Here is a 57,132-nt window from a genome sequence, read left to right on the forward strand (position 1 = left end):
GATGCTCAACAGGAAGAGGATGACGGCGGCACCGGTGATCCGGCGGACGAGGAAGCGCAGCATGACAGGGGCAGCTCTCTGACGTCGGCGGTCCGGGCGGTACCCGGCGCCGCGTGCGGGGCGGGCGCCGGGTACCGGACGCAGGCGGTTACTTGATGTAGAGGCGACGCGGGTCGATGCCGCCGATCACGTCGTCGTAGACCAGGCCGCCGACCTTGGATCCGGCGATCTGGGTCTGCTTGTAGTACGCGGTCGGGATGACGTTGATGACGTCCTTCACGAGGTACTGGTCGAGCTTCTCCCACTCGGCCGCGGACTTGACCGGGTCGGTGATCCTGTTGATCCGGTCGATCTCGCTGTTGACCTTCGAGTCGTTGACCTGCGAGTAGTTCTGCGCGCCGTCGGCGATCACGCGGCCGTCGTACAGCGGCGGGAGCACGGTCGAGGCGGACGGCCAGTCGGCGCCCCACGCGGTGTGGAAGATGTCGTAGTTGTTGTCGAGCTTGGAGACCTGGTCGTAGTAGGTCTCGGCCGGGATCTCCTGGCGCTGGACGTCGAAGCCGGCCTTCTTCAGGCCCGCCGCCATGGCGGTGGAGTACTGCTGGCCCTCGGGGGTGTTGATGTAGCCGAAGGTCAGCTTCATGCCGACCTTGCCCGCCTTCTTCAGCAGCTCCCTGGCCCTGTCCGGGTCGCCGGAGGGCTTCTTCTTCTTGCCCCAGGGGTCGAACGCGGCGTCGTAGCCCGAGACGGTCGGGGAGATCAGGCCGCCGGCGACCTCCATGGCGTCCGTGCCGCCGAAGGCGCGCACGAAGGGGGTGACCGGCAGGGCGTAGGCGATGGCCTCGCGGACCGTCCTGTCCTTCATGGCCGGGTGGCTCATGTTGACGTTCATCTGACCCACGTACGGCTGGTAGCCGGAGACCGTGCGGGACTTCATCTTCGGGTCGCGCAGCACCTTGGACAGGTTGCCCGCGTCGACCTGGTTGTTGAAGCTGATGCCGGTCCGGTCGGCGCCGCCGTCCGCCAGCAGGGCCTTGGTGGAGGTCTCGTACTGCTGGTTGAAGGTGAAGTTGAACCGGTCCACGTACTGGTGGCGGATCGGGTCCGTCCTCGGGTCCCAGTTGGTGTTCCTCACCAGCACCATCGACTTGCCGGACTTGAACGACTGGATCTTGTACGGGCCGGTCACCACCGGTGCCTTGTCGTACTTCTCCTTGGTGTCGCCCTTCTCCGAGACGATCGCGTAGCCCGCCATGGCCAGTGCGTACGGCAGGTCGGGGTGCGCGGTCTCGAAGTGGAAGACGACCGTCTTCGCGTCCGGGGTCTCCAGGACCGAGCCGGGCAGGTGCCTGCCGTCGTACGGGCCGTCCTTGAGCAGCTTGCGGTAGGCGGTGCCCGGGGAGTCGGCCAGCCACTGCTGCAGGTAGGTGGGGCCCTGGTTGATGAAGGGCGCGAAGAGCCGCTCGACGGTGTGCCGGACGTCCTTGGACGTGATGGGGGTGCCGTCCTGGAACTTGATGCCGTCCTTGAGCGTGTACTTCCAGGTCTTGCCGCCGTCGGTGGTGGTGCCGGAGTCGGTGGCGAGGTCGCCGACCACCTCGTGCCGGGTGCCGTCGTCGCTGATCGCCTTGTACCCGGTGAGTCCCCTGTGCAGCAGGTTCGCGAGTGATCCCTCGTCGGAGATGTAGATCTGCGCCGGGTCGAGGTGGGCGTAGCTGTCGCGCTGGAGCACCTCCATGGTGCCGCCGGGCCTGGCGCCGGGCACGTCGGCCGCCGGACCGGTGGAGTCCGCCGCGTCGCCGAATCTGACGGACGCCTGCTGGCGTTTGGCGTTCTGTTCGTCCTTCTTGCCGTTGGTGCCGCTGTCGCTGCCGCCCTTGCTGCAACCGGTGAGCACGAGAGCTCCGGCCGCGAGCACGGAGAGCGCGCCGTATGCGTGGCGTCCGCCCCTACTCGTCACGATGATTCCCACCCATCTGTGTGTCACCGGTGCGTTCCTGCCTGTCACCGGTGCGGAAGAACTGCCGGAAGATTGCGGTGAGGTGCTGTGGAACTGTGGTGGAGCGCCGGGTCAGCGCGCCGTCTTGGGGTCGAACGCGTCCCTGACCGAGTCGCCGAGCAGGTTGAACGCGACGATGAAGACGATCATCGAGACGCCCGGGAAGAACATGTAGGTGATGTCGTTCTGCATCACCAGTTCGGTGGACGCCTTGGAGAACATCTGCCCCCAGTCCGGCGTCGGTTCGACGATGCCCACGCCCAGGTAGGACAGGCCGGCCTCGGCGGTCACGAAGCTGGGCAGCAGGTAGGTCGACTGCACCAGCAGCGGTGTGACGACGTTCGGCAGGATCTCCTTGCGGATGATCCGCCACGAGGAGGCGCCACTCACCCGGGCCGCTTCGATGAACTCCCGTTCGCGCAGGGCGAGTGAGGTGCCGCGCAGGATGCGGGCCAGGCTCATCCAGCCCAGGAACCACTGCACGAGGATCAGGGCGACGACGCGGACGTACGTCGGCGTCTCGTCGCGCGGGCTGACGAACAGGGAGACCACGACCGGCATGCTCGCGATGAAGAACAGCTGGGCCGGGAAGGCGAGCAGGAAGTCGATGACCCGGCCGATGAGGAAGTCGGTCCGGCCGCCGAGGTACCCGGCCGCGACGCCGAGCAGGATGCCGGTCAGGACGACCGCGGCGGTGACGGCGAACGAGATCATCAGCGAGGTGCGGATACCGTAGACCAACTTGGTCAGGACGTCGTAGCCGTTGCCGGGTTCGAGGCCGAACCAGAACTCGCCGCCGATGCCGCCGTTGGGCCGGATCGGCACGCCCGCGCTGTCGAACAGCTCCGGGCGCTCGTCCGCGTACACCGTGTACGGGTCCTTGCCGTACACCTTGGCGATCAGCGGCGCGAGCAGTCCGACCAGGAAGAAGAAGCCCACGACGAAGGCCGAGACCACGCCCGTGCGGTCACGCCTGAAGCGCATCCACATCAGCCGGCCGGGCGACCGGCCCTCGAGTCCGGCGGTCCCGCTCTTCGCTGGGGGCCCTGGTTCGCCGTCGACGGCGGCCGAAGCCCCGCCGCCCTCGGTGTCGATAGGACTTGTCACGGTTCGTCCGTTTCACAGGTATGGGTGTGGAAGTTGTCCGGGATCGACGAGGACGCGCGAAACCGCAGCCGGACGCGCGTAGCTCTACGACCGGATCACACCCCTGGAACCGACGGACCGACCCACCTGGCACGCGTGACACCGCACATGGGGGTTCCTCCTCATGACTTCACGTGTTCACCGACAGGAGGGGGTTCCCGTCCACCGCTCGACACCCCTGACGAACGGTCAGACACCCCCGTGTGCTCGTGAGTCGGCGCTGTCCCCACAGCGCGAGACCCATTGACCCGAGCGCTACGCGGCTAACTATCTGCCATGAGCCAAGTGGCGACCACCGTCTTTAAATCTCAATTCAATCACGGATGGCGTCCAGGTCTTCCAAAAACTGGACAAACTGTTCGTGACGAGAAGGCCGCGAAACGGACTTGTCACGTGGGTATCGGTCGGAAACCTTCGCGATCCGGACACCGGTCGCCGGAAAACCGGTTGCAAAAAGCCCGGGTGCCCCCGTGAGGGGGCACCCGGGCTCGGGCGTCTCGCGACCGGGCCGGCCCGGTCCCCGCGTCAGCTGTGCTTGGCGCGGCTCGCCGAGCGGGCGCGCTCCCGCTGGTCGAGCACGACCTTGCGGATGCGAACGGCCTCCGGGGTCACCTCGACACACTCGTCGTCGCGGCAGAACTCCAGCGACTGCTCCAGGGACAGCTTGCGCGGCGGCACGATCGACTCGGTCACGTCGGCCGTCGAGGACCGCATGTTGGTGAGCTTCTTCTCCTTGGTGATGTTGACGTCCATGTCGTCGGAGCGCGAGTTCTCGCCGACGATCATGCCCTCGTACACCTCGGTGCCCGGCTCCACGAACAGCACACCGCGCTCCTGCAGGTTCGTCATCGCGAACGCGGTGACGGAACCGGAGCGGTCGGCGACCAGCGAACCGTTGTTGCGGGTCTGCAGCGTGCCGAACCAGGGCTCGTGGCCCTCGTGGATGGAGTGGGCGATGCCCGTGCCGCGGGTCTGGGTCAGGAACTCGGTGCGGAAGCCGATCAGGCCGCGCGAGGGGACCACGAACTCCATGCGGACCCAGCCCGAGCCGTGGTTGGACATGTTGTCCATCCGGCCCTTGCGGACGCCCATGAGCTGGGTGACGGCGCCCATGTGCTCCTCGGGCACGTCGATCGTCATGCGCTCGACCGGCTCGTAGACCTTGCCGTCGACCTCCTTGGTGACGACCTGCGGCTTGCCGACCGTCAGTTCGTAGCCCTCGCGGCGCATGGTCTCGACCAGGATGGCGAGCGCCAGCTCGCCGCGGCCCTGCACCTCCCAGGCGTCCGGGCGCTCGGTGTCGAGGACGCGCAGCGAGACGTTGCCGATCAGCTCGCGGTCCAGGCGGTCCTTGACCTGGCGGGCGGTGACCTTGCGGTCCTTGACGGCCGCCTTGTTGTCGGCGCCCTTGCCGGTGGCGCCGCGACCGACCAGCGGCGAGGTGTTGGTGCCGATGACCATGGAGATCGCCGGCTCGTCGACCGTGATCAGCGGCAGCGGGACCGGGTTCTCCGGGTCGGCCAGCGTCTCACCGATCATGATGTCCGGGATACCGGCGACCGCGCAGATGTCACCGGGACCGGCCTTCTCCGCCGGCTTGCGGGTGAGCGCCTCGGTCATCATCAGCTCGGAGATCCGCACGTTCTGCACGGAGCCGTCGCGCTTGATCCAGGCGACCGTCTGGCCCTTGCGCAGCTCGCCGTGCTCGACGCGCAGCAGCGCGATGCGGCCGAGGAAGTTGTCGGCGTCGAGGTTGGTGACGTGTGCCTGGAGCGGCGCCTCCTCCTCGTACGTGGGGGCCGGGATGTGCTCCAGGATCGTGGAGAAGAACGGCTCCAGGCTGTCGCTGTCGGCCGGGACCGTGCCGTTGTCCGGCTTGGTCAGCGAGGCGATGCCGTCACGGCCGCAGGCGTAGACGATCGGGAACTCGATCTGCTCCTCGTCCGCGTCCAGGTCGAGGAAGAGGTCGTAGGTCTCGTTGACGACCTCGTCGATCCGGGCGTCGGGGCGGTCCGTCTTGTTGATGCACAGGATGACGGGCAGGCGGGCCTGGAGCGCCTTGCGGAGCACGAAGCGGGTCTGCGGCAGCGGGCCCTCGGAGGCGTCCACGAGCAGGACGACGCCGTCGACCATCGACAGGCCGCGCTCGACCTCGCCGCCGAAGTCGGCGTGGCCGGGGGTGTCGATGATGTTGATGGTGACGGGGTCCCCGCCGTGCTTGGGGTGGTACTTCACCGCCGTGTTCTTGGCGAGGATCGTGATGCCCTTCTCACGCTCCAGGTCGTTCGAGTCCATGACCCGGTCGTCGACCTGCTCGAGCTGGTGGGCGGCGAACGCGCCGGCCTGCTTCAGCATGCCGTCGACGATGGTGGTCTTGCCGTGGTCGACGTGGGCGACGATGGCGACGTTGCGGATGTCGTGGCGCGTGGCCATGGTGCGGCGTACTCCCGGAGTGTGAGGGTTGCCCTGCGCGGACGTCTGTGTTGCGCGGGCCCTGCCGGGCTGGACACGCCACGGCCTCACCCCATGGTACGTGGCCCCGCGGGGAACGCTCCCCGCAGGGCCGCCGCCGTCAGCCGGCGGAGGGGCCCGGCGAGGCCGTCGCGCCCTTCTTGAGGAAGCCCATGTCCTCGAAGACCGGCGTCTGGAAACCGAACGCACCCGCGTTGACCACGTCCTTCCGGACGCCGACGAGCTGGGGGCGCTGGTAGAGCGGCAGGGAGCCGGCCGCCGCCCAGATGCGGGAGTCGGCCTTGCGGATCAGGTCGCGGGACTCGTCCTCGTCCAGGGTCGCGGCGGCCTGCTCGAAGAGCTGGTCGACCTGGTCGGTGCCGATCCGGGTGTAGTTCTGCTCGACGTTCACCGAGCCGTCGGCGGCCGGGACCGGCTTGGCGTAGACGGGCCGGGCGTCGGTGGCGGGGAAGGCGGAGGACGGCCAGGAGTACAGCGCCAGGTCGTAGTCGCCGGCGGCCACGTGGTCCTTGAAGTAGCTCTCGTCCGGGACCTTGGTGACGGTGGTGCGGATGCCGACCTTCTCCAGCATCCCCGAGATCCGCCGGGCGACCGCGTCCAGGGTCCGGGAGCCGGGGCCCGAGGGCAGCACGAAGCGCAGGTCCAGGGCCTTGCCGTCCTTGGCGAGCGGCCCGGTGACGGCGCCGGCCGGGGCCGCGGTGCCCTTGGGGGCGTAGGCGCCGGGGGCACCGCCCCGCTCGATCTCCTGGGCGAGGTGCCTGCCGCCCTCCTGGTCCTCGTCGCGCGCCTCGCCGGCCGACGCGCGGCGTCCGGCCTTGTCGTCCTCGTCCCCGCCGCCCTCGCCCCCGTCGTCCCGGCCCCCCTCGTCCCCGCTCTTGTCGTCCTCGCCGACGATGTACTCGCCGTCCTTGCCGCCGCCGGACTCCTCCTGCTCGTCGCTCTCGGCACCGGCCGCCTTCTCGCCCTTCTTCCGCGCCTCCACCGGTCCGCCGGGCACCCAGCCGGCGTCCGCGAGCAGCGCCTGCGCCTCCTTGGTGTCCTGGCCGCCCAGGGCGCCGCTGCCGTCGGCGTAGGCGGGCTGGCCGGCCAGCGCGAGGTGGCTGCCGACCGGCACGGCGGGCAGGCCCAGCGGGGCCAGCACCGCCTTGGCCAGTTCCGCGCGGTCCAGGGCGCGGGCCACGGCCCGGCGGACCCGCTCGTCGGCGAGGGGGCCGCTCGCGCCGTTGAGGGCGAGCTGGGTGTAGGCGGGCTCCAGCGACTTGCGCACCTCGAAGGCGCGCAGCCGCCGCTGCTGCTCCAGGTACCGGGTGATGGCCTTGCTCACCTTCTTCCGGCCGCCCTTCACCTCCCCGGAGTCGAGGCCGTGCGCGAGCGCCCAGGAGCGGAGCTCCTTCGCGGAGGTCTTCCCGGCGCCCCGCAGCGGGCTGCCGGCGCCCTCGCCGCCGGCGGCGGTGCCGATCCGCGTGGCCTCGGCCGGGTCGACCTCGGCGAGGTCCACGTCGGCGGCGGCGAGCGCGGCGGCCCGCCCGCCGCGGTCCACGGCGTGCAGCACGATCCCGTCCAGCTTGGCGGGGTTGCCCCACCAGCGCGGGTTGCGGACGAGGACGACGTCCTTCGCGGCGGTGTCGACCTTGTCCAGCGCGAAGGGTCCGGCGGTGACCTTGAGCCTGCGGCGGGCGCCGTCGTTGAAGGCGTCCGGGCTGCCCATGACCTCCTTCGGGTACAGCGGGGAGAACAGCGACTTCCAGTCGGCGTAGGGACGGGAGAAGGTGACCCGGACCTGGAGGTCGCTGGAGCCGCGTTCGATCTTCGCGATGCGGTCGTAGCCGGCGTTGCGGGCGGTCCAGTAGGCGCTGTCCCTGCCGGACAGGGCACGCCACTGGGCGGCGAAGTCGGCGGCGCCGATCTCCCGGCCGTCGCTCCAAACGGCCTGCTGGTTCAGCTCGTACAGGACCACCTGGCGCGGTTCGGTCTCGACGACCCTGGCGGATTCCAGGTAATCGGGGCTGGGCACCGGGCGGCCGTTGGCGTCGAGCCGGAACATCGACGGCAGGACGGCCTGTGCGACGCGGCCGGTGCCCGCGTCGGCGTCGGCCTGGTAGGCGTTCAGGGTCTCCGGTACGGCGTCCACGGCCCACTTCAGCGTGCCGCCCTCGGCGACCGAGGTGCGGGCGGCGGGGGCGATGTCCTGCCGGACGGGCGGGGTGCCGGCGTCGTCGGAGCCGCAGCCGGCGAGGAGCGGCACCGCGAGGGCGCCCGCGGTGAGGAGGGCGACCGAGCGCGTCACCGTGCGCGGGCCGACGCCGTCGTGGGACATCTCAGCTACCTCCGGGAGGACACGGGTGTTGCGTTCACATATGGCGCTATATGGAGCTGATCAGATCTTCCGTCCACTGAAGAGGAAAGGGTCCGGCCGCTGCGGGCGACACGGCGGCAGCGCCCGGCAAGCCCACCCGTGCGGCGCACACCCCCGCGACCGCGGGGGGCGCGGGGCGGTGAGCCGCGCGTCGCCGCCCGGCGGGGCGCCGCACGGGGGCGGCCGGAGCGGCCGGGGGCGGCGCCGTGTCGCCCCCGGCGGGCCCCGGCGCCGGGGCCCGCCGGGAGTGCCCGGTCCCCCGCGTCCGCAGCGGGCGGCCGGGCACCGCAGGGGGCTCAGCCGGTCCAGCCGTCGCGGTAGGCGCGCCAGTCCGCTTCCGTCGCCGCGAAGTCGACGTACAGCGCCACGCCGAAGCGGGCACGGTCGCGGTCGGTGCGGGACAGGCCGAGGCGGACGCCCCGGACGGCGGCCGGGACGGTCTCCGCGCGGGCCCGGTGGCCGAAGCGGTCCTCGTGGTAGAAGGGCAGGCCCATGAGGAGGTCGGTGGAGGCGGGGGTGGCCTCCAGGGCGAGGCTGGTCTGCTGGGCCACGTACCCGCCGTACAGGCTCTGCAGCGGCTGCATGGTGTCGTACGACATCACGGCGATCTGGTCCACGCGGCGGGCGACCTGCCCGAAGTAGGCCTGCGACCACCACTTGGGGTGGCCCGTGGTCGCGCCCCACAAGGAGTGGAGGGCCGGGAGCGGGTCGATCTGGTGGGCCGCGACGGACAGCAGGGCGTGGCGGGAGCGGGTGAGGGCGCGCAGGTCGTCGAGGAGGGAGAGGTAGTCGGGGTCGCCGGAGTGGAGGGGCTCCAGGTCGAAGTGGGTGCCCGCGAAGCCGGCGGCCAGGATCCCGCGGGCCGAGGCGACGACGGCGGCGCGGGTGGCCGCGCGGTCCAGGCGCATACCGTCGGGGCCCTCGCCGGCCAGTTCGTCGCCGAGCCAGGCCTGGACGCGGACGCCGGGCAGTTCGCGGTGGAGGGCGGACACCAGCCAGCGGGCCCTCGGGTACGCCGAGGCGGGGAGCGTCCCGTCGTGTTCCAGGGGGCCCGAGTGGACGTACAGGTCGCGGACGCCGGTGCCGCGCAGGCGGCGGGCGAGGGCCTCGACGTCCGCGCCCGTCCTGCGTCCGTCCACCCAGGCGTGGCCCAGCCAGAGGGCGTCCCGGTGGCGGGTGCGGGTGCCGGGGGCGGGGTCGCCGGTGTAGGTGAGGCGGAGGGCCGACTCGGCGGCGAGGAGGGGCAGGAGCAGCAGCAGGACGAGGGCGGCCGCCGGACCGGCGCGGCGCCGGCGCGGGCGCCTCGCCGCGGCCCGGCCCACGGCGTGCTCGTGCCCGTCCGCACCGCCCGGGCCGCTCCCGTCGCCGGGTGCGGGTGGTGCCGGCGGGGTGCTCCCGCCGCGGACGGGTGCGGCGGGCCCCCGTGGCTGCGGTTCCTCCCTCGTCCTCCCGGTCACTGCCGCTCCTCCTCCTCCTCGCGCCCCACCCGTGCCCGCCCCGCTCGCGCGGGCGTCCACCCGCCCATACGCTCCGGAAGGTGACGTCCTCCCTGTTTCGGGGCCGGCCCCGGCGCGTCCCGGCGCACGTGCGGGTGCGGGTGGCGCGTGCCCTGGCGGGTGCCGTGGCCGGGGGCGGGTGGCTGGTGTCGCCGGTGATGACGGTCGGTGCGCAGGATCCGGTTCCCGCCGGTCCGGCCGCTGCGGCCGCGAGTGCCGCCGCGCCCGGGGAGGACGGGGCGGCCGCCACCGACCTCGTGCTGCCCCTGTTCGCCGTCGGGGCGGCCGGGGTGCTGGCCGGGTACGGGTACCTGCGGCGCGCCCGGCGGGCCCGCACCCGGACGACGCCGGGCGTGGTGTCGCCGGCGCCGCCCGTGCCCACGGTGGCGCAGGCCGAGCGGCAGGCGCGTGCGGCGCTGGTGCTGGCCGACGACTGCGTGCGCGCCAGCGGGGAGGAACTCCCCTTCGTGGCGGCGCGGTTCGGCGAACGGGAGGTCGAGCCGTACGCGCGGGCCCTGGGGGGCGCCGGGGCCGAGCTGGCGTCCGCGTTCGCGTTGTGGCGGCGGTACGGGGAGGGACTGCCGAAGGACACGGGTGCCCGCCGGCAGGCGCTGGCGGGGGTGGTCGGGCGGTGCGCCGAGGCGGGGCGGCTGCTGGACGCCGGGGCGGAGGGACTGGACCGGCTGCGCGGTCTCGAACACGGGGTGCGGGAGGCGCTGGAGGTCGCCGAGGGGCGGTTCCGGGAGTTGGCCGCGCGGACGGTGGCGGCCCGGGCCACGGTGGCGGCGCTGCGCGCGCGGTACGCGGCTTCGGCCGGTGCGCCGGTCGCCGGGTACGCCGAACAGGCCGAGGACCGGATCGTGTTCGCCACCTCGCAGCTCAACGGGGCCCGGCAGTCCGCTGACGCGGGTGACGGCCGGCGGGCGGCCCGGCACCTGCGCGCCGCCGAGGGTGCCGTCGCCCAGGCCGGTGTCCTCGTGGACGGCGTGGAGCGGCTCGCGGCACGGCTGCGGGAGGCGGCGGGGCTGGTGCCGGCCGCGCTGACCGGCGCGGAGGCGGAGATCGCCGCGGTTCGCGGGGGGCGGGCGCCGGCGTCCCCGTCCGCCGGCGAGCTGCACGCCCGCCTCGCCCACGCCGACGGTGTGCTGGCGGCGGTGCGCGAGGAACTGACCGGGGGCCGGTACGACCCGCTGGACGCGCTGCGCCGGATCACGCGGGCCGTGCGGCGGTTGGAGGCGGGGCGACCGGGGGTGCTGGAGGCGGCGACGCGGCTGGTGGCCCGCAGCGCGGTCGGCGCGGCCGAGGACTACGTGACCGTGCACCGGGCCGCGGTGGGCGCGGAGGCCCGCACCCTCCTGGCGGAGGCGGTCCGGGCCCTCGGCCCGTGCGACGGTGCGGGGGACGTCCGGGTCTGGGCCCGGGCCCTGCGGACACGGCCGGCGCGGACCGCACGGGCACCCGGCCCGCGCGACGACGAGGCCGACGTGTGGGCGGGACGGGCGCGGGAGTCGGCCGAGCGGGACGTGCGCGGGCACGGCGGTCCCCGCGCGGACCCGGACGGCCGGACCGCCGGGCTCGACGGGGCCGTCCTCGGCGGGATCCTGCTCGCCCAGGAGCCGGACGGCGGCCCCCCGGTGAGCTTCGGCGGCCCGCGGGCGCGGGGGCGCCGGCGCCTTCCCGCACCGTGACGCCGGGCGCCGCACCGCGACGCCGGCCGCGGGCACCGGCACCCCCGGGCTCAGAACAGGCTCAGCAGGGCCTCCGCCGGGTCGGTCAGCCCGCCCTCCGTGCCGGGCAGCGGCAGTTCGAACCACACCGTCTTGCCCCGCGGAGTCCGCCGCGAGCCCCACGCCGCGCTGAGCAGCCCGACCAGTTGCAGGCCCCGCCCGCCCTCGTCGGTGTCGCGGGCGCGCCGGCGGCGGGGCTGGACCAGCCCGGAGTCCCAGACCTCGCAGACCAGCGTGCGGTCCAGCAGGAGGCGGAGCCTGATCTCCCCCTCGCCGTAGCGCAGGGCGTTGGTGACCAGTTCGCTGACGAGGAGCTCGGTGGTGTCGACCAGCGGCTCCAGGTCCCAGGCGAGCAGTTGCGCGCGGGCGTACTCGCGGGCGCGCCCCACGCTGCGCGGTTCGCGCGGCAGCGTCCAGTCGCCGACGGACGTGGCGGGCAGCCCCTGCACGCGGGCCATCAGCAGGGCGATGTCGTCCTCGCCGTGGTGGGTGTCCAGGGTGCTGAGGACGTGGTCGCAGACGTCCTCCAGCGGGGCGGTCGGGTCCGTCAGCGCGCCGACGAACGCCTGCAGGCCCTCGTCCAGCGGATGGTCGCGGGACTCGACCAGGCCGTCCGTGTAGAGCGCCAGCAGTGCGCCCTCGGGGAGTTCGACCTCGACCTCCTCGAAGGGCTCGCCGCCCACCCCGAGCGGCATCCCGGGCGGCACGTCCAGCATCAGGGCCGGCTCGCCGGGCTCCACGAGCACCGGGGGCAGGTGGCCGGCGTTGGCGAACGTGCAGCGGCGGGTGACGGAGTCGTAGACGGCGTAGACGCAGGTGGCCAGGTACACCTCGGAGAGGTCGGCGTCGCGGGACTGGCGGGCGGTGCGGGTGGCCTGCTGGATGCCGCCCGGTGTGCCGAGGCCCCGCGCGATCTCGTCCAGCGCGGAGAGGACCTCGGCCGGTTCCAGGTCCAGCAGGGCCAGCGTGCGGACGGCCGTGCGCAGTTCGCCCATCGCGACCGCCGCCCGCAGCCCGCGGCCCATGACGTCGCCGACGACCAGGGCCGTGCGGTGGCCGGGGAGTTCGATGACGTCGAACCAGTCGCCGCCGACCTCGGTGGCCGTGTTGCCGGGCAGGTAGCGGCAGGCGATGTCCAGGCCGGATGCCTCCGGGTCGCCGGGCGGCAGCAGGGACCGCTGCAGGATCAGCGCCCGTTCGTGCTCGCGCCGGTACAGGCGGGCGTTGTCGATGCAGACGGCCGCCCGCGCCGCCAGCTCCACCGCCAGGTCCCGGTCGCGGTCGCCGAACGGCTCGCTGCCCTTGGTGCGGGCGAACTGGGCGAGTCCCACGACGGTGTCGTGGGCGACCATCGGCACGGCCAGCGTGGACTGCACGAGGCCGCCGTCCTCGGCGGGCACGCGCTGCGGCCGGGCGGTGCGCAGGGCGTACGCGCAGGCGGAGTTGAAGGGGAAGTGGTGGACGGCGCCGACGGCGACGGGCTTGCCGGAGCCGCTGAAGGGCGCGTCGGAGACGGCGCTGGCGAAGGCGACGCGGCGCAGTTCGGCGCTGCCGTCGGCGAGGCCGGGCGGGGCCTCGTCGCCGGTGAGGAGGCCCTGGTAGAGGTCGACGGTGGCGAGGTCGCAGAAACCGGGGACGACGACGTCGAGGAGTTCGCGGGCGGTGGTCTCCAGGTCGAGGGAGTTGCCGATGCGGGCGCCCGCCTCGTTGAGCAGGGCGAGGTTGCGGCGGGCGGCGGCGGCTTCGCGGGCGGCGGCGCGGCGGGCGGTGATGTCGATGCCGAGCCAGGCGACGCCGATGGGCCGGCCGCTTCCGCTGTTGACGCGGTAGAGGTTGACCGACCAGTGCCGGCGTTCGTCGGAGCCCGGGACGAAACCCGTGACGTGCATGTCGGTGATGGAGTCGCCGGTCTCCATCACCCGGCGCAGGATGGCCGAAATCCGCTCCGCCTCACCGCGCGGCAGGTAGTCCCGGACCCCCCTGCCCCGGTGGTCGTCCGGGGCCCCGCCGAAGATGGAGGCGAACCGCTCGTTGGCGCGGCGCACCCGCAGGTCGGGGTCGATCAGCAGGAAACCGAACGGGGATTGGCCGAAGATCGCCTGCGAGGCGGCGAGGTCGGTCTCGATGCTGCGCAGGGTGCGGACGTCCACGACGATGCAGACGGCGGCCCTGTCGCCCTCGACGGTCCGGGTGGGCATGACGTAGACCTCGGCGAGGCCCTCCTCGCCGCGCGTCCCGTCGGGCCCGTCCGGCATCCGGAAGGGGACGACCCCGGTCCACTCGCGCCCGTCGAGGATCTCGGCCATCTTGCGCTGGCCGTGCCTGCGCAGGTCGGGGTCGACGAAGGCCTGGATGGGGTCCATGCCGACGGCGCGTTCGGCGGGGATGCCGAAGATCTGCTCGGCGCGCAGGGACCACTGGTCCACCAGCCCGCCGGGGCTGAGGGAGAAGGAGGCGACCTTGATGTAGTCGTAGATCGAGCCGGGCGGGCTGCTCTGCCACATGGCGTCACCGGGCACGGCCCCGGCCTCCGCGGCCTGGCCCCTCGCGCCGTCCGACGGGTCCTCGGACTCCGTGGCCTTCGCTGGTATCTCGCTCACGCGAACCGTCCCCTCCAGCTCACCGCATCCGGCACCGGTCACCGGAGGCGGCTGCCCGCAGTATCCAGTACTACGGCGCCGCACGACACGGTGTTCACGATCACAGCACGGTCCAGGCGGTTTTAGGACCGGACTGCGGCAACACTTCCAGTCTTCTAACCAGGGAACACGTCCCCGAATCCCGCATTCCGACCACCGTCCGCAGCGCGGGCGGCGCACTGGGCGGCGGCGGGGGCGCGCACACCGGGTTCATCCCGGCACCGCGAGTTCGAACCAGACGGTCTTTCCGCTGCCGCCGGGCCGGGTGCCCCACCGGCGCGAGGAGCCGGCGACGAGCTGCAGTCCGCGGCCGCCCTCGTCCTCGGCGCGGGCGGTCCGCTCGTGCGGCAGGTCCGGGAGCGGGTCGGAGACCTCGACCAGGAGTCCGCCGCCCAGTCCCGCCGGGCGCACCAGCCGCACGCCGATGGGGCCGGTGGCGTGCCGCAGCGAGTTGGTCACCAACTCGCTGACGAGCAGGGCCGCGAGGTCGGCCAGGCAGTCGAGGTCCCAGCCGTGCAACTGGCCCCGGACCGCGGCGCGGGCGGTGCGCACGGCACCCGGCTCCGCGGGGAAGGTCCACTCGGCGCCGTCGCCTTCGCTGTCGATCACGCCGATCACTTCCCAGGCCAGCGAGCCCACCCACGTCCGGTTTCATGGGGTTAGTGGGGACATACCCGGTATCCGGCGGCCAGTACCGTGGGGAGGGAGGCGCTGTGGGGCGAACGGCGTACGGGGGACCCGCGCCGCTCAACGCACTCCGGTGCGAAGGCGCGCCTCGACCTCCCGCACCGCCGCCACGTCCTGGTCCAGCCACGCCACGTCCCAGATCCCGGCCGGCGTCAGCCAGCGCAGCGCGTCGTGGTCCTCCAGGGGCCGGGGGGCGGCGGAGCCGGGGCGCAGGCGGGCGGTCCACACGTGCAGGACGTAGGGGGACCGCAGGGGCCACTCCCCCGGCACGCGCGCGACCGGTTCGGCGTCGACGCCGAGTTCCTCGCGCAGTTCCCGGACGAGGGCCTCCTCGGGCCGCTCGCCCGGCTCGACCTTGCCGCCGGGCAGTTCCCAGCGTCCGGCCAGTTCGGGGGGCGCACTGCGGCGCGCGGCGAGCAGGCGGCCGGCGTCGAGCAGGGCCGCACCCACCACCACGGTCCGTTCGGTCATGGGGCGGACCTTACGGCAGGACGCGGCGGGTCAGGGCCGCGCGCCGTCGCCGCCCTGGCCGATGCGCTCGACCCAGTAGAGCTGTTCGTGGCCGCGGCCGTCGAGGCTGTCGGCGATCTTCTGGGCCTCGGCGCGCGTCGCGTACCGGCCCACGCGGTAGCGATTGCCGTTGCCGTCCTTCCGTATCACGATCCAGGGCAGGGAGACCGTGCCCTCGCTCATCGCGCCCACCGTTCCTTCTCGCACCCGCCCCACCCGCTTCCCGTCCGGATCTCCGCCGCCTCCCACCCGGGGAAACCGCAATCCGCATATGCCCGAGCGTACGCCCAACCTTCACGCTGCGAATACGGCTTTTCACGAACAGGTACACAACCAGCCAGACCGCCGGGAGCGCGCACAAGCCCGCGCGCCCCCCTCGGGCGTCGGTGCCGCGAGCCGGGGACATGACGGGCAGGCCCCCGGCCACCTGCGGAAACGACCGGATCGCCGAGGCCGGGAGAAGGACGGGACGGGGGGTGAGTGACGGCGGCAACTGCCGGGGGAGCGTGCCGGTGTGCGCTACTTCACGGGCAGGTGGTAGGCGACCCGGTAACGATCGGCCGGGATCACGACGTCGGCGGTCTCCACCGGGCGCCCCGAGGCGTAGTAGGTGCGCTGGACGACCAGGACCACGTGTCCGGGCACGCCGCCCAGGAGGTGCAGTTCCTCGGCGAGGCCGGGGCGGGCGCCGACCTCCTCGGTGACGTTGTCCACGATGACGTCGATGGCCCGCATGCGCTCGACCACCCCCATGCCGCCGAGGGGGCCCTCCTCGGGGAGCATCACCGGGGTGCGGCCGGTGACGGCGAGGGGCTCCCAGGAGGTGGAGAGCATCATCGGCTCCCCCGCCTCCCGGAACAGGTACCTCGTGCGCATGACCCGGTCGCCGGGCTCGATGGCGAGCCGCTCCGCGATGGCGGTGCCGGCCTCGGCCTGCTCGCTGCTGGACTCCCAGGTGCCGCGCACCGAGGCGTCGGCCTGCTCCTGCCGGAAGGGCGTGGCGCCCCCGTCGGGGCGGAACCCGGAGCGGGCCACGCGCCGGGGCACGGGCCGCTCGCGCACGTACGTCCCCGAACCGGAGCGCCCCTCGACCAGCCCCTCGGCCATGAGCACCTTGCGGGCCTCCAGCGCGACGGTGTCCGAGACGCCGTACTCCTCGCGGATGCGGGCCTGGGAGGGCAGACGGGTGTGGGGCGGCAGCGAACCGTCGACGATCTTCTTGCGGAGATCACCCGCGACGCGCAGGTACGCCGGCTGCTCACCGAAAGTCACTGGCCGCTCCCATCAGGTTGTACAGACAGCAACAGCCTGGCAACCGTCGATTGAGCCACGCAAGCAAAGGCCAGAGAATCACTCGATGTGATGACTTCTGCGGGGGAGAGGCTTTGCCCAGGCACTTTCTGCCCGCTATGGCCGAGGTCACACGTCGGCGGCCCCGTTCACACCTGCACGCCGGCGCCGCCGAGCGGGGCGGAGGAGCGCCGCGTGCCGCCGGCGCCGCGGCGGCTAGGGGGTCGCCTCCTCCACCAGCCGGGGGCCGTTGTTGCGGACGTTGTTGACGGCCGTGGAGACGGGGCGGACGTTCAGTCGGCCGTCGGCGGGGCGGCCGAGCAGGGCGCGCAGCCCGACGGGGTCGTCGTGGTGCGGGTCGAGCCAGGCGTCGTAGTGGCCGGGGTCGAGGGCGAGGGGCATGCGGGGGTGGACACGGCCCGCGGCGTCGGTGGCCTCGGTGGTGATGATGGTGCAGGTCGTCAGCCAGGCCGCCGGGTCGTCGTCCTGCTCGACGTCCGGGTCGCGCCAGTACTCGTACAGACCGGCGAGCGCCATCACCCGGCCGTCCTCGGGGTGGATGAAGTACGGCTGCTTGCGGGTCCGGCCGGTGGCGGGGTCCTCCACCTGCTGCCACTCGTAGAAGCCGTCGGCCGGCAGCAGGCAGCGGCGCCTGGTGAACGCGCGGCGGAAGGCGGGCTTCTCGTGCACGGTCTCCACCCGCGCGTTGATCATCCGCGCGCCGGCCCCGGGGTCCTTCGCCCAGGACGGCACCAGTCCCCAGCGCAGCGGCCGCAGCTCCCGCGCCGGGGGCGCGCCCTCCTCCCGGTCGCGCCGGGTCCGTTCCAGGACGGCCCACACGTCGTTGGTCGGCGCGACGTTCCAGTTCGGCGCGAGGGTCTCCTCGGGCCGCCAGTCGTCGACGCGGAAGAGCCGGGCCAGGTCCTGCGGGCTGCGGGTGGATGCGTAACGGCCGCACATGCCTCCACTGTGCCACCGCGCCCGTCCTGCGCGCGGCACCGGCGGGCCCGCGCCCCGCGCGCGGCGCGGGCCCGCGGGGGTTCAGTGGCCGGGCCGCTTGACCAGCAGGCCGGGGCGGGCCGTGATCTCCGGCCGGTACACCTCCTCGTCCCAGGCCTCGGGCGCCACCGGGCGCAGTGCGATGGAGACCGCGTCCTCCCCCACGTCGAAGGCGTCGCGGACCGCCTCGGTGAGACGGGCCACGAGACGTTCGCGTCCGGCGTCGTCCAGGTCCTTCGGGAAGTGGCTGATGGTCACGTGCGGCACGGGAGCCTCCTCGATTCTCGGCGGATGGTCTTGCTGAGCTCGTCCACGCCCGGATCGCGCAGCGCACCGTAGTGGTCGGTGTCGAGGCGGGCCAGGGTCGCGGGCGCACCGGTGCGGGCCAGCAACCGCTCCAGGTGGGACTCCTCGTCGCCGCGGGCCGTGAGGACGGTGACCGGTGCCGTGACGCGCCGGTCGGCCGGCAGCCAGCCGTAGGTGCGGCGGACGAGGCGGATGACGCGGCGGACGGTGCCGGGGTCGAGCCGGCGCAGGCGGCGGACGACGAAGTCGGCGAAGGACTCCTCGTCGGTGGCCTGGCGCAGGCACTCCGCCAGCAGCGGTCCGTCGGCGCCGGCCGCGAAGACGGAGTAGAGGATGGCGCGGAAGGTGCGGTCCGTGAAGTCCGCCACCGGGTCACCGCCCTCCCCCGGGGCCGCCGTGACCGTCGGGCCCGGCGCGGCGGCCTGCGGGAGCCGGGGGGAACCCGGGGCGATCAGCAGCAGGTGGTCGACCTCCTCGCCCGCCCGTTCGAGCAGCCAGGCCGCCTCGAAGGCGACGCGGGCGCCGAAGGAGTAGCCCCACAGCGTGTAGGGGCCGGCGGGCTGGACGGCCCGGAGGGCGGCCACGTCGGCCGCGGCCATCTCCCGCAGGCTGCCGTGCGGGGTCTCCCCCGCCAGGACGTCCTCGACACCGGTGCGATGCTGGTCGCCTCCCGCGCCCTCGGCATCATCCTCGACGACCTGCGGCGCACCACCGACGCCCTCGGCAGGGCCGCCGCCGCGCACCGCGACACCCCGCAGGCCGGGCGCACGCTCGGCCTGCACGCCGTGCCCACCACCTTCGGCCTGAAGGCGGCGGGCTGGCGCGACCTCGTCCTGGACTCCGCCGAGCGGCTCGCCCGGCTGCGGCGAGAGGGCCTGCCGGTGTCGCTCGGCGGCGCCGCCGGCACCCTCGCCGGCTACCTGCAGTACGCCGAACCCGACGGCCCCGAAGGCCCGTTCGACCCCGCCGGCTACACCGACCGGCTCATCGACGCGTACGCGGCCGAGACCGGGCTGGCCCGCCCGGGACTGCCCTGGCACGCACTGCGCACCCCGCTCGCCGACCTCGGCGCGGCGCTCGCCCACACCGCCGCGGCCCTCGGCAAGATCGCCGTCGACGTGCAGGTGATGTCCCGCACCGAGATCGGCGAGGTCCACAAGCCCGGTCCCGCCGGCCGCGGCGCGTCCTCGGCGATGCCGCACAAACGCAACCCCGTCCTCGCCACCCTGATCCGTTCGGCCGCCCTCCAGGTGCCCCTGCTGGCGGCCGGGCTCACGCAGTGCCTCACCACCGAGGACGAGCGGTCCGCCGGCGCCTGGCACGCGGAGTGGCTGCTGCTGCGCGAGTGCCTGCGCCTCGCCGGCGGTGCCGCGCGCTGCGCCGCCGAACTCGCCGGGGGCTCGCGGTCCACCCGCACCGGATGCACGACAACCTCACGCTGACCGGCGGCCGGCTCGTCTCCGAACGGATCGCCGCGGTCCTCGCCCCGCGCATCGGCAAGGCCGCCGCCCGGCGACTGCTGACGCGGGCTTCCGCACAGGCCGGCGAGGAGGGCCGCACCCTCGGCTCCGTCCTCGCCGGCCGGCCCGAGCTGGACGGCGTGCTCCCACCGCAGGAGCTCGCCGCGCTGCTCGACCCCACCCAGTACACGGGAGCGGCAGGCCCCCTGGTCGACCGCGCCCTGAAGAGAGGGACACCACCGCTGTGACCGTCAGCCGGCTCGCCGAGCACCCCATCGACACCAGCCATCCGAGCGGCCGCCCGGCCGGGGCCGCTCACCGCACCACCGGTGCGGCGGCCCCGCCGGACGGCCGCGGGCCCGGGCACCCGCACTCCGTACCCACCCCGCACCCCCTCCCGGCGTCGGACCTGCCCGCCGCCCAGCAGCCGCAGTGGCCCGACGCCGAGGCCCTCGCCGAAGCCGCCGCGCACCTCGGCCGGACCCCTTCCCTGGTCCTGCCGCAGGAGTGCGACACGCTCCGCGACCGCCTCGCCGCCGTCGCCCGCGGCGAGGCCGTCATCCTCCAGGGCGGTGACTGCGCCGAGACCTTCGACGGGGCCGGCGAGCAGCAGGTCGACGCCAAGTTCCGCACGCTCAACCAGATGGCCGCCGTCATCGCCGAGGCGGCCGTCGCGCCCGTCGTCACCATCGGCCGCATGGCCGGCCAGTACGCCAAGCCGCGCTCCGGCACCCACGAGACCCGGGACGGCGTGACGCTGCCCGCCTACCGGGGCGACCTCGTCAACGGCTCCGTCTTCACCGCCGGGTCCCGCACCCCGCAGCCCGACCGCCTGGCCCGGGCCCACCGGGTGTCGGCGACCACGCTGAACCTGCTGCGCGCGCTGGCGGCGCGCAGCCGCACCGAGTTCTGGACCAGCCACGAGGCCCTCGTCCTGGAGTACGAGCGCGCCCTGACCCGCGGCACCCCGGCCGGCCCCTACAATTTGTCCGCCCACACCGTGTGGGTGGGTGAACGCACCCGCCAGCTCGGTGGTGCCCACATCGACTACGTCGCCCGCATCCGCAACCCGATCGCCGTGAAGGTGGGCCCCACCACGACCCCCGACGACGCCCTCGCCCTGGTGGACCGGCTCGATCCCGACCGGGAGCCCGGCCGCCTCACCTTCGTCGCCCGCATGGGAGCCGACGCCGTCCGCGACGTCCTTCCCGACCTGGTGACCAAGGTGTCCGCGGCGGGTTCACCCGTGATCTGGGTGTGCGATCCCATGCACGGCAACACCTTCGTCGCCGACGGCGGGTTCAAGACCCGCCGCCTCGACGTCATCGTGGACGAGCTCCGCGGTTTCTTCGAGGTGCACCGCGCGCTCGGCACCCACCCCGGCGGGGTCCACACGGAACTGACCGGTGAACACGTCACCGAATGTCTCGGGGGCACCTACCCGGTCACTCCCACCGACCTGCCGACCCGCTACGAGACCGCCTGCGACCCCAGGCTGAACCGCAGTCAGTCGCTGGACCTGGCATGGGAGCTGGCCGATCTGTACGCCGAGTACCAGCTCAGCAGGAGGTAACCCATGCGGAGTCTCACCCCCGCCGAAGAGTTCCGTCGCATGCACGAGCGGGGGGACGCCGCGTCACCGCTCGTCATCCCCAACGTGTGGGACGCGGTCAGCGCCCGCGTCTTCGCCGGCGCGGGCCACGCCGCGCTCGCCACGTCCAGTGCGGCCGTCGCCGCCGTCCTCGGCTACGAGGACGGCGGGCACACCCCGCCCGACGAGATGTTCGCCGCCGTCGCCCGCATCACCCGCGCCGTGGACGTCCCCGTGACCGCCGACATCGAGGACGGCTACGGGCTGTCCCCGCGCGAGATCGTCGAGCGGTTGCTCGAGGCCGGCGCGGTCGGCTGCAACCTGGAGGACTCCGACGCCGGCCAGGTCAAGGACGCCGACCGGCACGCCGACTGGCTGGCCGAGGTCAGCGTGGAGGCGGGCGACCGGCTGGTCGTCAACGCCCGCATCGACACGTTCCTGTTCGGGGACGGCTCGGTGGAGTCCGCCGTGAAGCGTGCCCGCCGCTACGCCGAGGCGGGCGCGGACGTGGTCTACCCCATCTTCGCGCCGCCCGAGCTGCTCCCCGACATCGTCGCGTGCGTGGGCCGCCCGGTGAACGCGCTGTGCCTGCCGGACGGGCCGACCCCCGCCGAGCTGGGCGCCCTCGGCGCGACACGCGTGACGTTCGGCCACACCCTGCACCGCCGGGCCACGAACGCGCTGCTCGACATCGTCAGCGACCTGGCCTGACCCGACGGGGGTCCCCCGTCGGCCTCCGGAGCCGTTCCGCTCCGGCCCCGGCTCCGGAGGGTGCGGCACGCCCGCGCGCTCCGGCCGGCGAGGTGGTGCCGCGCCTCTCACACGTCGGGGTGGAACATGCCGCGCAGGCATCCGACCTGCGGAAACGCGATACCGGAAGGCGCTGCCCACCACACGTCCGGCACGGTCGGGAGCCGTCCGGCACGTCTCCTCCCACCGCCCACTCCGGGCCTGGACGGGGTGCCCCTCCAGGCCGGACAAGGTACCGATGTCCCGTCGGACGGGGCGCCTGATCCGCGCTGCCGCAGGTCGGAGGCCCCCTGCGTGCGACCTCCCGGGTGCGGGAGGAGGCGGCGCGGATCAATGGGACCCGCAGAAGCTGTTCACCACCGAAGGCCCACCACCGGTGAGACCGGCGGTATGAGCGGTAGCAGGAAGTACTCCATCGGTCTGCCCGGGGACCTCGCCGAGGCCGTACGCGCCCGCGTCGGGCCCGGCGGCTTCTCCGCCTACGTCGCCGAGCCCCTCGAACAACGGGTCGCCATGGACAAGCTCCGGGAGATCGTCGCCGACTCCGAGACCGGCAACGAAGCTCTCACCCGTGAGGAGGTCGAGGCCGCCCGGGCGCTGCTGCGCCACGACCACCGCCAGGCCGGCGGGGCCGCCGCCTGATGCCAGGCAGCCTCCTGCTCGACGGCGAAGGCCTTTCGAAGCTCTACCGCAAGGACCGTATGTCGTGGCTCTGGTCCGAGCGGCCCTGGAGGAGGACATCCGCGTCGCCACCAGCGTCATGACCACTCTTGAGGCCGACTGCGAGCGCATCCGCCCGGCGCGCGTCAAGTGGGTCCTCTCCCGCGTCGACGTTCACGACGTCACCGAGGAGATCACCGACCGGGCCGCCGCGCCTCTGCGCGCCTGTCACCCCCATGGTCACCAGTACCGTCGATGCCGCCTTCGCCGTCATCGCCCGCATCGCACCCCGGCCGGCCACCGTCCTCACGTCCGACCCCGGGGACCCGACGCTCCTGCGCGGCCCTTCCGTGGAGGTCGTCAAGGTCTGAGGCAGTGCCACTGCCACGCCGACCGGGCCTGCCACCGCCCCTCATCACGGGACGGGGCTCCCTGCGGACGGGAATTCGTGCCCGGTCCGCCGACAAGCGGGCCAGGCACAGGTTCTGACGAGACGTCAGACGTTGAAGCGGAACGTTCATGGAGCTCCTCCCTCCCCAGTGTTCCCAAGGGTTTCAGCCCTTCGAAGGGGTGCAGGGTCAGCACCAAGTCAGCACCGTGTCGTCGGGTCAGCACGTCATGCCGCCACTGCGACGGCGCGTACCGGCGACGGCCGGAGCGCCTGCTGCATCACGTCCCGGCACCGGTCCCACGCCTCCGGCACCAGGTGCCCGTACGTGTCGACGGTGGTCTTGATGTTCCGGTGACCGAGCCAGCGGCTCACTTCGTGGATCGGGACGCCGTTCGCAAGCGCAGTCGAGGCGAAGAAGTGGCGCAGGGAGTGCGGGGTGTACCTCGGCTTCTTGTCCGGGGTGACCACGCCCGCCGCCACGCACGCCTTCCGCCAGTGATAGCCGTACGTCGACGCCGTGGGCATCTTCCCCTTGCCCCGCTCACGCGGTGCGAACAGCGCCTCTACGCCGTCGACCTCGACCGTGCCCCAGCGCTTCAGGTGGTTGCCGATCTCCTGGTCAAGGAACGTCGGCGTGGGCACGTCCCGGTACTCATCCGCCGTACGGTGCTTGAGCGGCACGAAGCGGGTCACGCAGTCACCCTGATTCGCCTTGGCGCTGATCTGCCGGCGCAGCCGCAGGAAGCCGTCTCGCTGGCAGTCGGAGGTCAGCCCGAGAGCCTCGCTGATACGCAGCCCAGCACCCGCCTGGAGCCACACCGTGAGCCGGTACTGATCGGACATGGCGGCGGCGATGGCGTACACCTCCCCGAGCGTCGGTATCTCGTCCGGGTCGACGGCGGCGCCTGCCGTCTTGATCGGCGGCACCCCGTCGCACGGGCTCTCGTATATGCGCCGTTCCTTGACGGCCGTCGCCATCATGGCGCGCAGGATGTTCATGCGGTCGTTGACTGTCGATGCCGCCAATCCGCCGTTCACCATGGCCGTCTGAAGCTTCTTCACATCCGGGATGGTGACGCTGGCGAGGGTGCGGGCACCGAGCGCGGGAACCAGGTGGTTCGAGATGAAGCCCCGGTAGTTCCGTCGGGTCGACTCGTTCACCTGGTGCTGCGCGAGCCACTCTTCCGCCCACTTGCGCATGGAGATCTGCCCGAGCTGGTGGTCGATGTAGACCCCGGCCCGCTTGTCGTTCTCCGCCTTGACGCCGAAGCTCTCGGCCTCCCGTTTCGTGGGGAACGACTTCTCCCGCTGACGCCCCGTCCGCCCACCGGGCTCTCGGTACCGAACTGTCCACAGGTGCGCGCACCGGGTCTTGTTCTGGCAATCACACTTCTTCAGTACCTGGGCCACTCTTCATCCCCCTGAGCACCTCGTTGGCCTTCTCCGTCAGCTGTCCGCCCGCCTTGCCCTCGACCTTGGTCAGGAAGCCGCGCTTCCGTGCAGCGCGCAGGTGCCCCTTGAGCGTGGCCTGCTTGATGTTCGTAATCTCCTCAAGCGCCTGGATCGGGGCCCGCTCGCCGATCTCGACGACCCGCACATAGACCGCCGAGAGCATGGCCAGGTACCTATCGGTGACCCCTCTGGGCGCGTCGGCGAGCCACCCACGCAGGAGTCCTGCTTCCTCCTCCACTGCCTGGTCAATACCGGTCGGAGCTGCGTCGAGCATCTCCACGAACGATCTGGTGTCGATCTGCCGGAGCACCGTGCTGGACAGGCCGCGGGCGATCTCCTGCAGGTCGCCGTCTTCGTGCGGCTCGATCCGAATCTCCTGCGGCCCACCGCCCACGGAGTCGGCTGGCCGCCACATCGTCACCTTCCATGATCCGATACGCCGATGAATCTCGATGCCCGCACGCGACGGCGGACCGTCAGGGCTACGTGTGATCTCCATGCGATAAACGTACGAGCCCATTCAACCCGAGTCAAGTCTAGATGTGACACATCCGGCTTTGACAGAACCAGACACATCGCTCAGGATGATGCCGGTACGCCGAACCGAAGGAGTCCGCCTTTGCACCACAACCGCCTGATGACCGTTGACGAACTGGCTGAGTACCTGGGCAAGAAGCCCGCCTGGATCTACAACAACCACCGGATACTCGGCCTCCCGTCCCGGAAGGTCGGCGGCAGCCTGCGCTTTCGCATGTCCGAGGTCGACCGCTGGCTCGACCGGGAGTGCCCGGCCTCGGCCTGACCCGCGGTCCTCTCACCCGTACCCGACCGAATGGAGGTCACATGATCCCGCCACCCGGCGGGAGACAGCGGCGCACACCTGTGCCGCTCCGCTCAAAGGAAGGACGGCCACGCACGGTGGGAGCCATCAAGGACAAGGGGCGGCAGCTCCACGAGATCGAGCGGGTCCCGTACGAGGACGCGTTCCTGATCGGCGACCTCCTCACCACCCGGACAACATTGCTGGCGGGCGAGCCCAAGGCGGGCAAGACGCTGCTCAGCGCGGGCATGGGCATAGCCCTGCTCAACGGCGAGCCGACGTTCCTCGGCCTGCCGCTACATCAAAGAATCGACCACATCGTCTACGGCCTGACCGACGACGGCGCGGCGGAGGAATTGAAGGAGCGGCTGGACGGTGCCGTACCGGACGACTCTGTGACCATCTTCCCCGTCCGGGACGCGGGGGACTCCGGCTACTGGAAGGGCATCTACGAAGACCTCGCGGACATCAGGCCGGGCCTGTTCGTCCTGGACAACATGCTCGGCGCGCTCGCACCGGGTGAGGACATCTCATCCCCGGTGACAGCGCAACGGTTCGGGCACAGCTTGCGCCCGATCACGGACATGGGCATCCCCGTGCTGGTGGTGACACACACCCCGAAGGGAACGGCGGAGGGAATGAGCGTCGCATCCTCGCCCATCGGCGGACGGGCGATCGCGGCCGGCGCTCGCGGCATCATCACCTTGAGGAACTCCGGCAAGCGCGGGCGGCGCATCGAAGTCAAGATGAATCGCGCCCGGGAAGACCTCAACCTCGACGTCACCGTGCACCGGGCCAGCGCGACCAGCGAGGTCCCTGTCTGGGAGCGTGCGAGGCCCCAGATCAAGGCCGTCGACATGCCGAAGGCGAAGCCCTGGGACGAAGTGCTCGCAGCGCGGATCATCGAGGAGCAGCCGGAGGAGACGAACTACAGGCCGCTCGCCCAGCGGTACGCCCCGACGGTCGGCAAGAGCCTGGAGACCATTCGTCCCAAGCTCAGGGATGCCCTGGAGTACGTCGACGGGCGCTGGATCCGGAGGCGCTCCGAGCCCGCCTGATCCGTGGTGGTGGTGATGCAGCCCCCTTACAGGAAGTGTCACCACCACCAGCTACCTCGCTCCGCTCGGCAAGCCTCGCTCCTCCTTCTACTTACGTAAGTACGTCAGGATCTCTGGACACTGGCGGCCTGTGGCCGACCAGCACGCAGGCCACTGGGGGACTACGAAAGCCCGAGGCCTCGAAGCCCGCCAGACAAAGGCAGCGGCTCCCCGAAGGAGCCGTTGAACGAGCAAGACGACTTAGTACTCCAGCAGCGGTTCGTGGCCTGAGGTGCGTTTTCGGTAGTGGCAGCGGCGGGCGATGGCCTGGCGGTGTCTTCTCCAGGCGGACCAGTTCAGTGCGTGGGTGATGGGATCGCGGTCGGCTCGTGGGTGGGGCAGGAGAGTGTCCAGGAGCCGCCGGATCTCTGCCACGGTGAGCGGGACGGTGGCTGATCCGTTTCTGCAGCCCCCTTTGCCTCCCCGCCGGCCTGGGCTTGTGCTGCGAGTGCGGCCAAGACGGCGTGGGCGAGCATGGCCAGGGTGATGTGCCGATACCAGCCGACATAGCGGCGGACTTCGTACTCGTCCAGGCCGCACTCGTTCTTCGCGGCCTGGAAGCACTCCTCGATCGCCCAGCGGGAGCCGGCGATGCGGACCAGCTCGGCGATCTCGACACCCACGGGTGCGTAGGCCAGGTAGTAGGCCACATCTTCGGGGTCGGACAGGCTGCGGCGGGCCATCACCCACCGGTGATGGGTCGGCGGATCCGGATCGAAGATGATGTTGGCGGGCAACTTGGCCCCGGCCCAGTCGTAGATCCGCGGGCCCTTCGCCCCATCACCGCAGGACAGCCGCTGCCAGGCATCATCGGGTGCTTCATCGATGAGATGGTCGATGCGCCAGATGCCGGCCAGGGACTTGATCTGCTGGGACTTGGGCACCGCCACCACGTAGCCGACGCCCGTCTGCTCGAGCAGGCGGCGGAAGTGCCAGTCCTGCCCGTAGGCCTCATCCGCGGTCACCCACGACGCCGGCAGGCCGGCGGCCAGGCAGCGGCGGACGATGTCCCGGGCCAGTTCCCCCTTGGTCGCAAAGCCTCGCCCGTCGGGGATCTTGGCCGCCCGGCAGCGGTCACGGTCGGACGTCCAGGCTTTGGGCAGGTAGAGCTCCCGGTCCACCAAGGCCCGGCCTGAGCTGGTGGCGTAGGCGCCGAACACGCCGATCTGACAGTTGTCGATCTTTCCTGAGGTGCCGGTGTACTGCCGACTGACCCCGGCTGAGGTGGTGCCCTTCTTGATGAATCCCGTGTCGTCGATGATCAGCACACCGCCCGGTCCGAGCCGTTCGGCGACGTAGGCACGGACGTCGTCACGCAGGGCGTCCGCGTCCCAGACACTGCTGTTCAGCAGCCGCTGAAAGCCGTCCGGAGTGCGGTGACCTGCCCATTCCGCAAGCTGCCAGCCGTTCTTGCGTGTCGCCCGCCCCAGCAGACCACGGACGTAGTCCCGCATCCGCCACCGCAGATCCGCCCGAGTGAACCTGCCCGCCACCCGAGCGAACACCAACTCCAACTCGCCGGCCCAGCAAGCGGCTTCACTCATCCCCTCCATACCAGGACAACGACAACCACCAGCTCAGGACACGAACCGCTGCTGGAGTATTAGAACTCCTAACGAAATGATCTTCGAGGTGGTTGGATCACTACGGCAGCGATGATCTGGGGGTGCGAAGTGGCACGGCCGAAGCCGTGGGAAGTCGACGACGAGCTGTGGGCGGTGATCGAACCGCTGCTGCCCAAGGTCGAGCGTCGGGCCCGGCACCCAGGGCGCAAGCGGCATCCGGACCGGCTGGTGTTCCAGGGCATCCTGTTCGTCCTGCACACCGGGATCTCCTGGGAACACCTGCCGCAGGAACTCGGCTTCGGCTCGGGCATGACCTGCTGGCGACGCCTGGCCGAGTGGACCGGGGCCGGCGTGTGGCCCCGACTGCACGAGGTCCTCCTTGCCAAGCTCCGCAGCGCGAACGCCCTGGACTTCTCCCGAGCGGCCGTCGACGGCTCCCACATCCGCGCGCTAAAGGGGGTCCCAAGACCGGACGAAGCCCTGTTGACCGGGGCAGAACCGGCAGCAAGCACCACCTGATCACCGACGCCACCGGCATCCCGCTCGCCGCCACGCTGACCGGCGGCAACCGCAACGACGTCACCCAGCTGATCCCTCTGCTGGAGGCGATACCGCCGGTGCGGGGCAAGCGAGGCCGGCCCCGACGCCGCCCGGACGTGGTGCTGGGCGACCGCGGCTACGACCACGACAAGTACCGCCGGCTCGTCCGGGACCTGGGCGTGAAGCCACTGATCGCCCGACGCGGCACCGAACACGGCTCCGGACTTGGCACCCAACGCTGGGTCGTGGAACGCGCATTCGCCCACCTGCACTGGTTCCGCCGTCTGCGGATCCGCTGGGAGATCCGCGACGACATCCACGAAGCCTTCCTCACCCTCGGATGCGCGCTCATCTGCTGGAGGCGCCTGACGTCATTGCGATAGGAGTTCTTACGCAAGTACGCGATTGCGTCCAGCGGCGAAGCCGTAAGCCTGTGCAGCGGCGAAGAGCAAGTACGTCAAGCCGAAAAGAAGCCCAACCAGGAAGCGGCCTATCGGCCGTTCTTCACGTAGACGACTTACGAGGCTCGACTTGCGTACTTGCTCTTGCCGCTGCCTCCTCGGGGCCGCGGATGCGGCCCACTCGTCAGGAGTCGGTGAGGCTCACGTCCAGTTTCTGACGCCGTTGCTCCCTACCCATGCCCTTCCGCCGTTGCCCTTCACCGCCGTAGGGATGGGGCCTCACGAAGTGGCGGCAGCTCCGATCGTTCCGCTGTCCCCCGCCCTGGCCGCGGGCACCGTACCGTCGCCCACCAGATCCATAACCGCGTCAGTGTGTTCCCTGATCAGATAGTCCATGGCGTGCTCGGTCGACGACTGATACTCAAGCTGCTCGCTGTAGAAGCGGAGCCGCTCCTGGGCGTCCTCGATGATCTCGCCCCAGGTTCGTACCCAGATCCGGTACGTGGGCTGGTTGACAGCACATCCAGGCATCCGGTCCTGCTGGTGGGCGAGTTGGCGAAGACCGTCGTCCATGGCATTGCCCACAAGCCAGAAGTCCCAGGTCACCTTGGGGTCCCGGAACCTGTCGTCGTTCATGACCGCTTGTGCATAGCTGTTGATCTGCGTGAACTCGGACATGCCGAGTGTGACATTCGACCTCTTGAGTTCGATCACGAGGTGGTGACGCTCCCCTTTCCGCTGCCGGGCAGCACGGGACAGCATCAGGTCGACGATCCCCCGACGCCCGTCCTCCCTCAGAACGGGAGCCGGTGCAGGTGTGTCCCGATCGAGAAGACGACAGTGCTGTCTCAGCACCTCGTTCAAACTGCGGTCGCTGACGTGCAGCCCATACTCCTCACCGAAGATCCAGCACTCGTTTTCCAGGATCCGGTGCAACTCCGTGCGCTCCTTGACCCGTCCCTTGGCCACGGGATCGAAAACGAGGTGCTCCAGAGCCGACAAGGAGTCGAGGCGTCCGGTCGTCGCGGTCGATGCCTTGATCAAGGCCGATAGCGGGGTACGGTCCAGCAGACGGCTCAGCTCCGCCTGCTCCTGCTTGGAGAGCGCGAAGAGCTCCTCGGCGATACGGAGCACTTCGCCCGGCTCGTGGGTCAGGACGGAACGCAGAAGCGCGAAGGACACCTTCTGCGCCCTCTTGCTCGCCGGCAAGTGCCGGACGACCGCGGTCGCCACGGCGTCGAAGGTCTCGCGCTCCGCGCGCTCCTGGTCGTTGCCGGGCTCGCCTGTATACGGGTAGAAGCCCTCCGCACGCCACGAGTCAACGAGCTCACGACGGCGCTCGTCGGCGCGGGAACGGAAGTGCTCACGCATGCGCTCCCGGGCTTCGGCCAATACCTCGGCAGCGGGCCCCTCCGGCATCCAATCTGCGAAGGCGAGGTCACCGACCGAATCGTCCTCGAACCCAGACCAAGACAGGTACGCCGTGAAGTGGAAGCCCGGAGCCTGGATCTCCGGCTTCAGCTGCGCCAAGGACATACCTCGGCCGTCGCAGAGGAACAGAGCCCGGGAGTACGGACGCGACCATTCGATGATCTTCAGCTGCGCCGCCGGGTGAGAACTGCCCGGCGGAGACGCCACCTCGTACGTATCGACGTGAACCTGTTCCGACGCCGGATCCAGCCGCGTCCCGTCGTAGGTGATGCAGATGTCCGGGTACGCCTCCAGATGGAGCGCGAAGGCAGCAGTGAGCGCGGTACGGGCGGCGTCCTCGGTCAGCTTCTGTAGGTCCTCCCCTCCGAACGCCTCGAAGATCGTCCCCGTCGCATCAGCCGTCGGCTCGGGATCGCTGACGTCGAACTCGTCCATGGAGTCGCGATCGGACTCGATGACCACGCGCCGGCGGATCCCCTGCATCCCGCTCACGCTGGTCCAGCGAACCTCGCTACCGAGCGCGAAGGCCCTGACTCGGCCCCGCCCGTTCTTCCCGTGCAGCACGCGCTTCTTGACCTCGCTGACCTGCGTGCGCTTCTTCCAGGACGTACCGATCTGCTCGAAGTAGTCGCTGCACTTCTCCGCCGCGATACCAGTGCCGTCATCGATCACGGCGACCCGGTCGACTCCACCGAAGTCGTTGCGCTCAAGCACAACGGTGACAGTCTCGGCGTCCGCGTCGAGAGAATTCCAGATCAGTTCCTCGACGGCTCCCACGGGATGACGCAGGCGTGCCAGCTCCTCGACGTGCCCCCGCCCTACGGTCAACCGAAGCTTCGCCATGGGGTCAGCACCTTCCGCGTCATCGTCATCTGATGGGACCGAGGGGGAAGCGAGACCCCCCTCTTTAACTCGCATACCTGATAAACGTCACTCGATATTTTCGAGCAACGGAAGTGCGTCCACGATCTCTCCGGGCTTCAGGGCAGACATGAGGCTGTTGTCGTGGAGCAAGCTCCGTCCGGACACAAGCAGTCCTCGCTGCACTCAACGCCCTGTCCATAGCTCGTCAGAGAGCGGTGCGGCATTCAGGCGATCGCGGCGACTACGCCAGTCCGGCAGGAAGCCGTCCATCAGCCGGGCGAAGCGCTGGCCGTGTCCCCGTTCGAGATAGTGGACCATCTCGTGAACGACGACGTACTCAAGGCACTCTGGATGCTTCTTGGCCAGTTCGGAGTTGAACCACAGGCGGCGGGTCTCCCGGTTGCAGGAGCCCCACTTGGTCTTCATCCGGCGGATACCCCACCACGGCACGGAAACCTTTAGCTTGGTCTCCCAGCGCTCGATGAGCGCTGGGATCGCCTGACGGAGTTGCTCACGACACCACCGGTCGAGCAGGTCACGACGGCGCTCCTCACTCGTCCCGCTCGGCACGTAGAGCACCATTCGGTCGCCGTCGATTTCTACATGCGGGCGTCCCGGCCGCTCGATGACCTTCAGGCGTCGTCGCACACCCCACACGTAGTGGGATTCTCCGCTGACCATCTCGCGCACCGACTGACGCTCAGCCGAGCGCATTTGATCCTGCTGACGCTTGATCCACGGCAACCGCTGGATGACGGCCAGGCGGACCTGATCGTCATCCAGTTGCTGAGGAGCGGCCACCCGAACGCGCCCAATGGGTGGGTAGACGCCGATGTGCAGGTTCTTGATGTCCTTGTAGACCACGTGGACGTCAATGCCCCGGACCGCGAGATGGGCGCTAGTGGTACTCATGCCTTGCCTTCACCAGTTCAAGGAGCTCATCAAGCCGGTCGAAATCGTCAGGCAGCGCTCGCTTCAGCGCGTTCCGAACCTTCCGCTCCCTTAACGGGTTACCCACCCATGCATGCGGCTTGGAGTGAAGCACTGCGGTGTCGACCTCGACAGCCAGTCGCTCATCAGGGAGGAAGAAGTCGACCAGAGCCCGCTTCGCCCCGTTATTGGCCCAGGCGGGATACTTGTGCGGGTCGTCGGACTCTCCTCTGCCGAGTTGCGCGGCAGTCTCCAGCAGTTTGGCGAGGTAGTCCTGGTACTCGATCGCTCCTCGGCGCCGCTCTTCGATTATGGCGTCGAGCAGCTCCGACATCTTGTCGAAGTACTTCGGGTTCGTCGCATGCTCTTCGATAATCAGCTTGCGCATGTTGTTGGCGACCGTCTCGGCGACGGCCTCAGGGCTGTTCCTGATTCCCTTTGGCAGCTTGTCGAGGGCCCCGCCGCCCAGTTCGACGATGAGTTGAACGAGGCCGGTGTCCTCGAAGTCGGACACAGTCTCGGACGCGTCCGCCTGGATGTAAGTGTCCAGCAGGAACCGCATTCCGGCCTCGTACTGCTTGAAGTCGACGTCCTCACCGGCTCCGAGCTTCACCTCGTCGCGGACATCCGTGTAGTGCCGGATTTCAGCACGGATTTCCTCGGCCTCCTGGCTGGTGTATCCGGCGGCCTCCATGTCGTTGGCCAGGTTAGCGAAAGCCCGCGTAACCGCGGCAACGGCCTTGTAGAGCTCGACACGCTTGGGCTCGTTGGCTTTGAGCTGCTCGGCGTTGCCGGGATCAGCCGCACAGAAGTACTGCTGGTACTGGAGCGTGTTCCGGGGCTGCGCAACCACCTCGCAGAGCGCGCGGATTCGTTCCAGCGCTTCGTCGAGAGCCTCTCGCCCCTTCTCGATCCGGTCAGTCAGCAGGCCCTCAATGTCCTGTGGTTCGTACCCGTCGAGTGCCCCGGACGTGTAGTCGGTGATGGCGTCCTGTAGGGAGTTGAACAGGTCGCGGTAGTCGACGATGCAGCCGAACTCCTTGTCGTCTCCGTCGAGTCGGTTGACCCGGCAGATCGCCTGGAACAGGCCGTGATCGCTCATCTTCTTGTCGATGTAGAGGTACGTGGCGCTTGGCGCATCGAACCCGGTCAGGAGCTTGTCGACCACGATGAGCAGGCGCATCCGACCGGGCTCCTCGACAAACTGCCGCTTGACCTCTTTCTCGAACTGGTCGACCTTCGTCATGGCGGCGTCTTCGGGCTCGCCAAAGTGGTCGGCAAGCATCCTTCGATAGATGTCGTACTGACGCAGTTTCTCCGTCTGGCCTGCGCCGGAGTCCTCCTTGGAAATATCTCCTGGACTCGGGGCGTAGCTGGTGACGATGGCGCACTTCCCTCGGAAGCCCGCGTTGCAGAACAGCTCGTAGAACTTGCATGCCTGGTAGATGCTCTCGCCCACGAGCATGGCGTTACCGCGCCCGTCCATCAGGCGGGGCTTGGTCTCCATGTCGAGCAGGATGTCCTGCACGATCTGCTTCGCCCGGGGTTCGGAGGAGACGACCTTCTGCATCGTGCCCCAGCGCTTCTTCAACTCCGCCTTGGACAGATCGGTCATGCCGCGGGTCTTGGCCTCGAACCACTTGTCCACCTGCGCCGGCGATGTCAGGTGCTGGTCGATGGAGCGGGCCTCGTAGCAAAGGTCGAGCACGACGCCGTCCTCGACGGCCTCGTCGAACTTGTAGGTGTGGATAAACGACCCAAACTTCTCCATGCTGGTGGCCTTGTCCGCCTTGAGCAGCGGCGTCCCCGTGAACCCGATGAACATGGCGCCCGGCAACAGGTCCTTCATCGCGTCGTGCATCATGCCGGACTGGGTGCGGTGGGCCTCGTCGACGAAGACGAAGAGGTTGCCCTTGGCCTTGAAGCCCTTAGGGATCCTGGCCTTGAGCTCCTTGATGAACTCGTTGTCGGCCTTCGATCCGTCCTTACCATCCGCCGAGCTACCGAACTTGTGCACGAGGGAGCAGATGAGCCACTCGGCAGACTTGTTCAGAGTGTCCAGGAGGTCCACGCCACTACTGGTGCGATAGATCTGCTCGTTGACGCCGTTGAAGACCTTCTCGATCTGCTCGTCCAGCTCGGTGCGATCGGTGATCAGCAGGACTCGGGAGTCGTTTTGGTGCTCCCGGATCCACTTCGCCAGCCACACCATCGTGAGCGATTTCCCCGACCCCTGGGTGTGCCAGATGATGCCGCCCTCACGACGGCCAATACGTTCCTGCGCAGCCTTGACGCCGAAGTATTGGTTGTGACGGCACGCCTTACGGACACCGGAGTCGAAGACGGTGAAGTCATGGATCAGTTCAAGCAGCCGCTCCTTATCGCACATCTGAAGCAGAGCCCGGTCCAGCGGCTCCTCAACGTCGGAGGGCTCCTTCCACTGCAACCAGTACTTCTCAGGCGTATCGATGACGCCGTAGCGCAGGCCCTCCACGTCGTTGCCGGCGAGCACGAGCTGGACGGTGGAAAAGAACGACCGGATGAATTCAGGCTTCTGATTCCCGATGGTCTGTCGGATGCCCTCGCTCACGGCGACCCGGGAGCGCTTGAGTTCCAAGGTCACCAGAGCTAAGCCGTTGACGTAGAGCACGATATCGGGCCGCTTCGTCTGCTTCCCAACAATCGTCACCTCCTCCACGACGACGAAGTCATTGGTCTGCGGGTCGTTCCAGTCGATGAGCCAGACCGTCTCATACTGCTCGCCAGCGCCCGGCTTGACCTTCACCCCGTAACGCAGCAGCTCGTAGACATCACGGTTGGCCTCATACAGGTTGCGCCCACCACCGAGCGCCGCGGCCTTCTTTAGCCGCTCGATCGCTTTGCCGACGAGGACGCCGTCGTAACCGCGGGCGCGCAAGTTCGCATCCAGCAGCTCCACCTCAATGTGCGAGTTGCCGTCTCGGCACTCCCAACTGCCCTGGTAGCGATAATCCAACCGCTTCTCGAACAGTCGCACGACCCGGTTCTGCGCCTCACGCTCGACCTGTCCGACGTCGCTCATTCGCCATCCTCCCCCTGGACGAGCAGGCGCTTCCTTCCCGTGAGGAGCTCCTGCATCATTCCCCGCTTCACATCCTGCGCAACGCGGAGCCTCCGCTCCAGCTTCGCGATCTCCAGCTCCGAGTCCCGGAGCACACAGCTGATACGTCGCTGCTCTTCGATGTGTGGAACAGACACTTCAATGCGAGAGAATTCCGGCCAGCGCAAGCTGCCCCGGCGGTCCACAGAAGCGTTCGTGGCCCGCGAGAACTTCTGCCGATAAGTATCGAGCTTCAGCATGCGCTGCAGGAAGTAGCTGTCGACACCGGAGCCGGGTTCCATGACCACGTAGATAGGACTCACAAGCGCCCGGTCTTCAAGTTCCTGAACTCCGATCGACCCCTCCTCGACATGATTGGCAGGGTACCCGATATCACCTCGATAGATAACCCGATAACCCCTGAGATCGCGACTGAAGACCTGGTTCTTGAAGTAGTCCAGGGAACGCATGAAACCCATGCTCTTTGTGCACGTCAGAACGGTCAGATTCTCGGACAAAGAGTTGAACTCAGAACGAGGGCGAAGGAGTTCCGAGAGGTTGCGACGACTCCACGCTTGCGTGAATCCGGGCAGGCGCATCCGACCGGTCAGGAGCTGCTGCATGAGCCCCTGCTTGATCGCCTGCTTCTTTGCAATCATGCGCTCCAGCGCAGCAATGAGCCCGTCGGCATCGCGAAGCATCCGAGCGATCAGTTGCTGTTCTTCGATCGCTGGCAGCGGCACCTTCAGCTGTCGAAAATACTCGACTCCGATGGTTTTGATCGTGCTCCCGTTCGAGATCCGCTCGAACTCGGCCTTCATGGACTCGAGGTAGTAGTAGAGGAACCAGTTATTGAGGCGAGGGCCGCAATGCCACGCCATAAAGTGCTGACTGACAGCCATGTCGGCCCCAAGTACGGCAACCTTCCCGATTCCGGCATCCCGCAGAAGAACAACCGAACCTGCGGGATGCACCACTGCCGACGAGTTGGCCAGTCCCGCGTGCGTAATACTCTCGGCCGTTGCCGAAATCAGCCCTCGATCCAGCCTGGAGGCATCCTTGAGCGAAACCCAAGGAATGTCGCCGTTCCAGTAGGTCGCACGCTTCTTGTTCGGGGTGTGTCCGCTGCCTCTCGCGGCGACACGGTCAAGGGCCACCCGCTTCCAGGGGATGCCCTGCTCCCCGCCGTCCCCGCCCGTCATCGTCACGGCTTGACCCCCAGGTCGGCGAGATGCCCTGCAACCTTCGCCTCGAGCTTCCCCAGCGCGATACCGAGAGCATCGATGGGTTCTGCGTAGCGTTCCCCAAGCTCCCTGATACGGCTCACCAGAGCGAGCGTCAGCGCCTCGGCTTCGGAGGCCACTCGCGCCGTGATCACGGCGCGCCACTTATCGTCCATGACGAGTGTCCGCACGTCGCTCTCGGTGAGCTCGCCGTACTTCTTCAGTGTTGCGAGATGAAGCGCCGCCTCTGCCTCCTTGGCGGTCCTCTTACTTACGGCCTCCGCGTTGTACAGCTTGATCAGATGCGCCAGCGCCGCCACCTCGTCAGCGTCAGCGCCTTCGTGTCGCGCCTTCTTCAGGCGCTCCGAGGCGAGGGCCTTGTTGATCTTGTCGTCTGCCATTGCGTCCGCCAGCAGCCCGCCCTCGACGGCATGCTCCTCGACGTAGTCCTGGACCGCGCGGCTGGCATCCTCCGCCAACATGACGAGCTCATCGACCTTGGCCTGTTCCGCCGCGAAGTAGCGCGAGACGACCAGGGCCGGCGGAATGAGGTCCAGCTTGTACTTGGTAGCGCTGCGACCCGAGCCCACCACGAGGTCGGGGGACTCCGAGAGCCTGCGGTTCTTGTCCACCGCGATCTTGCGCGGCTTGGCGGCAGCGAGCCAACCATCGTTCATGATCATGAAGACGTCGTCATGCACGACGTCGTGCCAGTACGTCATGAGCTGTTCGTAGACGTTGTACTCGTCCACCAGCGGCACCGGCTTGAAGCGGGCAAGCAGGTCATCGCCGAGGGCGGCGATGAGGTCGTTGGGCTGCGTGTCGGCGTCGATCTTCTCGAGACGCTCACGATGGAAATCGAACCACTCGGTGGTGAGATCGCGAGCCTCGTCGGTGAACTTCTGAAATTCGGGCGAGTCGAGGATCGCCTGCTGAACCTGGCTGACGTCGATGGTCAGGTCGCTGTAGCCGGGACGGTTCGGCCGGAACAGCTGGGCGCGCAGCTGCGGGAAGATGTCCCAGTAACCGCCGATCGCGTCGAGGTCGCGGTCGGGGATGCCGCCGTGCAGGTGGGCGTTGAGGTCTTGAAGGTCCTCGGGTTCGGAGGAGTCGATGTAACGGGAGATGCTGAGGTTGTAGTCGTTCTTCGAGTCCGCGATCTCCGACAGGGGGACCATGCGCGAGTAGCGGTCGATCCCGGTCTGCCGCGTGAAGACGTCGACGATCTTGTGGATGTCCTGGCTGCGCAGCCGGTTCTTCGGGCCGTCCTTCATGAAGCCCCTGGAAGCGTCAATCATGAACACGCCGGTCCGGCCGACGGCGTTCTCCTTATCCAGGACGATGATGCAGGCGGGGATGCCGGTTCCGTAGAAGAGGTTCACGGGAAGGCCGATGATGCCCTTGATGAACCCCTGGTTGAGCAGACGCCGACGAATGTCCGCCTCGGCGTGCCCCCGGAAGAGCACACCGTGCGGGAGGATGACCGCTGCCTTCCCCTTGCTCTTGAGCGACTTGAGGATGTGCAGCAGGAAGGCGTAGTCGCCGTTCTTCTCCGGCGGTCGGCCGTACTCGAAGCGGCCGTATTCGTGCTCCAGCCCGTTGCTCCAGGACTTGATCGAGAACGGCGGGTTGGCCACGGCGAAGTCGAAGGTCTTCAGCGTCTGGCCGTCGGTGAACTGCGGGCTCGTGATCGTGTCACCCTTGAGGATGTCGGCGTCCGCGTTCCCGTGCAGGATCATGTTCATCTTGGACAGCGCCCACGTGGCGTTGTCTTTCTCTTGGCCGTAGATCGTGATGCCGCGCGGCGCCTCAGCAGCGACCTTAAGGAGCAGCGAGCCGGAGCCACAGGTCGGGTCGTAAACCGTCTGATCCTGGCGGGTCTCCTTCGTGATGCCGACCACCTTGGCCAGAACACGGGATACCTCGGCGGGGGTGTAGAACTGGCCCTTGCTCTTGCCGGACTCCGTGGCGAAATGGCGCATCAGGTACTCGTAAGCGTCACCGAGGAGGTCGTCGCCCTCGGCACGGGAGCCTCGGAAGTCAAGGTCGCTGAAGATCGTGACGAGCTTGGAGAGGCGGTCCTGCATCTCCTTGCCCTTGCCGAGCTTCTCCTCGTCATTGAAGTCGGCGAGGTCGATTACGTTCCGCAGATCGTTCGCCTCGGCGAGCCGACTGATGATCTTATTGAAGCGGTCGCCGATCTCCTTGTCGCCCTTGGCGGCCACCATGTCGTCGAAGGAGCCGCCGGACGGGACGTCGATGAGACTGTCGGGGTCGGCCTTGGCCTTGTCGGAGACGTACTTCACGAAGAGCAGCGTGAGGATGTAGTCCTTGTACTGGCCGGCGTCCATCCCGCCGCGCAGCTCGTCGCAGCTCTTCCAGAGCGAGCTGTAGAGGTCTGTCTTCTTGAGGGCCAAGGCTCTTCTTCCCGATATGTCATGGCGGTCGCGCGGGCCGCCAACCCTGATGCCTGCGGCGTGACGCACGTCGCGCAGCCGTTTCCAGCCGTCGATGCGAGTTCCACGCAAGCGGCAGCCGAGTCCACGCGGGAAGCGTAGTAGAGAAAGCGGCAGAGCTGCCCTCTATGGGAAGAGAGGCACCTCGCGGCCGACGCCGTCCGGCGGGCGGGCCACAGAGCGAGGACGGCAATCCGCTGCGGCGGCCAGAGGATGCACCTTCGCGAAGACTCGAAGACGTACGAGCGCCACGGAACCTGATCGGGCGATGTCGGGTGATTGCCTGACAGGCGAGGGACGGGTCCGGTAGATCTGTGCCCGTGACTGACTCCACGCCCAGCGACCCCATCCCCGATGACGGCGAGCCCACCTCTTTCGCCAAGGCGAAGGGCTGGGTCAGCAAGCACAAGCCGAAGATCCTCGCCGTGGCCGGCACGGTCGGCAGCGCGGCTCTGGCCGTCGCCGTCCTGGCCGCTAGGCATGCCGAGGAACAGAACATCGCCGAGGAGTCCCTGGACACCGGGTCGGCCGCCGACTCTGCAGAGAAGAAGGAGCAGCGGAACCCGCCCACCAAGCACAACGTTGCCCCGCACAAGAGACGGCTCGCAGACGGCCGCGAGATCGACGTGTCGGGTTACGAGCGGGGCGGCTCCTCGGAAGACGAGGACGAGGACCCCGGTGAAGTCGCGGCCTGAGCGCTTCTCATTCCTGTGCAGTGCCGACGGATGCCCTGCAGAACGGTTGGATCGGCGCTGACCTGCGGCTTCTATCGCCGCCGGAGGGAGCGCCACAGCTGCCCCGTCGCCCCTGGAACCGTGGCAGAACCCGAGCTGCTAAGACGCGGCGGCCGACGACGGGCCCCTTCGGGGGTCGTACCCCCACCCCCGCTCGCACCTCTGGCTCTTCACGCCGCCCGCCACCGTCCGTACGATCCGCGCATGATCAAGCTGTGGTGGGCCCTGGTGGCCGAGCACGTGGACGAGTGGACCGGGGACGACGCCGCGCAGGGCGCGGCCGTACTCGAAGCCAGGGTGGGGGCCTCGGTCGAGGCGAGCGGCATGAAGCCGGAGGCCGTGCAGCATTGGCGTACGGACTTCCTGACCCCCGTGGTCACGTCGCTGCGCACGGAAGGCGCGGCAGCACTCGCCAGGGGAGAAACATGGAGCCGGGCGGCCGGGCCGTTCCTGGCCTGCGCATCCCCGCTCAGCTGAACACAGCCCGTTTCGTGAGCCAGGAAGGCTGATCGGCTCGCCGAGTGGCGCGGAGCCTTGGAGCCGCGATGAAGCTCAGGGCTCCAGCTGTGCGCCTTGAGGAGCGTTCCTCCTTCTCCCGGAGCATCGCCTGGTAGGCCGCCTCCACCTGTTCCGTCGGGAAGCCGAACCTGTTGAGCACCCACCAGACATCCTCGGCCGTCCAATCCGGGGCATTGGCCAGCTGTTGTTCGATCCACTCCTCCTTGGTCATCGTCTTCTTCGGCTCGGAACGCTTCGCCATAGGTTTCGTCCTGTTCGATCTCATACGGAGGCCCGTGTCTGTGTCGCGTGCTGGGGGCCGTCGGCGTCGCCTCCAGCGCGTCTGACGGCAACTGAAGCAGGGGACGCTCGGGTCGCCGTCACCCCGCCCGCACCACCAGAGCGAACGACGTGCACACCCGCCTGAATCCCTCGTGGCCGGTGCGTCCCGTGTGCCCCATGCACTCGATGTCCACGGCCGCCCCGTCCTCGGAAGGCGTCGCCGACCAGTCGCAGCGGAGGCACTCGGCCTCGAACGTCACGTCGGTGTCTGGGTGCTGGGTGATCCGATGCGTGACGTACCGCAGCACAGCGCGGGGCATCACTCGCCCCCGTGCGCGTCCCGCAGGTGGGCGCGCAGGGTCACGTTCATGTCGGACACCTTGGAGTAGTCCCAGACCGACCCGGCGTTGGCCCGTTGTACCGCGAGGCCGAGGCAGTCCCGGCAGCCCGGGACGGGTTCTGGCCGTGCCGGCGGTAGGGAAGAAGCCACCGGCTCCGGCAGCGTCGACGGTTCTCCGTGCATCTCGTATGCCTCCCCGCATCTCGTCGAGAAGGCCATGGTCAGCCGGTCCTAGGGGCCGAAGCTAGGGCGTTTCCCGTTCGTGCAAGAACGCGTCCCGGATGCCCTCGACTAGGTCGCGCATTGCGTCCCCGGCAAGGGACACGGAGGCGAAGCGGTCGAACTTCTCGACGTACAGGGAGACGTCCCGTGGGTCGGTGACGACCACCTCGGCGTGTGTCGTCTCGACCGTCACCACACGGTCGTCCCGGATGACGAAGGAGTGACCGGGCACGTCGCGCTGCGGCGCGTCGAGGGGGGCCACGCGCACGTCCACGTTCGGCAGGCGGGACACCGACACGATGCGGTCCAGCTGGCCCGCCATCATCGCGGGCGGAAGGAGACGCCAGCGCAGGACGGGTTCCGTAACCACGAAGTGCAGGGCTTTGCTGGTGTCGTACAGGACGCGTTGCCGCTCGATCCGGGCGGAGACCGTACGGGAGAGCTGTTCGTCTGTGAGGCCCTTCGGCTCCAACACTGCCCGGATGTATTCGGGCGTCTGGAGCAGACCGGGAACCAGGGACGGCTGGAAGAGGCGCAGGAGCGTCATCGAGGACTCCAACGCCCTGATCTGCTGCTGCTTCTTGTGGTAGCCCATGCGCCGAAAGAGGCGCCATGCGGTTGCCTCTGTGGCCTGTGCGCGGGCTGCAGCGAGGTACTCGGCCTTGATCTCCGGGGACACGTCCAAAGCCGTGAGGATGCGTTCCACGTCCGCCGTCGCCGGGGCGACACGGCCGTTCTCGATCTTCGACAGCTTGGCGGTCGACATGACTGCGCTGCGGGCGACGACCTTGGCCTCCTTGCCGGACGCCTGCCGCAGCGCCCGCAGCGCGGCACCGAGTTCTGCCTGATTCACGCTGCTCCGTGCTTCCCCCACCACTCGGTGAAGGGCACCGACATGGCCAGGGCGACGCTTCGATACGTCGCGTACTCGGACTCCTCGCCCGTGGGCAACGCCCCCGGTGCCGGGACGAACGTCGGCCCGGTGAACGCGCCGTTCTCGTCGTAGTTGAGCACCACAGGCTCGCGGCCGTCGAAGAGCCAGAAATCGGGCACACCCTCCAGCGGATTCGGGCGGTCGGTCGTGTCGAGGATGTGGAACTCCTCACCCGCCGTCATGTTCGTCTGGTAACCCCAGCTCAGCTCGTAGCGGAGGTACGGCGTGAGCGGGCGGGACAGGACGTGGACGCGCACCATGCGCTTGCCGCTCTCCGTCGCCTTTCGCACGGTCTCCAGCCAGTCTGCGTTGTAGTCGGCGGGCTTGGTCTCCCCCGCGAGGAAGGCACGGAAGGCGGCAGGGTTGCCCGAGTTGCTGTAGTCGTCGAGAGTCTCCAGCCGGAACGCCTCCTCCTGGAAGGTGGAAAAGCGGGCAGCCAGGTCGTTAGATGCGCTGATCACGGATTGCCTTCCGGATGAGGTCCATCGGGATTTCCACCAGGGATTCGCCCTCCGGCACGTCGAGACCGTGTCCCGTCGGCACGCCTCCCTGCACGATCAGGGTTCCCTTGTCGGTCGCATACAGGGTGGGACAGTCCCCGTTCTCACAGGTGGTGGCCAGCTTCGTCAGCCTCATACGGTGCCCCCTCGTTCCCGCGCTCCGGTGTCCCGTTCATCGTTTCCAGCTGGCGGCCTGCACAACAAGAGGTTCGGGTTTCCAGAACGGGAAACCGGTCCGCCGTCGCTTCGTCCGGGTCAATCCCTTCGGCTGTCCTCCCCTCTCCCACCGGAGCCCCAGGTCGCTTCTGAGAGTCGCCGCCAGGGTCAGCACCAAGTCAGCACAAGACCCAGAAACAGCCTGAATCCGCAGGAGAAAACAGGAAGGGGCCAGACCCGATGATCTGGCCCCTGACCTGGGGATTCATGCCCTGATCAGCCGCGTTAGCCGATCAAGGAATCAGGCACTACACGTTGAACCGGAACTCCACCACGTCGCCGTCCTGCATGACGTAGTCCTTGCCCTCCATGCGGGCCTTGCCCTTGGCGCGGGCCTCGGCGACCGAGCCGGCCTCGACCAGGTCGTCGAAGGAGATGACCTCGGCCTTGATGAAGCCCTTCTGGAAGTCGGTGTGGATGACACCGGCCGCCTCCGGGGCCGTGGCGCCCTTCTTGATGGTCCAGGCGCGGGACTCCTTGGGGCCGGCGGTGAGGTAGGTCTGCAGGCCGAGGGTGTTGAAGCCGACCCGGGCCAGGGTCGCGAGGCCGGGCTCGTCCTGGCCGACGGACTGCAGCAGCTCCAGCGCCTCCTCCTCGTCCAGCTCGGCGAGGTCGGCCTCCAGCTTGGCGTTCAGGAAGATCGCCTCGGCGGGGGCGACCAGGGCGCGCTGCTCGTTCTTGAATTCCTCGTCCACCAGCTCGTCCTCGTCGACGTTGAAGACGTAGAGGAACGGCTTGGTGGTGAGCAGGTGCAGGTCGTGCAGCGGCTCGGCGCGCTCGCTGCCCTGGACGATGCCGTGTGCGAAGAGGGTGTCGCCCTTCTCCAGGATCTCCTTGGCCTCCTCGACCGCCTTGACCTTGGGCGCCACGTCCTTCTTGATCCGCGACTCCTTCTGCAGGCGCGGCAGGACCTTCTCGACGGTCTGGAGGTCGGCGAGGATCAGCTCGGTGTTGATCGTCTCGATGTCGTCCTTCGGCGAGACCTTGCCGTCGACGTGCACGACGTTCTCGTCCTTGAAGGCGCGGATCACCTGGCAGATCGCGTCGGACTCGCGGATGTTCGCGAGGAACTTGTTGCCCAGGCCCTCACCCTCGGAGGCGCCGCGCACGATGCCCGCGATGTCCACGAAGTCGACCGTGGCCGGAAGGATGCGCTCCGACTTGAAGATCGACGCCAGCCTGGCGAGGCGGCCGTCGGGGACGCCGACCACGCCGACGTTCGGCTCGATCGTGGCGAACGGGTAGTTGGCCGCCAGCACGTCGTTCTTGGTCAGGGCGTTGAAAAGGGTCGACTTGCCGACATTCGGCAGGCCGACGATTCCGATCGTGAGCGACACGTTGCGACTTCCCGTAGATGAGTGGGCCAGGGGCTGCCAGGGGCCAGGGAGACACTGGCCGATCCACCAGTCTACGGCGTCCGCGGCCGCGGGCCCGCGGGAGCACGGCAGGCTCGGCCAAGCTCTCCGCCCCGGCGTGTCCCAGGGCCGATTGAACACATAAACAGACCTAAGTTGGTCGGATGGAGCAACGCAGGACGCGACCCTCTCACCACGGACCGCGACGCGGCACGCCGCCCGCGTCGCTGCCGCCGCAGGCACGGCGCCGGACGGCGGCCGAGCGCGGGCCCGCGCCGGGCGCCGGGGGCTCCGCGCGGGCGGTGCGGCTCTCCCGGCCGGTGCCGCCGCTGCCGGGCCTCCGGCTCACCGGGCTCGGCGGAAGCCTGTTCTGCGTGGCGCTGATGGTCCTGCTCGGTTGGCTGGACCACGTGCTGTTCGGGGCGTCCGCGGCGGTGTACGGGGTGCTGTTCCTGCCGGTGTGCCTGCTGACCGCGCTGTGGGTGCGCGACGGCGACGTGCTGACCGCACCGGTGGCCGTGCCGATCGCCTTCGCCGCGGGCCTGTTCCCCGTCGCCGACACCGGGGGCGGGCTGCTCGGGCGGTTGATGGCGCTGTTCACGGGCCTGGCCACGCAGGCGGGATGGCTGTACGCGGGCACGCTGGCCACCGGTGCGATCGTCCTGGTGCGCCGGGTGCGGTGGGTGCGGCGGCGGCGCGGCGCCTGAGCCGGTGACGCCCGGCCCGGAGCCGGCCCGTACCGGCGCCGGGCTCGCGGGGTCCGGCCTGATCCGAACGACAGACCCTAAAGATCGACCAGGTCGCCATCGTCGACGGAACCCTGGTCCCCACTCGTGACCACCGGCTGGCCGCACCCGGCAAGAACTACCGCTACTCCGCCAATGTGCAGGTGGCCATCGACGCCGACACCCGCCTGGTCATCGCCACCGGCGACCCGCAACCGGGCAACCGCAACGACCGCACCGTCTACCGCACCTGCGGCATCGACCAGAAACCGCCCGGGCGTCCGGTGATGGCTGACGGCGGCTACCAGGGCAACCTCGACGTGATCATGCCCTACCGTAAACCCGCCGACGGGACACTGACCGACTGGCAGGAAGATCTCAACGCCATCCACCGCAAGGTCAGCGCCCGCGTCGAACACGCGCCGGCGCGGATGAAGTGCTGGAAAATCCTGCGGGACTACCGACGCGCGGCCAGCACCCTGGCGGACACCGCCTGGGGCACCGCCCACCTGCACGACCTCGCCCTCACGGGCTGACCGCGAGTCGGTCGGTGGTCACTACCAAGAGCAGCCACGAGACACCCTTAGCTCGGCCCGGCTCAGCTTCCGGCCATGACGATGACCAGTTTGCCGCCCTTCGGGCGCTGCTCGCGCTCCAGCTCCGTCAGGGCGGGAATCGCCTCGGTCAACGGGACCGTACGGGCGATGGGCAGGCGCAGGGTCCGGGCCACCTCCTCCAGGTCGGCGGTCACCGGCCGGCCCATCATCGCCCGGAACGGGCCGGGCAGTGCGCTTCTGATCATTTTGGCCGGGGTTGGGACGATGTCGACGATGGTTCCGCCGGGCTTCAGCAGCGTTCGGGCCGCGGCGAAGGGAAGCATGCCGGGCGTGTCGAAGACGAGATCGAACCGTCCCGCGAGGGCGGCCGGGTCGAAGCCGAAACCCACTACCGGCTCGACGCCGAGCTCGTGGGCCTCGTCGGCCGCAGGGTTGCGGCAGCTGCCGGCGACCGAGGCTCCCCGCGCCCGGGCGAACTGGACGGCGGCCCGGCCCACCCCGCCCAGGCATCCGTTGACGAAGACCGCCTGCCCGGGCCGGATTTCCGCCGTGGCCTGGTAGGCGGTCACGCCCACGGTCGGCAGCGCGGCGGCCTGCTCGTACGAAAGGTCCACCGGTTTGAGCACGACCGCCTTCTCCGGGGCCGTCACCATCTCGGCGAACGCCCCCGCCTGCCGGAACCGAGCGTGGCCGAGTACCGCGTCGCCGGCCTTCAGGCGGGTGACGCCGGCGCCGACCGCCTCGACGACTCCGGCGAAGTCGTGCCCCATCGCCCGGGGAAAGGAGCGGCCGGTCATCAGCTTCATTTCGCCGTTGCGCATCTTCCAGTCCAGCGCGTTGGAAGCCGCCGCCCGGACGCGGACGAGAACCTCGTCCGGACCCGGGCGTGGTGGCTCGAACTCAGCGAGCCGCATCACCTCCGGGCCGCCGTAGCGGTCGTATTGAAGGCGCTTCACGAGGCGTACTCGTTCGAGATCTCGGTGGCGTAGTTCTTCCAGAGCGGTTGCATGGTCTCGGCGTTGACCGGCTGCCCGGAATCGATCATGGCCTTGAAGTCGCGGAAGTACTGCACATACAGGTCCGGCGTGAAGGTGTTCAGCATGACCGCGTTCTCGTCGCCGACGTTGGCGAACGTGTGCGGCGCCCCGGTCGGCACGATGACCCAGGTGCCCGGCCCGGCGTCGTATTGGTCCTCGCCGACGGTGAACCGGAAAGTTCCCGCCAGCACGTAGAAGCCCTCGTCATGCTGGGCGTGGCGATGCTGCAACGGGCTCGGGGTGCCCGGCGGAATGGTGACCTCGGCGAACCCCAGCCGGTGGTCGGTGTGCTCACCGTTCTCCAGGATGCGGATCTGCTGCGCCCTGCTGCCGAGGATCTCGCCCTCACCGGGGCGGACGATGTTTACCTTCGCCACGACTTCTCCTGTTGCTATTGCGTGCCTTGGTCACCACCATCCTTTCCCGGGCCGGCTGTGCGCGTCTTGGTCGTCTGTGCACGGTTGCTGGTTACCAGTGCGCGCGGGTTGTAGCCGTACGTCGCCTTGAAGAGCTTGCTGAAATGGGTGGGATCGGAGAATCCCCACCGGGCGGCCACGGCGGTGACCGTACGTCCGCTTCCGGTCAGCTCGGCTCGGCAGCGCTCCAGGCGGCGACGGCGGATCAGGGCCGCGACGGTGAGCGGCTGGTCCTCGAACAGCTTGTGCAGCCGACGTACTGAGATGTGATGGGCGGCGGCGATGCCGGGCGCGGACAGATCGGGATCGGTCAGCCGCGCCTCGATGTAGCCGGTGATCCGGTCCCGCAGCAACTCGTTCGGGGCCGGTTGTTCGTCGCCGAGCCGGGCCTCCAGTGCGACAGCGATCAGCTCGACGACGGCCGCCGCCGATCGCAGCGCCTCCGTCTCACGGAACCCGGTCGCCGACCGCGCCGACTCCCGGGCCAGCACGGAGACGAGAGCGCCCGGGCCGTGGCTGCCGTCGATGCGTACGCCGATGAGCCGATCGATCTGCGCGGGCCGGATCCGAAGCTCCCGGCGCGGAACCAGGATAGTGACGTGCGCCGCGGCGGTGCTCTCGAACCGGAGCGTACGCGTGGGATCGAGCAGCACCAAGTCGGTCGGCCCGAGTTCGGCGTCGCCGCGCCCTTGCTCGATCCGCGTCCGGCCCCAGGTCATCACCTTGACCGCCAGGTTCTCGCCGTCGGAAGCGTCGCGCTCCCGCCCGATGCAGGCGCTCTCTGGCGTGTCGAGGGAGACCAGCCGCAGCGGCCCGAGGTCGCGGGTGGCGATCCGGCCCCGGAAACCGGCCCCGGCCAGCTTGTTGACCAGCGGCGGAAACCCGCTGGCGGCCAGCTCGTCCTGGAACGTCTCAAGGTTGCCAATCACCGGTCAACGGTAACGGCGACACTTCTGCTCGGGCACGGTGTTCGGCGGGCGTTACAGCGGCGCCGGCCCGCATCTGCTCTCCCAGGCTCTGGTGCACGTGGTGGACGGCCCGGTCGCGCCGGCGACCGACGGCCGAACGCTGAGCACAGCACCGGTATCGGAATCGGTGCGCCGGACCGGGGCCGGTGCCAGTAGCGGACCGGGGGTGTCGATCACACGAGGGGCGGCGGAGTGCGAGACGCCGAACAGCGGTCCGATCCGGCGCATCGTGAGGTTGGTGCCCCGTAGGCGGCGACCAGTAGCACGCGGTCGGCTGGGTCCAGTCGCCACTGCCGGCCGGGGCGGCCGTCGGTGACCTCGTCCCCGCCGCGCTGGGCCACGACGCGCACGAGCTTGCGGAACTGGCCAAACTGTAGGCCGGTGAACGATGCGATCCACCCCGGGCGCGATGCCGTGATCACCTGCATCCCATCATGATCAACGATCACGGCGTCGCGTCTGCCATCGGGTTACGAGACAGCCTTTAGGCCTGCTAGGCCTGCGCCCGCCCCTCCCCCGCGTGCATCGCCGCGCCGACGATCCCCGCGTTGTTCTGCAGCTGCGCCGGCACGATCTCGGCCTTGACGCCCTCGATGAAGTGCAGGAACTTGTCCGCCTTGCGGCTCACGCCGCCGCCGATGATGAACAGTCCGGGCGAGAACAGCATCTCGACGTGCGCGAGGTACTTCTGCACCCGGCGCGCCCACTGCTCCCAGCTCAGGTCGTGGTCCTCCTTGGCCTTGCTGGAGGCCCGCTTCTCCGCCTCGTGGCCGTTCAGCTCCAGGTGGCCCAGCTCGGTGTTGGGAACGAGGACGCCGTCCACGAACAGGGCGCTGCCGATGCCGGTGCCGAAGGTGAGCAGCACGACCGTGCCGCTGCGGTCGCGGCCGGCGCCGAAGCGCATCTCGGCGACGCCGGCCGCGTCCGCGTCGTTGACCACGGTCACCGGCAGGCCACCCAGCCGCTCGCTGAACAGGGCGCGCGCGTCCGTATCGATCCAGTTCCTGTCCACGTTCGCCGCCGTGCGCACCGTGGCGCCGCCGGTGACCACCCCGGGGAAGGTCAGGCCCACCGGACCGGTCCAGCCGAAGTGGTCGACGACCTGCTTCACGCCGTCGGCCACGCCGTCGGGCGTCGCCGGGTGCGGGGTGAGCACCTTGCACCGCTCCTGGGCCAGGTCGCCCTCGTCCAGGTCCACAGGGGCACCCTTGATCCCGGATCCGCCGATGTCCACGCCGAAGATCTGCATGGCTCCACGTTACGACGGACGACGGACGGTCACGCCGCCGGTGTGCCGGATCCGCCGCGCTCGGCCACCAGGGCGGCCGCTTCGTCCCGCAGGTCGCGGCGGAGTTCCTTGGGCAGCGAGAAGGTGATGGACTCCTCGGCCGCCCTGACGATCTCGACGTCGCCGTAGCCGTGCCCGGCGAGCCGTTCCAGGACCTCCTCGACCAGGACCTCGGGGACGGAGGCGCCGGAAGTCACGCCGACCGTGCCGACGCCCTCCAGCCAGGCCTCGTCGATCTCGCTCGCGAAGTCCACCAGGTACGCCGCGCGGGCGCCGGCGAGCTTGGCGACCTCGACCAGCCGCTTGGAGTTGGAGGAGTTGCGCGAGCCGACGACGATGACCAGCTCGGCCTCGGCGCCCATCCGCTTCACCGCGAGCTGGCGGTTCTGGGTGGCGTAGCAGATGTCGTCGCTGGGCGGGGACACGAGGGCCGGGAACTTCGTCTTCAGGGCGTCGACGGTCTCCATGGTCTCGTCCACGGACAGGGTGGTCTGGGACAGCCAGACCACCTTGGAGGGGTCGCGGACCTCCACCTTGGCGACGTCCTCGGGGCCGTCGACGAGCTGGATGTGGTCGGGGGCCTCGCCGGAGGTGCCGATGACCTCCTCGTGGCCCTCGTGCCCGATCAGGAGGATGTCGTAGTCGTCCTTGGCGTACCGGACGGCCTCCTTGTGGACCTTGGTGACCAGGGGGCAGGTCGCGTCGATGGTGGCGAGGCGGCCCCGCCGGGCCTCCTCGTGGACGGCCGGGGCGACGCCGTGCGCCGAGAACATCACGATGTTGCCCGGCGGCACCTCCTCCGTCCGCTCGACGAAAACGGCGCCCTTCTTCTCCAGCGTCTGGACGACGTACTTGTTGTGGACGATCTCGTGCCGGACGTAGATCGGGGCCCCGTACTGTTCGAGGGCCTTCTCGACGGCGATCACGGCGCGGTCCACACCGGCGCAGTAGCCCCGGGGGGCGGCGAGCAGGACGCGGCGGCCAGACGAAGCGGTCATGGCCTCATCGTAAGGCCGCTTCCGGTGGGCCGGGATCACGCACCGCCACGGGCCGCCGGAGCGGCCGGTGCGCCCGGCGGCACGCTCGCCCGCGTCGGCGGTGTTGTCGGCGGTGGCGGCTACCCTCGCCCCATGGCTGTGAACACCTCGCCCGAGACCCCGCTCCCCGTCGGGGAGGTCTCCCGGCTCATCGGGGGATGGATCGACCGGCTCGGGGCGGTCTGGGTCGAGGGGCAGATCACGCAGTTGTCGCGGCGGCCCGGGGCCGGGGTGGTGTTCCTGACGCTGCGGGACCCGTCGTACGACGTCTCCGTCAGCGTGACCTGCTACCGGCAGGTGTTCGACGCGGTGGCCGACGTCGTGGGCGAGGGGGCCCGGGTCGTCGTACTGGCCAAGCCGGAGTGGTACGCGCCGCGGGGGCAGCTCTCGCTGCGGGCCGCGGAGATACGGCCCGTGGGCGTCGGCGAGCTGCTGGCCCGGCTGGAGCGGCTGAAGAAGGCGCTGGCGGCCGAGGGGCTGTTCGCGCCCGAGCGCAAGAGACCGCTGCCCTTCCTGCCCCAGCTGATCGGACTGGTGTGCGGTCGCGCCTCCGCCGCGGAGCGGGACGTGCTGGAGAACGCCCGGCGCCGCTGGCCGGCCGTCCGCTTCGAGGTGCGCAACGTCGCCGTGCAGGGCGTGCACGCCGTCCCGCAGGTCGTGCAGGCCGTCAAGGAGCTGGACGCGGCCGGGGAGGTGGACGTGATCATCGTCGCCCGGGGCGGCGGCAGCGTGGAGGACCTGCTGCCGTTCTCCGACGAGCAGCTGGTGCGGGCCGTGGCGCAGTGCCGTACGCCGGTCGTCTCCGCGATCGGGCACGAGCCGGACAACCCGCTGCTGGACCACGTCGCCGACCTGCGCGCCTCCACTCCGACCGACGCGGCGAAGAAGGTCGTGCCGGACGTGGGCGAGGAGCACGAGCGGGTGCGGATGCTGCGGGACCGGGCCCGGCGCTGCGTGGGCGCGCTGGTGGAGCGGGAGCAGCGGGGACTGGCGCACGCGCTGGCCCGGCCCTCGATGGAGGACCCGCACCGGATGGTCGACGAGCGGGCCGACCACGTCGCCTCCCTGCTGGAGCGTGGCCGGCGCACGCTCGGCCACCTCCTGGACCGCGCCGACTCCGAGCTGACGCACACCCGCGCGCGCGTGGTGGCCCTCTCCCCCGCGGCGACGCTGAAGCGCGGCTACGCGGTGCTGCAGAAGGCGGACGGGCACGTGGTCCGCGATCCCGAAGAGGTCGCGCGGGGCGAGGCGCTGCGGGCCCGCGTCGCCGACGGCGAATTCCCAGTGAAGGTGGGCGAATGACCGGCAAGGTGGACGAGGCACTGTCGTACGAGCAGGCGCGCGACGAGCTGATCGAGGTCGTACGGCGCCTGGAGGCGGGCGGTACGACGCTGGAGGAGTCCCTGGCGCTGTGGGAGCGCGGCGAGGAACTGGCCAAGGTGTGTCGGCGCTGGCTGGAGGGTGCGCGGGCCCGCCTGGACGCGGCGCTCGCCGAGGAGGACGAAGGGGCGCAGGGGGCGGGAGGCGGCGGCGAGTAGGCGCGGGCCGTCGCGGCTGTCGCGCTTGCCGGGGTTACCGCCGCGGCCGTGCCGCCCGCGCGGCACCGCTCACCGGGTCCTCAGCGCCGCCGCCATCTCCGTGAGCCGTGCGAAGGTCGCCGTGCCCGCCACCACGGTCGTGGAGCCGGGGGTGTTCTCCAGTACGAGGGCGTCGTAGCGCCCGCCGGTGTAGCGGGTCCAGGTGCGCGCGCCGATCCGTTCGGTCCGCTTCGTGGCCGCGGCGCCCTGGCTGGCCCGGTCGATGAAGTCGGCCCGCTTCTCGGCGGACTGCTCGACCTGCACGTACTGTCCGTCGGGCGTCCGGAAACCGAGGTGCCAGCGGTCGGAGTCCTCGCCCTGGTAGCGCACCGAGGTCGCCTTCCAGGTCTTCGGCAGGCCCTCCGGAGCGGCCACCGGGTAGCTCGCCGCCCGGCGCGCGGTGAGCAGTTCGATCCGGTAGTCGACCCGCTTGATGTCGGGAGCGTGATCGTCGTGCGGGATGAAGAAGTACATGACCGCGGCCGCGATCCCGATCACGGCCAGGGAGAGGATCATGTCCCGGGCCGTCTTCTGCTTGCCTTTCGAACCTGCCACGCCCTCCATCGTCGCAGGTGCCCGGCACGCTCATCCGTGGGGTCCCCTGCTCATCTTGTATGCCTGGCGTTAGAGTCGGGAGCAACACCCTCATCCGGCCGTCGTCGTATCAGAAAGGTGCGCACCGATGACCGAGCACCATCACCTGCCGTCCGAACTGGACGTCCCCTCCGAGGCCCCCGACCGCAACCTCGCCCTGGAACTCGTCCGCGTGACCGAAGCCGCGGCGATGGCCGCGGGCCGCTGGGTCGGACGCGGCGACAAGAACGGCGCCGACGGCGCCGCGGTGCGCGCCATGCGGACCCTCGTCTCCACCGTGTCGATGAACGGCGTGGTCGTCATCGGCGAGGGCGAGAAGGACGAGGCGCCGATGCTCTTCAACGGAGAGCACGTGGGCGACGGCACCGGGCCCGAGGTGGACATCGCCGTCGACCCGATCGACGGCACCACCCTGACGGCCAAGGGCATGCCCAACGCCATCGCCGTCCTCGCCGCCGCCGAGCGCGGCGCCATGTTCGACCCGTCCGCCGTGTTCTACATGGACAAGCTGGTCACCGGGCCCGACGCCGCCGACTTCGTCGACATCGACGCGCCCGTGTCGGTGAACATCCGCCGGGTCGCCAAGGCCAAGCGGTCCACGCCCGAGGGCGTCACGGTCGTCATCCTGGACCGGCCCCGGCACGACGGCGTCATCAAGGAGATCCGGGAGACCGGCGCGCGCATCAAGCTGATCTCGGACGGCGACGTGGCCGGCTCGATCCTGGCGCTGCGCGAGGGCACGGGCATCGACCTGCTGCTCGGCATCGGGGGCACCCCCGAGGGGATCATCTCGGCCTGCGCGGTGAAGTGCCTGGGCGGCACCATCCAGGGCAAGCTGTGGCCCAAGGACGAGGAGGAGCGGGCACGGGCCGTGGACGCCGGGCACGACCTCGACCGGGTACTGACCACCGAGGACCTGGTCACCGGGGAGAACGTGTTCTTCGTCGCCACCGGCATCACCGACGGCGAACTGCTGCGCGGGGTGCGGTACCGGTCGGAGACCGCTACCACCGACTCGATCGTGATGCGGTCCAAGTCCGGCACCGTGCGGCGGATCGACTCCGAGCACCGGCTGAGCAAGCTGCGGGCCTACAGCGCGATCGACTTCGACCGCGCGAAGTAGCACTGCCGGCGGACGGGCGCTCCCGGTGCGGAGGGGGCGCCCGCCCGCGGCTCAGCCCGCTATGCGGTTCGCCGCCGCCCGCGCCGTCTTCTTCAGCTCCACCTCGCGCCTGCGGCGCCTGGCCAGGACCACACGGCGCTCGGCCGCCGTCAGGCCGCCCCAGACGCCGTAGGGCTCGGGCTGCAGGAGGGCGTGTTCGCGGCACTCGACCATCACCGGGCAGCGGGCGCAGACCCGCTTGGCCGCCTCCTCCCGCGCGAGGCGGGCGGCGGTGGGCTCCTTCGACGGGGCGAAGAACAACCCGGCCTCGTCGCGCCGGCACACCGCCTCGGTGTGCCAGGGAACGTCTTGGTCCCTGTCCCGCGCCGGACCCCGCTGGGCCGGAACGGCGGCTACCCGCAGGGACGAATGCGGCGTTTGCGGCACGGTCTACTCCTGACGACGGCTTCGCGAGCGAGAGACGACGCAGCAAGGCCTACCCGTTGTGCGCGTGCCTATGCACAGCGTTCCCGGCGGCGGGAGCGCGGCGGCCGGTTCGCGCCCCCGGGCCCCCACGCCGGGGACCGCGACGTTCCGGTTGCCGGCGCGTTCGCGGCCGTCAACGGTCCAGGTGTCTGCGCAGCTTCCTGTCGACCTTGTCCTGGACCCGCTCCAGGATGTCCGCCACGCGCCTGCCGCGCTTGGGCCGGGCCTCGACGTTGCCGAGGACGGCCCAGCCGTCGACGTGGACCACGGGCGCGTCGGGATCGGCCGAATCCAGCGGGCTCACGTCGAAGTTGCCCAGCACGCCCCCGCCCGCGCCGCGCAGCGACACGTTCTCCGGAACGCGGATCTGGACGTCCCCGAAGACGGAGACCGCCCTGACGACGACCTGCTGGTACTCGAACAGCGCCTCGCTGAGGTCGATCTCGACGCTGCCGAAGACCGCGTACGCGTGCAGCCGGCGCCCCGCGCGCCAGCGGCCCCGGCGCGTGGCGCTGCTGAAGACGGCCACCACGCTGGCGTCGGCCTCCACCGGGAGCGCCCCGGGCGCGGGGTGCGGCGGGAGCGGGGCGCAGGCCGGGGCGGCCGGGCCCCGGTGGGCGGCGGGCAGGTCCCGGACGAAGACCTCCAGCTCGCCGACCGTCCTGGCGTGCAGCACGCCCTCGACGCGTTCGGAGTGTTCGTCGGCGGTCAGCCGGCCCTCGGCCAGGGCCTCGCGGAGGATGTCGGCGAAGCGGTCGCGGTCGGCGTCCGAGGCGCGCAGCTCGGACACGCGCGGTGCGGTGTCCCGGGGTTCGGCGTGCTTGTGAAGGTCCACGACGGCAGCGTACCGAAACGCGATAGATCGCGACCAGGGGCGGGGCGGGCGCGTCGCGCGTCCGCGCGCGGCCCGGCGACTGAGCCCCACCTCACGGATTCCGCCCCGGCGGGAGGTCCTACGCTGGTGAGGCCCGCCGACGCCGACGGGCGACCGTCCGCAGAGTGAGGAATGGGCTGAGATGCCTGAGTTCGCGTACACCGATCTGCTCCCCCAGGGAGAGGACACCACCCCGTACCGGCTGGTGACGTCCGAGGGCGTCTCCACCGTCGAGGGACCGGACGGGCGGACGTTCCTCAAGGTGGAGCCGGAGGCGCTGCGCAAGCTGGCCGAGGAGGCCGTCCACGACATCCAGCACTACCTGCGCCCGGCCCACCTGGCGCAGCTGCGCCGCATCATCGACGATCCCGAGGCGTCGGGCAACGACAAGTTCGTCGCGCTCGACCTGCTCAAGAACGCCAACATCGCGGCGGCGGGCGTGCTGCCGATGTGCCAGGACACCGGCACGGCGATCGTCATGGGCAAGCGCGGCCAGAACGTCCTCACCGGCGGCGAGGACGAGAAGCACCTGTCGCACGGCATCCACGACGCCTACACCAGGCTCAACCTGCGCTACTCGCAGATGGCTCCGCTCACCATGTGGGAGGAGAGGAACACCGGCTCCAACCTGCCGGCCCAGATCGAGCTGTACGCCACCGACGGCGACGCCTACAAGTTCCTGTTCATGGCCAAGGGCGGCGGCTCGGCCAACAAGTCCTTCCTCTTCCAGGAGACCAAGGCCGTCCTGAACGAGGCCTCCATGATGCGGTTCCTGGAGGAGAAGATCCGCTCGCTCGGTACGGCCGCCTGCCCGCCGTACCACCTGGCCATCGTGGTCGGCGGCACGAGCGCCGAGTTCGCGCTGAAGACCGCCAAGTACGCCTCCGCGCACTACCTGGACAACATGCCGACCGAGGGCTCCGCGCTCGGCCACGGCTTCCGGGACGAGGAGCTGGAGGAGAAGGTCTTCGAACTGACCCAGCGCATCGGCATCGGCGCGCAGTTCGGCGGCAAGTACTTCTGCCACGACGTGCGGGTCGTGCGCCTGCCCCGCCACGGCGCCTCCTGCCCGGTCGCCATCGCCGTCTCCTGCTCGGCCGACCGCCAGGCGGTCGCCAAGATCACCGCCGAGGGCGTGTTCCTGGAGCGGCTGGAGACCGACCCGGCGCGCTTCCTGCCGGACACCACGGACGAGCAGCTCGACGCCGCGGGGGACGTCGTCAGGATCGACCTCAACCAGCCGATGGACGCGATCCTCGCCGAGCTGGGCAAGCACCCGGTCAAGACCCGGCTGTCCCTGACCGGTCCGCTGGTCGTGGCCCGCGACATCGCACACGCCAAGATCAAGGAACGGCTGGACGCCGGCGAGGAGATGCCGCAGTACCTGAAGGACCACCCGGTGTACTACGCCGGTCCGGCCAAGACCCCCGAGGGCTACGCCTCCGGCTCCTTCGGCCCGACGACGGCCGGCCGCATGGACTCCTACGTCGAGCAGTTCCAGGCGGCGGGCGGCTCGAAGGTGATGCTGGCCAAGGGCAACCGCAGCAAGCAGGTCACCGACGCGTGCGCCCGGCACGGCGGCTTCTACCTCGGCTCCATCGGCGGCCCGGCGGCCCGCCTGGCCCAGGACTGCATCAAGAAGGTCGAGGTCCTCGAGTACGAGGACCTGGGCATGGAGGCGGTCTGGAGGATCGAGGTGGAGGACTTCCCGGCGTTCGTCGTGGTGGACGACAAGGGCAACGACTTCTTCCAGGACCCCGCGCCCGCGCCGACCTTCACGACCATTCCGGTGCGCGGTCCCGGCCTGGGCTGACGGACGGCGGGCCGCCCGGGGCACCCGGGCGGCCGGGCGCCCGGAACATCCGCGGCGCTTCGGCCGCTGTACCCGGTATGAGCGAATACCGCATCGAGCACGACTCCATGGGCGAGGTCCGGGTGCCCGCCCACGCCAAGTGGCGGGCGCAGACCCAGCGGGCCGTCGAGAACTTCCCCGTCTCCGGACAGCGGATCGAGCGGGCGCACATCGAGGCGCTCGCGCGGATCAAGGCGGCGGCGGCGAAGGTCAACGCCGAGCTGGGGGTGCTGGACGGGGACGTCGCCGAGGCGATCCGGCAGGCGGCCGCCGAGGTCGCCGGGGGCACCTGGGACGAGCACTTCCCGGTGGACGTGTTCCAGACCGGGTCGGGGACGTCGTCCAACATGAACACCAACGAGGTCCTCGCCACGCTCGCGACCGAGCGGCTCGGCCGGGACGTGCACCCGAACGACCACGTCAACGCCTCGCAGTCGTCCAACGACGTCTTCCCCTCCTCCATCCACATCGCCGCCACCGCCGCCGTCACCCACGACCTGATCCCGGCGCTGGAGCACCTCGCGGACGCGCTGCGGCGCAAGTCCGAGGAGTTCGCCGACGTCGTCAAGTCCGGGCGGACGCACCTGATGGACGCGACGCCGGTGACGCTGGGGCAGGAGTTCGGCGGGTACGCGGCGCAGGTGGCCCACGGGGTCGAGCGGCTGCGCGCCTCGCTGCCCCGGCTGGCCGAGCTGCCGCTGGGCGGCACGGCGGTGGGCACCGGGATCAACACCCCGCCCGGTTTCGCCGCGGCCGTGATCGCGGAGGTCGCCCGGGTCACGGGGCTGCCGTTCACCGAGGCCCGCGACCACTTCGAGGCGCAGGGCGCCCGGGACGGGATCGTGGAGACCAGCGGGCAGCTGCGGACCATCGCGGTCGGCCTGACGAAGATCGCCAACGATCTGCGCTGGATGTCCTCGGGCCCGCGCACCGGGCTCGCCGAGATCCGGCTGCCCGACCTGCAGCCGGGGTCGTCGATCATGCCGGGGAAGGTCAACCCGGTCGTGCCGGAGGCCGTGCTGATGGTCGCGGCACAGGTCGTCGGCAACGACACGACGATCACCCTGGCCGGCGCGTCCGGCAACTTCGAGCTGAACGTGATGCTCCCGGTCATCGCCAAGAACGTGCTGGAGTCGATCCGGCTGCTGGCGAACGCCTCCCGGCTGCTGGCGGACCGGACGGTGGACGGCATCACCGCCGA

52 protein-coding genes and 4 pseudogenes (2 of these 56 only partly in view) are annotated in these 57,132 nt (G+C 70.0%); 18 read left to right on the forward strand and 38 right to left on the reverse strand.

Going from position 1 to position 57,132, the window contains the following annotated elements; translation table 11 throughout:
* The 6 genes from QQY24_RS10870 to QQY24_RS10895 form a co-directional block, all read right to left on the reverse strand.
* On the reverse strand, positions 1 to 63 hold the start of the coding sequence (locus QQY24_RS10870) for an ABC transporter permease (RefSeq protein ID WP_301972472.1). Its footprint begins 918 nt before the window's first position; the window shows 63 of its 981 coding nt (coding positions 1-63); its start codon is at positions 61 to 63; its stop codon lies beyond the left edge, outside the window.
* Positions 64 to 148: 85 nt separating this feature from the next.
* Positions 149 to 1,960: an ABC transporter substrate-binding protein gene (locus QQY24_RS10875; protein WP_301972473.1), complete on the reverse strand. Its 1,812-nt coding sequence runs from the start codon at positions 1,958 to 1,960 to the stop codon at positions 149 to 151.
* 111 nt (positions 1,961 to 2,071) lie between these two features.
* Positions 2,072 to 3,106: an ABC transporter permease gene (locus tag QQY24_RS10880; RefSeq protein WP_301972474.1), complete on the reverse strand. Its 1,035-nt coding sequence runs from the start codon at positions 3,104 to 3,106 to the stop codon at positions 2,072 to 2,074.
* Positions 3,107 to 3,670: 564 nt separating this feature from the next.
* A complete protein-coding gene (gene typA / locus QQY24_RS10885) occupies positions 3,671 to 5,578 on the reverse strand; it encodes a translational GTPase TypA (protein WP_301972475.1) in 1,908 nt (635 codons plus the stop codon).
* 139 nt (positions 5,579 to 5,717) lie between these two features.
* Positions 5,718 to 7,934: an ABC transporter family substrate-binding protein gene (locus tag QQY24_RS10890; RefSeq protein ID WP_301972476.1), complete on the reverse strand. Its 2,217-nt coding sequence runs from the start codon at positions 7,932 to 7,934 to the stop codon at positions 5,718 to 5,720.
* A gap of 335 nt (positions 7,935 to 8,269) precedes the next feature.
* Positions 8,270 to 9,295 (reverse strand): hypothetical protein, encoded by a 1,026-nt coding sequence (locus tag QQY24_RS10895; RefSeq protein ID WP_301976205.1) that lies wholly within the window; start codon positions 9,293 to 9,295, stop codon positions 8,270 to 8,272.
* A 215-nt stretch (positions 9,296 to 9,510) separates the two neighbouring features.
* Between QQY24_RS10895 and QQY24_RS10900 the strand changes: the two genes are divergently transcribed.
* Positions 9,511 to 11,157 (forward strand): hypothetical protein, encoded by a 1,647-nt coding sequence (locus QQY24_RS10900; RefSeq protein ID WP_301972477.1) that lies wholly within the window; start codon positions 9,511 to 9,513, stop codon positions 11,155 to 11,157.
* A 50-nt stretch (positions 11,158 to 11,207) separates the two neighbouring features.
* Here the strand turns inward: QQY24_RS10900 and QQY24_RS10905 are convergent, their stop codons facing one another.
* From QQY24_RS10905 to QQY24_RS10940, 8 genes are all read right to left on the reverse strand, one after another.
* The gene (locus QQY24_RS10905) at positions 11,208 to 13,796 is read right to left on the reverse strand and encodes a SpoIIE family protein phosphatase (RefSeq protein WP_301972478.1); all 2,589 of its coding nucleotides are present in this window, start codon (positions 13,794 to 13,796) and stop codon (positions 11,208 to 11,210) included.
* A 249-nt stretch (positions 13,797 to 14,045) separates the two neighbouring features.
* Positions 14,046 to 14,474 carry an ATP-binding protein gene (locus QQY24_RS10910; RefSeq protein WP_301972479.1) on the reverse strand — a complete coding sequence of 143 codons (429 nt, stop codon included), beginning with the start codon at positions 14,472 to 14,474 and terminating at the stop codon, positions 14,046 to 14,048.
* Positions 14,475 to 14,582: 108 nt separating this feature from the next.
* On the reverse strand, positions 14,583 to 14,993 hold the full coding sequence (locus QQY24_RS10915; RefSeq protein WP_301972480.1) for a (deoxy)nucleoside triphosphate pyrophosphohydrolase: 411 nt from the start codon (positions 14,991 to 14,993) through the stop codon (positions 14,583 to 14,585).
* Positions 14,994 to 15,023: 30 nt separating this feature from the next.
* Positions 15,024 to 15,215, reverse strand: coding sequence for an SPOR domain-containing protein (locus tag QQY24_RS10920; protein WP_301972481.1), 192 nt, complete (start codon positions 15,213 to 15,215; stop codon positions 15,024 to 15,026).
* Positions 15,216 to 15,551: 336 nt separating this feature from the next.
* Entirely contained in the window at positions 15,552 to 16,304 is a 753-nt protein-coding gene (locus tag QQY24_RS10925) for a GntR family transcriptional regulator (RefSeq protein WP_301972482.1), read from the reverse strand.
* Between the two features lie 234 nt (positions 16,305 to 16,538).
* Positions 16,539 to 17,282: an SOS response-associated peptidase gene (locus QQY24_RS10930; protein WP_301972483.1), complete on the reverse strand. Its 744-nt coding sequence runs from the start codon at positions 17,280 to 17,282 to the stop codon at positions 16,539 to 16,541.
* Between the two features lie 81 nt (positions 17,283 to 17,363).
* Complete coding sequence (locus QQY24_RS10935; RefSeq protein WP_301972484.1) at positions 17,364 to 17,588, reverse strand: tautomerase family protein; 225 nt, start codon at positions 17,586 to 17,588, stop codon at positions 17,364 to 17,366.
* On the reverse strand, positions 17,576 to 18,226 hold the full coding sequence (locus QQY24_RS10940) for an alpha/beta hydrolase (protein ID WP_301972485.1): 651 nt from the start codon (positions 18,224 to 18,226) through the stop codon (positions 17,576 to 17,578). Before QQY24_RS10940 ends, QQY24_RS10935 begins: the two co-directional genes overlap by 13 nt.
* Before the next feature lie 33 nt (positions 18,227 to 18,259).
* Here QQY24_RS10940 and QQY24_RS10945 point away from each other — a divergent pair.
* The 5 genes and pseudogenes from QQY24_RS10945 to QQY24_RS34745 all read left to right on the forward strand — a co-directional run.
* Positions 18,260 to 19,335 (forward strand): annotated as a pseudogene (locus QQY24_RS10945) (lyase family protein); the annotation flags it as partial.
* Positions 19,336 to 19,496: 161 nt separating this feature from the next.
* Complete coding sequence (locus QQY24_RS10950; protein WP_301976206.1) at positions 19,497 to 20,660, forward strand: 3-deoxy-7-phosphoheptulonate synthase; 1,164 nt, start codon at positions 19,497 to 19,499, stop codon at positions 20,658 to 20,660.
* A gap of 39 nt (positions 20,661 to 20,699) precedes the next feature.
* Positions 20,700 to 21,389, forward strand: coding sequence for an isocitrate lyase/phosphoenolpyruvate mutase family protein (locus QQY24_RS10955; protein ID WP_301976207.1), 690 nt, complete (start codon positions 20,700 to 20,702; stop codon positions 21,387 to 21,389).
* A gap of 429 nt (positions 21,390 to 21,818) precedes the next feature.
* Positions 21,819 to 22,070 carry a hypothetical protein gene (locus tag QQY24_RS10960; protein ID WP_301972486.1) on the forward strand — a complete coding sequence of 84 codons (252 nt, stop codon included), beginning with the start codon at positions 21,819 to 21,821 and terminating at the stop codon, positions 22,068 to 22,070.
* Positions 22,070 to 22,459: pseudogene (locus QQY24_RS34745) on the forward strand (DNA-binding protein). The gene QQY24_RS10960 and the pseudogene QQY24_RS34745 overlap by 1 nt, the downstream one beginning before the upstream one ends.
* A gap of 245 nt (positions 22,460 to 22,704) precedes the next feature.
* On the opposite strand, the gene QQY24_RS10970 reads toward QQY24_RS34745, so the two are convergent.
* Together QQY24_RS10970 and QQY24_RS10975 are read right to left on the reverse strand one after the other, a co-directional pair.
* Entirely contained in the window at positions 22,705 to 23,889 is a 1,185-nt protein-coding gene (locus tag QQY24_RS10970) for a site-specific integrase (protein ID WP_301972488.1), read from the reverse strand.
* Complete coding sequence (locus tag QQY24_RS10975; protein ID WP_301972489.1) at positions 23,864 to 24,430, reverse strand: hypothetical protein; 567 nt, start codon at positions 24,428 to 24,430, stop codon at positions 23,864 to 23,866. The genes QQY24_RS10970 and QQY24_RS10975 overlap by 26 nt, the downstream gene beginning before the upstream one ends.
* 138 nt (positions 24,431 to 24,568) lie before the next feature.
* Here QQY24_RS10975 and QQY24_RS10980 point away from each other — a divergent pair, with 138 nt between their 5' ends.
* A complete protein-coding gene (locus QQY24_RS10980; RefSeq protein WP_159024987.1) occupies positions 24,569 to 24,733 on the forward strand; it encodes a helix-turn-helix domain-containing protein in 165 nt (54 codons plus the stop codon).
* Positions 24,734 to 24,849: 116 nt separating this feature from the next.
* Positions 24,850 to 25,809 carry an AAA family ATPase gene (locus QQY24_RS10985; RefSeq protein WP_301972490.1) on the forward strand — a complete coding sequence of 320 codons (960 nt, stop codon included), beginning with the start codon at positions 24,850 to 24,852 and terminating at the stop codon, positions 25,807 to 25,809.
* Positions 25,810 to 26,144: 335 nt separating this feature from the next.
* Here QQY24_RS10985 and QQY24_RS10990 read toward each other — a convergent pair whose 3' ends face one another.
* Positions 26,145 to 27,401 carry an IS701 family transposase gene (locus QQY24_RS10990; RefSeq protein WP_301970740.1) on the reverse strand — a complete coding sequence of 419 codons (1,257 nt, stop codon included), beginning with the start codon at positions 27,399 to 27,401 and terminating at the stop codon, positions 26,145 to 26,147.
* Between the two features lie 102 nt (positions 27,402 to 27,503).
* On the opposite strand from QQY24_RS10990, the gene QQY24_RS10995 reads away from it, so the two are divergent.
* A protein-coding gene (locus tag QQY24_RS10995; protein WP_301972491.1) for an IS5 family transposase occupies positions 27,504 to 28,336 on the forward strand; the annotation gives its coding sequence in 2 pieces (ribosomal slippage) (positions 27,504 to 27,864 and positions 27,864 to 28,336; 834 coding nt in all).
* 297 nt (positions 28,337 to 28,633) lie between these two features.
* On the opposite strand, the gene QQY24_RS11000 is transcribed toward QQY24_RS10995, so the two are convergent.
* The 5 genes from QQY24_RS11000 to QQY24_RS11020 form a co-directional block, all read right to left on the reverse strand.
* Positions 28,634 to 30,628, reverse strand: coding sequence for an ATP-binding protein (locus tag QQY24_RS11000; protein ID WP_301972492.1), 1,995 nt, complete (start codon positions 30,626 to 30,628; stop codon positions 28,634 to 28,636).
* Positions 30,629 to 30,832: 204 nt separating this feature from the next.
* Positions 30,833 to 31,513, reverse strand: coding sequence for a M48 family metallopeptidase (locus QQY24_RS11005; protein ID WP_301972493.1), 681 nt, complete (start codon positions 31,511 to 31,513; stop codon positions 30,833 to 30,835).
* A 34-nt stretch (positions 31,514 to 31,547) separates the two neighbouring features.
* Positions 31,548 to 34,640, reverse strand: a complete 3,093-nt coding sequence (locus QQY24_RS11010) for a type I restriction endonuclease subunit R (RefSeq protein WP_301972494.1) — start codon at positions 34,638 to 34,640, stop codon at positions 31,548 to 31,550.
* A complete protein-coding gene (locus QQY24_RS11015; RefSeq protein WP_301976208.1) occupies positions 34,637 to 35,860 on the reverse strand; it encodes a restriction endonuclease subunit S in 1,224 nt (407 codons plus the stop codon). The genes QQY24_RS11010 and QQY24_RS11015 overlap by 4 nt, the downstream gene beginning before the upstream one ends.
* Before the next feature lie 2 nt (positions 35,861 to 35,862).
* Complete coding sequence (locus QQY24_RS11020) at positions 35,863 to 38,298, reverse strand: class I SAM-dependent DNA methyltransferase (RefSeq protein WP_301972495.1); 2,436 nt, start codon at positions 38,296 to 38,298, stop codon at positions 35,863 to 35,865.
* Positions 38,299 to 38,657: 359 nt separating this feature from the next.
* Between QQY24_RS11020 and QQY24_RS11025 the strand changes: the two genes are divergently transcribed.
* Positions 38,658 to 39,032, forward strand: a complete 375-nt coding sequence (locus tag QQY24_RS11025; protein ID WP_301972496.1) for a hypothetical protein — start codon at positions 38,658 to 38,660, stop codon at positions 39,030 to 39,032.
* A 243-nt stretch (positions 39,033 to 39,275) separates the two neighbouring features.
* Positions 39,276 to 39,548 (forward strand): hypothetical protein, encoded by a 273-nt coding sequence (locus QQY24_RS11030; RefSeq protein WP_301972497.1) that lies wholly within the window; start codon positions 39,276 to 39,278, stop codon positions 39,546 to 39,548.
* Here the strand turns inward: QQY24_RS11030 and QQY24_RS11035 are convergent.
* From QQY24_RS11035 to ychF, 7 genes are all read right to left on the reverse strand, one after another.
* Positions 39,541 to 39,831, reverse strand: a complete 291-nt coding sequence (locus QQY24_RS11035; protein ID WP_301972498.1) for a hypothetical protein — start codon at positions 39,829 to 39,831, stop codon at positions 39,541 to 39,543. The two genes, QQY24_RS11030 and QQY24_RS11035, sit on opposite strands and share 8 nt — an antisense overlap.
* Positions 39,832 to 39,949: 118 nt before the next feature.
* A complete protein-coding gene (locus QQY24_RS11040; RefSeq protein ID WP_248777562.1) occupies positions 39,950 to 40,171 on the reverse strand; it encodes a hypothetical protein in 222 nt (73 codons plus the stop codon).
* Positions 40,171 to 40,374, reverse strand: coding sequence for a hypothetical protein (locus QQY24_RS11045; RefSeq protein ID WP_030145785.1), 204 nt, complete (start codon positions 40,372 to 40,374; stop codon positions 40,171 to 40,173). Before QQY24_RS11045 ends, QQY24_RS11040 begins: the two co-directional genes overlap by 1 nt.
* Before the next feature lie 61 nt (positions 40,375 to 40,435).
* Entirely contained in the window at positions 40,436 to 41,266 is an 831-nt protein-coding gene (locus QQY24_RS11050) for a helix-turn-helix transcriptional regulator (protein WP_301972500.1), read from the reverse strand.
* Positions 41,263 to 41,808: a DUF6879 family protein gene (locus QQY24_RS11055; protein ID WP_129811119.1), complete on the reverse strand. Its 546-nt coding sequence runs from the start codon at positions 41,806 to 41,808 to the stop codon at positions 41,263 to 41,265. Before QQY24_RS11055 ends, QQY24_RS11050 begins: the two co-directional genes overlap by 4 nt.
* On the reverse strand, positions 41,792 to 41,983 hold the full coding sequence (locus QQY24_RS11060) for a hypothetical protein (protein WP_030145782.1): 192 nt from the start codon (positions 41,981 to 41,983) through the stop codon (positions 41,792 to 41,794). Before QQY24_RS11060 ends, QQY24_RS11055 begins: the two co-directional genes overlap by 17 nt.
* Before the next feature lie 328 nt (positions 41,984 to 42,311).
* A complete protein-coding gene (ychF, locus tag QQY24_RS11065; protein ID WP_301972501.1) occupies positions 42,312 to 43,400 on the reverse strand; it encodes a redox-regulated ATPase YchF in 1,089 nt (362 codons plus the stop codon).
* Between the two features lie 182 nt (positions 43,401 to 43,582).
* Here ychF and QQY24_RS11070 point away from each other — a divergent pair, with 182 nt between their 5' ends.
* Positions 43,583 to 44,125 (forward strand): DUF6542 domain-containing protein, encoded by a 543-nt coding sequence (locus QQY24_RS11070; RefSeq protein WP_301972502.1) that lies wholly within the window; start codon positions 43,583 to 43,585, stop codon positions 44,123 to 44,125.
* Positions 44,126 to 44,205: 80 nt separating this feature from the next.
* A pseudogene (locus QQY24_RS11075) lies at positions 44,206 to 44,679 on the forward strand (transposase family protein); the annotation flags it as partial.
* Between the two features lie 62 nt (positions 44,680 to 44,741).
* Here the strand turns inward: QQY24_RS11075 and QQY24_RS11080 are convergent.
* From QQY24_RS11080 to QQY24_RS11105, 6 genes and pseudogenes are all read right to left on the reverse strand, one after another.
* Positions 44,742 to 45,656: an NADP-dependent oxidoreductase gene (locus QQY24_RS11080; protein ID WP_301972503.1), complete on the reverse strand. Its 915-nt coding sequence runs from the start codon at positions 45,654 to 45,656 to the stop codon at positions 44,742 to 44,744.
* A complete protein-coding gene (locus QQY24_RS11085) occupies positions 45,653 to 46,114 on the reverse strand; it encodes a cupin domain-containing protein (RefSeq protein WP_301972504.1) in 462 nt (153 codons plus the stop codon). The genes QQY24_RS11080 and QQY24_RS11085 overlap by 4 nt, the downstream gene beginning before the upstream one ends.
* A 14-nt stretch (positions 46,115 to 46,128) precedes the next feature.
* Positions 46,129 to 47,082, reverse strand: a complete 954-nt coding sequence (locus QQY24_RS11090) for a helix-turn-helix domain-containing protein (RefSeq protein WP_301972505.1) — start codon at positions 47,080 to 47,082, stop codon at positions 46,129 to 46,131.
* A 168-nt stretch (positions 47,083 to 47,250) separates the two neighbouring features.
* Positions 47,251 to 47,549, reverse strand: a pseudogene (locus tag QQY24_RS11095) (transposase family protein); the annotation flags it as partial.
* A 65-nt stretch (positions 47,550 to 47,614) separates the two neighbouring features.
* Positions 47,615 to 48,370, reverse strand: a complete 756-nt coding sequence (gene ppgK / locus QQY24_RS11100) for a polyphosphate--glucose phosphotransferase (protein ID WP_301972506.1) — start codon at positions 48,368 to 48,370, stop codon at positions 47,615 to 47,617.
* A gap of 29 nt (positions 48,371 to 48,399) precedes the next feature.
* On the reverse strand, positions 48,400 to 49,407 hold the full coding sequence (locus tag QQY24_RS11105; RefSeq protein WP_301972507.1) for a 4-hydroxy-3-methylbut-2-enyl diphosphate reductase: 1,008 nt from the start codon (positions 49,405 to 49,407) through the stop codon (positions 48,400 to 48,402).
* A gap of 132 nt (positions 49,408 to 49,539) precedes the next feature.
* Here QQY24_RS11105 and xseA point away from each other — a divergent pair, with 132 nt between their 5' ends.
* Positions 49,540 to 50,748 carry an exodeoxyribonuclease VII large subunit gene (gene xseA, locus QQY24_RS11110; RefSeq protein ID WP_301972508.1) on the forward strand — a complete coding sequence of 403 codons (1,209 nt, stop codon included), beginning with the start codon at positions 49,540 to 49,542 and terminating at the stop codon, positions 50,746 to 50,748.
* Entirely contained in the window at positions 50,745 to 50,984 is a 240-nt protein-coding gene (locus QQY24_RS11115) for an exodeoxyribonuclease VII small subunit (RefSeq protein ID WP_301972509.1), read from the forward strand. The genes xseA and QQY24_RS11115 overlap by 4 nt, the downstream gene beginning before the upstream one ends.
* A 69-nt stretch (positions 50,985 to 51,053) precedes the next feature.
* Here the strand turns inward: QQY24_RS11115 and QQY24_RS11120 are convergent, their stop codons facing one another.
* Complete coding sequence (locus QQY24_RS11120) at positions 51,054 to 51,578, reverse strand: DUF4245 domain-containing protein (protein WP_301972510.1); 525 nt, start codon at positions 51,576 to 51,578, stop codon at positions 51,054 to 51,056.
* 127 nt (positions 51,579 to 51,705) lie between these two features.
* On the opposite strand from QQY24_RS11120, the gene glpX reads away from it, so the two are divergent.
* On the forward strand, positions 51,706 to 52,740 hold the full coding sequence (gene glpX / locus QQY24_RS11125; protein ID WP_301972511.1) for a class II fructose-bisphosphatase: 1,035 nt from the start codon (positions 51,706 to 51,708) through the stop codon (positions 52,738 to 52,740).
* A gap of 51 nt (positions 52,741 to 52,791) precedes the next feature.
* Here the strand turns inward: glpX and QQY24_RS11130 are convergent, their stop codons facing one another.
* Together QQY24_RS11130 and QQY24_RS11135 are read right to left on the reverse strand one after the other, a co-directional pair.
* Positions 52,792 to 53,166 carry a WhiB family transcriptional regulator gene (locus QQY24_RS11130; RefSeq protein WP_301972512.1) on the reverse strand — a complete coding sequence of 125 codons (375 nt, stop codon included), beginning with the start codon at positions 53,164 to 53,166 and terminating at the stop codon, positions 52,792 to 52,794.
* Positions 53,167 to 53,338: 172 nt separating this feature from the next.
* Positions 53,339 to 54,040: a DUF1707 domain-containing protein gene (locus tag QQY24_RS11135; RefSeq protein ID WP_301972513.1), complete on the reverse strand. Its 702-nt coding sequence runs from the start codon at positions 54,038 to 54,040 to the stop codon at positions 53,339 to 53,341.
* Positions 54,041 to 54,221: 181 nt separating this feature from the next.
* Between QQY24_RS11135 and QQY24_RS11140 the strand changes: the two genes are divergently transcribed.
* Together QQY24_RS11140 and QQY24_RS11145 are read left to right on the forward strand one after the other, a co-directional pair.
* A complete protein-coding gene (locus QQY24_RS11140) occupies positions 54,222 to 55,892 on the forward strand; it encodes a fumarate hydratase (RefSeq protein WP_301972514.1) in 1,671 nt (556 codons plus the stop codon).
* A gap of 77 nt (positions 55,893 to 55,969) precedes the next feature.
* On the forward strand, positions 55,970 to 57,132 hold the 5' portion of the coding sequence (locus QQY24_RS11145) for an aspartate ammonia-lyase (RefSeq protein WP_301972515.1). Its footprint extends 223 nt past the window's final position; 1,163 of the gene's 1,386 nt are visible here — the first part of the coding sequence; its start codon is at positions 55,970 to 55,972; its stop codon lies off the right edge, out of view.

Origin of the sequence: Streptomyces sp. TG1A-8, assembly GCF_030499535.1 — a bacterium.
Lineage (GTDB): Bacteria > Actinomycetota > Actinomycetes > Streptomycetales > Streptomycetaceae > Streptomyces.

Bases quoted from the DNA above. Each gene is read 5' to 3' on its own strand.
- typA (WP_301972475.1), bottom strand. From the start codon at position 5,578: ATGGCCACGCGCCACGACATCCGCAACGTCGCCATCGTCGCCCACGTC.
- QQY24_RS10890 (WP_301972476.1), bottom strand. From the start codon at position 7,934: ATGTCCCACGACGGCGTCGGCCCGCGCACGGTGACGCGCTCGGTCGCC.
- QQY24_RS10915 (WP_301972480.1), bottom strand. From the start codon at position 14,993: ATGACCGAACGGACCGTGGTGGTGGGTGCGGCCCTGCTCGACGCCGGC.
- QQY24_RS10920 (WP_301972481.1), bottom strand. From the start codon at position 15,215: ATGAGCGAGGGCACGGTCTCCCTGCCCTGGATCGTGATACGGAAGGAC.
- QQY24_RS10930 (WP_301972483.1), bottom strand. From the start codon at position 17,282: ATGTGCGGCCGTTACGCATCCACCCGCAGCCCGCAGGACCTGGCCCGG.
- QQY24_RS10940 (WP_301972485.1), bottom strand. From the start codon at position 18,226: ATGGCCGCGGCCGACGTGGCCGCCCTCCGGGCCGTCCAGCCCGCCGGC.
- QQY24_RS10955 (WP_301976207.1), top strand. From the start codon at position 20,700: ATGCACGAGCGGGGGGACGCCGCGTCACCGCTCGTCATCCCCAACGTG.
- QQY24_RS10960 (WP_301972486.1), top strand. From the start codon at position 21,819: ATGAGCGGTAGCAGGAAGTACTCCATCGGTCTGCCCGGGGACCTCGCC.
- QQY24_RS10975 (WP_301972489.1), bottom strand. From the start codon at position 24,430: ATGGAGATCACACGTAGCCCTGACGGTCCGCCGTCGCGTGCGGGCATC.
- QQY24_RS10980 (WP_159024987.1), top strand. From the start codon at position 24,569: ATGACCGTTGACGAACTGGCTGAGTACCTGGGCAAGAAGCCCGCCTGG.
- QQY24_RS10990 (WP_301970740.1), bottom strand. From the start codon at position 27,401: ATGGAGGGGATGAGTGAAGCCGCTTGCTGGGCCGGCGAGTTGGAGTTG.
- QQY24_RS11000 (WP_301972492.1), bottom strand. From the start codon at position 30,628: ATGGCGAAGCTTCGGTTGACCGTAGGGCGGGGGCACGTCGAGGAGCTG.
- QQY24_RS11010 (WP_301972494.1), bottom strand. From the start codon at position 34,640: ATGAGCGACGTCGGACAGGTCGAGCGTGAGGCGCAGAACCGGGTCGTG.
- QQY24_RS11015 (WP_301976208.1), bottom strand. From the start codon at position 35,860: ATGACGGGCGGGGACGGCGGGGAGCAGGGCATCCCCTGGAAGCGGGTG.
- QQY24_RS11030 (WP_301972497.1), top strand. From the start codon at position 39,276: ATGATCAAGCTGTGGTGGGCCCTGGTGGCCGAGCACGTGGACGAGTGG.
- QQY24_RS11035 (WP_301972498.1), bottom strand. From the start codon at position 39,831: ATGGCGAAGCGTTCCGAGCCGAAGAAGACGATGACCAAGGAGGAGTGG.
- QQY24_RS11040 (WP_248777562.1), bottom strand. From the start codon at position 40,171: ATGCCCCGCGCTGTGCTGCGGTACGTCACGCATCGGATCACCCAGCAC.
- QQY24_RS11045 (WP_030145785.1), bottom strand. From the start codon at position 40,374: ATGCACGGAGAACCGTCGACGCTGCCGGAGCCGGTGGCTTCTTCCCTA.
- QQY24_RS11060 (WP_030145782.1), bottom strand. From the start codon at position 41,983: ATGAGGCTGACGAAGCTGGCCACCACCTGTGAGAACGGGGACTGTCCC.
- QQY24_RS11070 (WP_301972502.1), top strand. From the start codon at position 43,583: ATGGAGCAACGCAGGACGCGACCCTCTCACCACGGACCGCGACGCGGC.
- ppgK (WP_301972506.1), bottom strand. From the start codon at position 48,370: ATGCAGATCTTCGGCGTGGACATCGGCGGATCCGGGATCAAGGGTGCC.
- QQY24_RS11105 (WP_301972507.1), bottom strand. From the start codon at position 49,407: ATGACCGCTTCGTCTGGCCGCCGCGTCCTGCTCGCCGCCCCCCGGGGC.
- xseA (WP_301972508.1), top strand. From the start codon at position 49,540: ATGGCTGTGAACACCTCGCCCGAGACCCCGCTCCCCGTCGGGGAGGTC.
- QQY24_RS11115 (WP_301972509.1), top strand. From the start codon at position 50,745: ATGACCGGCAAGGTGGACGAGGCACTGTCGTACGAGCAGGCGCGCGAC.
- glpX (WP_301972511.1), top strand. From the start codon at position 51,706: ATGACCGAGCACCATCACCTGCCGTCCGAACTGGACGTCCCCTCCGAG.
- QQY24_RS11140 (WP_301972514.1), top strand. From the start codon at position 54,222: ATGCCTGAGTTCGCGTACACCGATCTGCTCCCCCAGGGAGAGGACACC.